Origin of the sequence: Micromonospora citrea (genome assembly GCF_049629545.1) — a bacterium.
GTDB classification, from domain to species: Bacteria; Actinomycetota; Actinomycetes; order Mycobacteriales; family Micromonosporaceae; genus Micromonospora; species Micromonospora citrea_A.
The window spans coordinates 1-56,892 of sequence record NZ_JBNADX010000016.1 but is presented as its reverse complement, the minus strand read 5'-3'; the positions used below and the strand labels follow the sequence as shown (position 1 = coordinate 56,892).

Sequence of the window (56,892 nt, the reverse complement as noted above, 5' to 3'; positions counted from 1 at the left end):
CTGCCCGGCGACCGGTACGAGCCGCAGTCCGGCGCGGTGGCGCGCCTGGTGGACACCCTGGGCGTGACCCGCCCGGAGGGCGATACGGTCGTGAGGATGTCCCGACGTGTCCCGGCCACCGCCCAGGCGCTGACCGCCGCGCGGCTGGCCGAGCTCCGCGCCGAGCTCGGGCACACCGCCCCGGCCAGCGCCCTGGACGAGTTCGCCACGCAGAACGAGCAGCTCATCGCCGCGCTGGACGAGGTGCGCAGCCAACGCGACGAGCTGGCCGTGCTCAACTCGGAGCTGGAGGAGACCAACCGGGGCGTGATGGCGCTCTACACCCAGCTCTCCGAGGAGCTGGAGGAGACCAACCGGGGCGTGGTGGCGCTCTACGCCGAGCTGGAGGAGAAGTCGGCCCAGCTGCGGGCGGCGAGCGAGTCGAAGAGCCGCTTCCTGGCCAACGTCAGCCACGAGCTGCGCGCCCCGGTGACCGCGATCATCGGGCTGGGCCGGCTGCTCACCGACTCCGCCTCCGACCCGCTCACCACCGAGCAGTCCGAGCAGGTGGAGCTGATCCGCTCCTCCGCCGCGGACCTGCTCTCGCTGGTCAACGACCTGCTCGACCTCGCCAAGGCGGAGTCCGGGCGGATCGAGCCGGAGTGGGCGGACGTCGACCTGCGGGCGGTCTTCGGGCAGTTGCGCGGCACGCTGCGGGCGCTGACCGCCCGGTCGACCGTGGAGCTGGTGGTGGAGGACCCGCCCGCGCCGGCCGTGCTCCGCTCCGACGAGGTGCTGTTGTCGCAGGTGCTGCGCAACCTGCTGCACAATGCGCTCAAGTTCACCGAGCGGGGCGAGGTGCGGATGCGCGCGGAGCGGGACGGGGACCGGTGGCGGCTCTCGGTCTCCGACACCGGTGTGGGCATCCCCGCCGAGCTGCACGATCGGATCTTCGAGGAGTTCTACCAGGCGCCGGGGACCACCCGGATCGGCGGCACCGGCCTCGGCCTGCCGTACGCCCGGCGGTTGGTGACGCTGCTCGGCGGCGCCCTGGAGCTGACCAGCGAGCCCGGCCGGGGCAGCACCTTCACGGTCGTCCTGCCGGCGGACGGGGAGTGACGGTGGTCGGCGACCAGGCGACCGTGCTGGTGGTCGACGACAGTCGCACCAAGCGCTACCTGCTGGTCAGCTGGTTGACCCGGGCCGGCTTCGACGTCCGCGAGGCGGAGACCGGCACGGAGGCGCTGGAGCGGGTCGGGGCGGACCCGGCGATCGACCTGGTGGTGCTCGACGTCCGGCTGCCCGACCTGAGCGGCTTCGAGGTCTGCGAGCGGATCAAGGCGGACCATCCGGCGTTGCCGGTGATCCACGTGTCCGCGCACGCCGTCGACACGGTGGACCGTACCCAGGGTCTGACCCGGGGCGCGGACGCGTACCTGGCGGAGCCGATCGAGCCGGAGGAGCTGGTCGCCACCACGCACGCGGTGCTCCGCTACTACCAGGCGCGGCAGCGGGCCGAGCTGCTCGCCGAGCGGTTGACCGGGCTGGCCGACACCACCGTCGCGGTGCACGCCGCCCCGAACTTCGCCCGCCTGCTGGAGGCGGCGGCGGCCGGCGCGGCGCAGATCTTCAAGAGCCCGGCGGCGGTCGTCGCCGAGACCTTCGACGGCGAGTGTCTGGCCGGTGTGGTCACCGCGCCGGGCGCCGTGCCGGCGATCGTGCCGTGGGTGGTCGACGACACGGGCGTGCCGAAGGGCGCCACGGTACGGGTGGACGATCCGGCGCAGTGGGCGTTGGTGTCGTGGCCGGCTCGGGACACGGTGACCGTGGCGGCGGCCAGGCTGCGCGACGACCGGGCCCCGCTCTACGTGGTGGTGCCGACGGCGACCCAGACCAAGCGGACGCCGGTGCTGGTGCAGCTCGCCCAGGCGGTGGCGTCGGCGGTGGAGGCGCAGCGCTCCTTCGACGAGGAGCACCGGATCGCGGTCACCCTCCAGCGCAGCCTGCTGCCCCGGCGGCTGCCCGAGGTCGCCGGCCTCGACCTTGCCGTCCGGTACGAGCCGGCCAGCGCCCAGACCGAGGTGGGCGGGGACTTCTACGAGCTGGTGATGCTCGACGGGCACCTGTTGGTGGCGATCGGGGACGTGGCCGGCCACTCGCTGCACGCGGCGACCGTGATGGCCGAGCTGCGGCACGCGGTGCGGGCGTACGCGGTGGAGGGCCACCAGCCCGGGGTGATCCTGCACCGGCTCAACGAGCTGATGCGCACGCTGCTGCGCAACGAGCTGGCCACCCTCTGCCTGCTGCTGCTGCACCCGCCCACCGGCCGGATCCGGCTGGCCAGCGCGGGGCACCTGCCGGCACTGGTCAGCGGCGACGGCCGGGTGGAGTTCGTCCAGCACTCCGCGCCGCTGCTCGGGGTCCGCGCCGAACGCCCCGAGGACCTGGAGTTCACCCTGCCGGCCGGGTCGACCCTGGTGCTCTACACGGACGGGCTGATCGAGCGGCGCGACGCCACCATCGACGAGGGGCTGGCCGCGCTCGCCGTCTGTGCCGCCCGGGTGGACGACGACCTGGACCGGTTCTGCCAGCGGCTGCTGCTCGAGCTGGCCCCGCCGGAGATCCACGACGACGTCGCCGTGGTCGCCGTCCGCCGCCGCTGACGCCGGGCTGCCTGTCGCCGGTCACCGGACGGACGTCTGGCCAGCTTACACAGCGTGAGGTTGGCGCGTTGCTGCGGTGGGGTCGGTCGTCTCCTTTGCTCTGCACCCACGGACGCGCCACCTCGATGAGCTGCCCGTACTCGCGGCGGCAGAATTCGGCGCAGCAATGGTCGCGTCACTCCTGGTCACCGGCGCGTCGGTGGCAGCAGAGCAGTGGGAGACGCCGTGGTCAGCGCAGCGAGCGGGCGTACGCGGCGGGTCTCGCCCGGCATGGGGCTGCCGCAGTCGACCGTCGGCCTGATGGGGGTGATCGACCTGACCGTGCACGGCTGGGACCTGGCCCGGGCCACCGGCCTGCCGTACGAGCCGGCGGCCGAGGCCGTGGCGGCGGGGCACCGGTTCATGGACGAGACGGGACCGATGGGCCGGCAGATGGGCGCGTTCGGCCCGGAGGTGGCCACCGGGGCCGGCTGCACCGAACTGGACCGGCTGCTCGGCCGGGCCGGGCGGGACCCGGGCTGGAGCGCTTGACGGCAGCTATTCACTGAATGAATAGTGAGCGGGTGTCCACGACGCACGTCCTGCTCGGGCTGCTCGCCGCCGGCAACCGGCACGGGTACGACCTGAAGCGTGCCCACGACACCCGGCTGCCCCGGGCCCGGCCACTGGCCTTCGGGCAGGTCTACGCGACCCTCGGCCGGCTCGCCCGGGACGGGCTCGTGGTGGCCACCGGCCTGGAGCGCGAGGCCGGCCCCGACCGGACCGCCTACGCGCTCACCGGCCGGGGCCGGGAGGAACTCGACGCCTGGCTCGCCGCCGTCGAGCCGCCCGCGCCGTACGTCACCAGCACGCTCTTCACCAAGGTCGTGGTGGCGCTGCTGGTCGCCGACGTGGACACCGCCCGGGCGTACCTGGTCGCCCAGGCACGGGCCCACACCGACCGGCTGCGCGAGCTGACCGCCACCAAGACGGCGCCGACGGCCACCCTCGACGACGTCGTCGCGGCCGACTACGCCATCGTCCACCTCGACGCCGACCTGAGGTGGCTGCGGACCACCCTGGACCGCGTCGCCGACTGGCACCGGGAGGTGCACCCGTGACGCAACTCGCGGCCCGCGGCGTGGTGAAGGCGTACGGCCCGACACCCGCCCTGCGCGGCGTCACCCTCGACGTCGCCGAGGGCGAGATCGTCGCCGTCACCGGCCCCAGCGGCTGCGGCAAGTCCACCCTGCTGCACTGCCTCGCCGGGATCCTGCGTCCCGACGCCGGGCAGGTCACCTGGCGGGGCGAACGGATCGACACCTGGTCCGAGGCGGCCCGCTCGAAGCTGCGGCGCACCGAGTTCGGGGTGCTGTTCCAGTTCGGTCAGCTCGTCGCCGAGCTGACCGCGGCGGAGAACGTCGCCCTCCCGCTGCTTCTCGCCGGCACGGGGCGGCGGGAGGCGCGGGCGGCGGCGCTCGCCTGGCTGGAACGGCTCGACGTGGCCGACGTCGCCGACGCCCGGCCCGGTGCGATGTCCGGCGGGCAGCAGCAGCGGTGCGCGCTGGCCCGGGCCCTGGTCGCCGAGCCCCGGGTGCTCTTCGCCGACGAGCCGACCGGCGCGCTGGACACGCTCACCGGCGAACAGGTCCTCACCCAGTTGGTCCGCCTCGCCCGGCAGCAGCGCACCAGCGTCGTGCTGGTCACCCACGAACCCCGGATCGCCGCGTACGCCGACCGGGAGGTGATGCTCCGCGACGGCGTCGTGGACACCACCGGGCTGGGGCTGGACCGGCCGTTCGCCGGAGAGCGCCGGTGAGACCGGGCACCCTGCTCCGGCTCGCCCTGGCCGGCAGCCGGACCGACGTCGTACGGGTGGTGCTGACCACGCTCAGCGCCGTCCTGGCCACCCTCGCCGGGCTGGCCGCGCTCACCGTGCTGGCCATCCCCACCCCGCCCGGGGGCGACCCGTACGCCCAGTCGGAGCAGTACGCCAGCGCCCTGCTCCGCGAGCCGGGGCTGCGCGGCGGCACCGCGTTCGCGCTGCTGCTGCTCACCATCCCGGTACTGGCGCTGGCCGGGCAGTGCGCCCGGCTCGGCGCCCCGGCGCGGGACCGGCGGCTCGCCGCGCTCCGGCTGGCCGGGGCGACCCCCGGGCAGGTGACCCGGATCGCGATCGCCGAGACCGGGCTGGCCGGCCTGCTCGGCACGCTGCTCGGGCTGGCGGCGTACCTGGGCGGGCGGGCGCTGCTCCACCGGCCGGACGCGCGGGGGCAGTTGCCGCTGCCCACCGACGTGCTGCCGTCGACCGGGGCGATCCTGGCGGTGGTGCTCGGGCTGCCGCTGCTCGCCGCGCTGGCCGGCGCACTGCTGCTGCGCCGGGTGAGCGCCACCCCGTTCGGCGTGGTGCGCCGCGCGGCCCGGGAACGCCCGCCCGGCCCCTGGGCCGGCGTGCTCATCCTGGGCGGGCTGGCCGCGATCGCCGCCATCGGCCCGGTGCAGGACTGGTACCGGGACCACCACCGGGAGCAGCCCGTGCTGCTGCTCCCGTCGCTGCTGCTCCTCGGCGGGCTGGCCGCCACGCTCGGGGTGGTCGTCGGGACCGGGTGGCTGTCGTACACGGCCGGGCGGCTGCTGCACCGGTCCGCCCGGCGGCCCGACACGCTGCTGGCGGCCGGTCGGCTGACCGCCGACCCGTGGGCCGGCAGCCGCACCTTCGCCGCCCTGCTGGCCGCCGTGATCGTCGGCGGTGGCGCGGCCGGGGTGCGGGCCGGCATCAGTGCCGACCTGGAGGTGGGCCGGCGCACCGGGGCGGGCATCGCCGGCGACGACGACTTCTACCTCGGCACCCTCGACCTGGTCGACCTGGCCGTCGGAGTCGCCCTGCTGATCGCCGGCGGGGGCCTGGTCGTCGCGCTGGTCGAGCAGATCGCCGCCCGGCGGCGCGCGAACGCGGCCCTGGTCGCCACCGGGGTGCCCCGGGCCACCATCGGCCGGTCCATCGCCTGGCAGGCGTTCGCCCCGGCGGTGCCGGCCGTGGCCGTCGCGCTCACCGTCGGTCTGCTGCTCGGCCGGGCGGTCACCGGGGGCGGCAGCAGGCAGGGCGGGTACGCCCAGGAGATCTGCGACGCCGGCACGCTCTGCGACGACCCGGCCACCCGGGCGGCGTACACCCGCACCGAGTGGGTGCCCGAGGTGAGCGTCGCGCCCGACGTACCGCTGGCGCAGTTGGCCGGGGTCGGTGCCGGCGCCCTGGTCGCGGTGCTGATCACGGTCGGTGTCGGCCTGCTCTTCCTGCGCGCCAGCACGGCGGTGGAGGAACTGCGGGCCGGCTGAGACGTAACGGTCCGTGGTGGGCCGTCGCTGATGACTGCGGAGGCCCGAGGGGCCCCGCCCCCGGCGTGGACGTTCCCGGGCGGCGGCAGCACGGCGATCGGGAGATCACCAGATGCACAACCAGCCGGGCGGTGCCCCGCCGGTGTTCGTCGACCGGACCGGCCGGCGGCGCCGGATCACCGTCGTCGCCGGCACCGCAATGGGCCTCGGGCTGCTCACCAGCCTCGGCCTGATCCTGGCCGGGCTGTTCGGGGACACCAGCGTCCCGCTGCCCGGCTGGACCGACCCCAAGGCGCGGCCGCCGGTCGAGGCGGGCATCGACGGCCTCGACGAGTTCGGTCAGCCCGCCCGCCCGACAGCGCGACCCCGGCCGGTGACCGACACCGCCGTGCCGTCGCCCACGGCCACCCGGACGACGGCGCCGGCCCCCGCCGCGCCGACCGCCGCCGCGCCGTCGGTCACCGACACCGTCCCCGGCCAGGGTGACGAACGCCGGACGGTCAAGCCCAGCCGCACCCCGGGCAAGCCCCACTGACCATGGCGCGACACGTCGCCCGCCGCGACCCGCGGGCCCACTGGGTGCTCCTGCTGCTCGGCCTGCTCCTGCTGCTCGCCGCGCTGACCGTCAACGGCATGGTCACCGGGATCGACGGCGGCAGCGGCCCGTCCGCCGCCCAGGCCGGGCCGGCGCCCGAGGAGGCCACCGGCGCCGGCCCGGTGCTGCGGCTGGACCAGGCCCGGCCGGTCAGCCGGCGGATGCCGGACCGGACCGTCGCGCTCACCTTCGACGACGGCCCGGATCCGCAGTGGACGCCGCAGGTGCTCGACGTGCTGCGCCGGCACCGCGCGCACGCCACCTTCTTCGTGGTCGGCTCCCGGGTCAACGACCACCCGGAACTGGTCCGGCGGATCCTCGACGAGGGACACGAGCTGGGCTCGCACACCTACACCCACGCCGACCTCGGCACGGTCCCGGTGTGGCGGGCCGAGCTGGAGCTGTCGCTGACCCGCAAGGCGGTCGCCGCGGCCACCGGGCGCGACGTGACCCTGCTGCGGGCCCCCTACTCGTCCACCACCGACACCCTCGACACCGCCCTGTACGACGCGCTGCGCCGCGCCGCCGGCACCGGCCACGTGGCCGTCCTCGCCGACCTCGACGCCAAGGACTGGAAGCGGCCCGGCGTACCGGCGATCGTCCGCGCGGCCACCCCGCCGCCCGGCCGGGGCGCGGTGGTGCTCATGCACGACGGCGGCGGCGACCGGAGCCAGACCGTCGCCGCCCTGGACCAGCTCCTCACCCGGCTGTCGGCGCAGGACTACCGGTTCACCGGGATCTCCGAGGGGATCGACGCCCCGCCGTCGACCGTCCCCGCGTCGGCCGGCACCCGGCTCGGCGGGTACGCCCTGCGCTGGACCCAGACCGGCGCGGAGTGGGCGGCCACCGGCATGAACGTGCTGCTCGCCGTCGCGCTGCTGCTCGGCATCGCCCGGCTGGCCGTGCAGGTCGCCTGCGCGCAGCTGCACGTGCGCCGGGTCCGTCGCCCGTACGGGCCGCGCCGGATGGTCGACGCGCCGGTCTCGGTGATCGTGCCCGCGTACAACGAGGCCGCGAACATCGCCGCGACCGTCCGGTCGCTGGTCTCCAGCGCCTACCCGGCGCTGGAGGTGATCGTGGTGGACGACGGCTCCAGCGACGGCACCGCCGACATCGTGCAGCGGATGCGGCTGCGCGGGGTGCGGGTCATCCGCCAGGCCAACGCCGGCAAGCCAGCCGCGCTCAACACCGGCATCCGGGCCGCCCGGGCGAACCTGCTGGTGCTGGTCGACGGGGACACCGTCTTCCAGCCGGACACCGTGCACCGGCTGGTGCAGGGCTTCGCCGACCCGACGGTCGGCGCGATCTCCGGCAACACGAAGGTCGCCAACCGGCGCCGGCTGCTCGGCCGCTGGCAGCACCTGGAGTACGTGATCGGCTTCAACCTCGACCGCCGGATGTACGACGTGCTGGAGTGCATGCCGACCATCCCCGGAGCGATCGGCGCGTTCCGCCGGGAGGTGCTGCTCGCCGTCGGCGGCGTCCCCTCCGACACCCTCGCCGAGGACACCGACCTGACCATGAAGGTGCTCCGGGCCGGCTGGCGCGTGGTGTACGAGGAGGGCGCGATCGCCTGGACCGAGGCGCCCTCGTCGCTGCGGCAGCTCTGGCGGCAGCGGTACCGCTGGTGCTACGGCACCATGCAGGCGATGTGGAAGCACCGGCACGCGCTGCGCGAGCCGGGGGCCGGCGGCAAGCTCGGCCGGCGCGGCCTGCCGTACCTGACCGTGTTCCAGATCGTGCTGCCGTTGGCCGCCCCCGCGGTCGACGTGTACGCCGTCTACGGGCTGCTCTTCCTGCCCTGGTCGACGCTCGTGCTGGCCTGGGTGGGGCTGCTCCTGCTCCAGGGGTTGACGGCCGCGTACGCCCTGCGACTGGACGGCGAACGTTACGGTCCGCTCTGGTCGCTGCCGTTGCAGCAGCTGGTCTACCGGCAGGTGATGTACCTGGTGGTGGTGCAGTCGGCGGTCACCGCCATGATCGGCAACCGGCTGCGCTGGCAGCGGATGGTCCGTACCGGTGAGGTGGCGGCCCTGGTCGACGCGCGCCCGCCGGGCCAACCGGTCTGACCATCGACGTCGGGGCCGGGCGGATGCTCGACCGCCCGGCCCTCGTCCGCGTCGGTCGTCCCGTCGCCGCCGGACGGTGCGGTGGCGGCGCGGTTCGCGGTCAGGCCCGGCCCAGCCGGTCCAGGATCCAGGCGTTGATGAACGCCTCCTCGCGCCAGGCGTCGTACCGGCCGCTCGGGCCGCCGTGCCCGGCCCCCATCTCGGTCTTGAGCAGGTAGTCGCCCTGCGGGGACACCGCACGCAGCCGGGCGATCCACTTCGCCGGCTCGTGGTAGAGCACCCGGGTGTCGTTGAGGCTGGTCACCGCGAGGATCGCCGGGTAGTCGACGGGGGCCACGTTCTCGTACGGGGTGTACGACTTCATGTACGCGTACACCTCCGGGTCCGCGAGCGGGTTGCCCCACTCCTCCCACTCGGTGACCGTCAACGGCAGCGACGGGTCGAGGATCGAGGTGAGCGCGTCCACGAAGGGCACCTGCGCGACGATCCCGCGGAAGGCGTCCGGGGCGAGGTTGGCGACCGCGCCCATCAGCAGCCCGCCGGCCGAGGCGCCCCGGGCGACCAGCCGGTCGCTCGCCGTCCAGCCGGCCTTGACCAGGTGCCGGGCGCAGGCCACGAAGTCGGTGAAGGTGTTCTTCTTGGCCAGCAGCTTGCCCTCGTCGTACCAGCGCCGGCCCAGCTCACCGCCGCCCCGGATGTGCGCCACGGCGAAGATGACCCCCCGGTCGAGCAGGGAGAGCCGGGCGATCGAGAACCACGGGTCCATGCTCGCCTCGTACGAGCCGTACCCGTAGATGACGCACGGCGCGGAGCCGTCGCGCGGGGTGTCCTTCCGGCAGACCAGCGAGATCGGCACCCGGGTGCCGTCGTCGGCGAGCGCCCAGTCGCGGTGCTGCTCGTAGTCGGCGGGGTCGTACGCCCGGCCGTCCGGCCCGGGGCGGACCGGCTTCTGCCGGCGCAGCACCATCTGCCGGGTGACCAGGTCGTAGTCGTACACCGAGTCGGGGGTGACCAGCGAGGTGTAGCGCAGCCGGATCTCCCGGGTGCGGTACTCCGGGTTGGCGTCCAGCCCGACGCTGTAGATCGGCTCGGGGAAGTCGATGTCCCACTCGTCGCCGCCACCGATCGGGAGGACCCGCAGCCCGGTCAGGCCGTTGGCGCGCAGCGAGACGACGAGGTGGTTCTCGAAGGCGTCGACCGCCTCCAGCCGGGTGCCGGGGGAGTGGTCGATCAGCGGCACCCAGTCGCCCGGGGCGTCCGCCGAGGTCCAGGCCAGCGCGAAGTCCTCCGCGCCGTCGTTGTGCAGGATCAGGAAGCGGTGGCCATGGTGCTCGAGCGAGTACTCGACGCCCTGCCGGCGCGGGGCGACGACGGCCGGCTCGCCGGTCGGGTTGCCGGCCGGGATCACCCGGACCTCGCTGGTGACCTTGCTGTGGATGTCGACGACCACGAAGCGCTCGGAGCGAGTCAGCTCGACGCCGACCCAGAACCGCTCGTCGTCCTCGGAGTGGACCACCACGTCCTCGCCCGACGGGGTGCCGACGACGTGCCGCCACACCCGGTTCGGTCGCCACGCCTCGTCCACGGTGACGTAGAAGAGCACCGAGGCGTCGGTGGACCAGGCGGTGCCGTAGAAGGTGTCGGGCACCTCGTCGGCGAGCAGCTCGCCGGTGCTCAGGTCCTTGATCCGCAGGGTGAACCGCTCGTCGCCGCTGAAGTCCGTCGAGTACGCCAGCCGGCGCCCGTCCGGGCTGACGTCGAACGCGCCGAGGGCGAAGAAGTCGTGCCCCTCGGCGAGCAGGTTGCCGTCGAGCAGCACCTCCTCGCCGTCCAGCGGTGCGCCGTCCGCGCTGACCGGTGGGGTGGTCTCGCCGTCGCGGACCGCCCGGCGGCAGTGCACGCCGTACTGCTGGCCCTCGACCGTGCGGGTGTAGTACCAGTACCCGCCCTTGCGGGTGGGCACCGTCAGGTCCGTCTCCTGGGTGCGCCGGCGGGTCTCCTCGAACAGCTCCGCGCGCAGCCCGTCCAGGTGCGCCGTGCGGGACTCGGTGTACGCGTTCTCGGCGGTCAGGTGGGCGATGGTCTCCGGGTCGTCCTTGGCGGCGAGCCAGGCGTACTCGTCGACGACGGTGTCGCCGTGGTGGGTGCGCTCGGCGGGCACCCGCTTGGCGACGGGCGCGGGCGACGGCTCCGGGTCGGGGCGCGGCGTCAGACGCGCCGAGCTGGAGTTGTCGGAAGTCTCGGTGGTCACGGCGTCACGTTACCGGCCGGCCGCCGTCCACGGCGCGGCCTCGTCGTCCGACTTGCCGCCGCATCGTTCGAACATGTGTACGATGACCGCCATGGCGGCAGCAGCGCGTTCCACCGGTGCAGCGGAGATCACCCGACGGCTGGCCTCGATCTGCGGCCCGTCCTTCGCCCGCTTCGCGGGGGCCGCCGACGAGGTGGCCGGGCGGGCGGCCCGCTGGGTGGCCGTCCCCGGCGGCCCGGAGGCGACGGCCGAGGTGCTGCGGCTGGCGGCCCGGCACGACCTGACCGTGGTCCCCCGGGGCGCCGGCACGAAGATCGACTGGGGGGCCGCCCCCGCGCGGGTCGACATCATGCTGGACACCGGCCGGCTCGCCGGGATCGGCCACCAGCCGGCCGGGTCACCGGTCGTCGAGATCGGGGCCGGCACGCCGCTGCGCGCGGTCCAGGCCGTGCTCGAACGCACCGGCCGCCGGCTGCCGCTGGATCCGCCCTCGCCCGGGGCCACCCTCGGCGGGGTGCTCGCCGCCGACGAGGCCGGCCCGCTGCGCCACCGCCACGGCACCGCGTGCGAGCAGCTCGTCGGCCTGCGCTGGCTGGACGCCGACGGCGAACTGGTCGGCGCCGGGGTGGGGCCGGCCGAGCTGTCCGCCGGGGCGGCGCCGGTCGGGCTGGACGTGGGCCGACTGCTCTGCGGCTCGCAGGGCGGGCTGGGGGTGCTCGTCTCGGCCACGGTGCGGGCGCACGCCGTGCCGGCCAGCCGGATCTGGGTGATCCGTCCGGTGTGGACGCCGCTGGAGGTGCACGACCTGATCCGCGCGGTGCTCGCCGCCCGGCTCGACCCGGCCGCGATCGAGCTGGACCTGCCGGCGACCGGCACCCGGCCGGCCCGGCCGATGGATCCGGCCCGCGCGGCGGCCCGCGCCGCCCACCCGTCGATGGCGGGGCGGCGGGAGGTGCCGGCCCGGGTCGGGTCGGGCACCCTGGCGGTCCTGCTGGAGGGTGGCCCGGCCGACGTGGCGGAGCGGGTCGACCGGCTGGTGGCGCTCTTCGGCGGCGAGGCGAGCGTGGACAACGCCGCCCCGCCCTGGTGGCGCAGCTACCCGTTCGGGCCGGGGGACACCGCGCTGCGCATCGAGGTGCCGATGACCGACCTGCACGCCGCCGTCTACGCGCTGCGCGACGCGGCCGGCGCCCCCGTCCCGGTACGCGGCTCCGCCGGCCTCGGCGTGCTGCACGCGGCCCTGCCCGGCACGCTGCCCGGGGAGCGGGTCGCCTCGATCCTCGCCGCCGTGCGCGGGGTGCTGCTCGCGCGGCGCGGGCGGTGCGTGGTGGTCGCCGCACCCCCGACCGTACGGCGGCAGATCGACGTGTGGGGCGAGGCGGCCGTGATCCCCCGGCTCCGGGCGGCGAAGGACCACCTCGACCCGCACCGCCGGCTGGCGCCGGGGCGGCTGCCCGGCGGCCTCTGAGCCACCGGGCCGGCGACGCGGGAGCCGGGCGCGGTCGTGCTCAGTCCAGCCACCAGCGGTGCACGGTGCCCAGCGCCGGGGTGAACCGCAGCACGGTCAGCACCACGGTGACGACCGTGGCGGTGAGCAGCAGCCGGCGGGCGCGCGGCGGGTACCGACGCCACCCGCGGGCCAGCACCGCGCCGGTGTAGAGGGCGAGCGCGGGCCCGAGCACGAAGCCGGTGAGGTAGAGCAGGCCGACGGCCAGGTAGAGCCAGGCGAACGGGTTCGCGCCGCCCATCCCGAACGGCACCATGTCCTTCGGGTCGTACTGCCCGGTGACCATCTCGGCGGGACCGACACCGGCGGCGAGCATCCGCCCGAGGAAGGCCGCCACCAGCGCGACGAACGCGCCGGCCAGCACGAGGTGCGCGGTCAGGACGACACCGACCCGGGGTTGAGGTGTCTCGCGGACATCCACGACGCTCGACATGGCGTCACCGTACCGGGCCGGCTCGGCGGGTGGTGTCCCCCGCCGTCCCGTCGCCGAGCCGGTGTCAGAGGGCGTCGTTGCGCAGGACCAGGATGGCGATGTCGTCGCGCGGGGTCTCCACCGAGAAGTTGATCGCGGTGGCGCGCAGCCGGGCGGCGACCACGTCGGCCGAGTACCCGGCCAGCGGGGCGGCGGCGTCCCGCAGCCGGTCGACGCCGAACAGCTCCCGGCCACGCCGGCGCTCGGTCACCCCGTCGGTGTAGAAGACCAGCGAGTCACCGGGGGCGAGCGGCACCTCCGCCGTCGGCGAGGTGATCGCGTCGAGCAGGCCCAGCGCGGTGCCGCCGAGCCCGACGAACGAGGCTCCGCCCCCACCGCGCAGCAGCACCGGACGGTCGTGACCGGCCAGGTGCAGCGAGACGTCGAGCTGCCCGCGCTCGCCCGGCCCGACGGCGGCGAGCGCGAGCGTGCAGTACCGGCCGCCGCCCCGCTCGACCAGCGTCTCGTTGAGCCGGGACAGCGCCTCCGGCAGCGGCTTGCCGTCGCCGACCAGCACCCGGATCACGTCCCGGACCAGCCCGGTCACCGCCGCCGCCTGCACTCCCTTGCCGGAGACGTCGCCGATGACCACCAGCCAGCGGCCGTCCGGCAGCGGCACCACGTCGTAGAAGTCTCCGCCGACCTCGGCGTCGTCGCCGGTCGGGACGTACTCGGCGGCGAAGCCGATGCCCTCGACGACCGGCAGCACCGGGGGCAGCAGCGACTGCTGGAGGGTCTGGGCCACCCGGCGGCGCTCGGCGTGGATCCGGGCGTTCTCGATGGCGAGGGCGGCCCGGCGGGCCACGTCCTCCAGCACGGCGACCTCGTCCGGGTCGTGCCGGTGCCGCAGGTGCCGGCCGACCGCCAGGGTGCCGAGCCGTTGACCGCGGGCGATCAGCGGGACGGCGAAACCCTCCAGCGGCGGGCCCAGCGGGACCTGCGTGGCGCTGCGGGACGCCTCCCTGAGCCGGGCCTGCACCGACTCCGGCCCGGTCTCCTCGAGCACCTTGTGCAGCTGGGGCAGGACCGACTCGTCGGCGTGGCTGGAGGCGGCCAACCGCAGCCGACCCCACTCGTCGGTGGTGTGCACCGCGCACCACTGGCCCAGCCGGGGCACCACCAGCTGCGGGATCAACGCCATGGTCAGCTCGACGTCCAGCGACTGGGCGAGCAGTTCGCTCGCCTCGGCGAGGAAGGTCAGCCAGGCCTGGCGACGCACGTCGGCCCGGCGCAGCCGGTCGTTCTCCAGGTGCAGCGAGAGCCGCTCCGCGGCGAGCACCGCGAGCGGCCGGGCGTACGCCGAGGGCGCGGCGTCCAGCTCCAGCTCCCCGGCGTACGGGCGGTGCACGGCCAGCGGCACCTGGAGCAGTTCGTTGCCGGGGCGGGGCTGGCGGCCGTAGCGGGCGAACACCTGGACGCCCTGCCCGTCGCCCCGGTCCAGCCGGACCACACCCCCGGCCGCGCCGACCATCTCGGCGACCCGGGTCAGCAGGTCGGCGGCGAAGTCGGGCAGCGGGTCCTCGGCGTACGGGTCGGGGTTGGTCTGGGTCAGCTCGCTCATCGCGGCGGCGCTCGGCGCGGAACTCGCCGCGACGGTGCCGTCCCCGCCGTTGACCGGCACCTGGTCCAGCGGGGCGGGCGCCTCCGGTACCGCCCCGGGCCGGTCCAGCCGGAACCAGACGCCCTTGCCGGTGGGCAGGTACGTGGTGCCCCAGCGGCTGGCGAAGTGGTCGACCAGCAGCAGGCCCCGGCCCCGCTCGGAGACCTCGGTGATCTCGTCGGCGTCGTTGCGGACGCCCACCACCAGCTCGTCCACCGGCCCGGCGGCGAAGTCGGTGACGGTGACGGTGAGCCCGACCGGGTCCGCCACGACCTCGATGTCCAGTTCGGTGCGGGCGTGCTCCACCGCGTTGGTGGAGAGTTCGGTGGTCAGCAGCAGCGCCTCGTTGAGCAGGTCGTCGAGGTCGGCCTCGGTGAGCACGGAGCGGACCAGCGCGCGGGCGGCGGCGGGCGTACGCCGGTCGGCGGGCAGGCGGATGCGACGGACATGCTCGTCCCGGCCCCCGTCCGTCGCGGGCCCCGCCTCCGCTGACACCCTCGTATCCTCCACCGCCACGGGCCGGGTGCCAAGCCGGACCGCCTCGTCGGGCACCGTGGGTGACCGGCCCGGCCGCCTCGCGTCGCTGCCCCTGGCGACCCGGGCGGACCGGACGCCGGGCACCGGTCTCCGTCGGTACGGACGGCCGAGAGGCGGTGTTCCGTCCCGCGAACGCCACCGAACCTACCGTTCGTCCGGTTCGCGGTCGTGTGGTCCGACGCCCGATCGTGCGCGCCGCGCCCGAGGTGGGGCGGCGGACGCGCCGTCCGTGGCGTCGACACGGCGGTGGGCACAATGATGGGATGGGTGGCGTGTCGACGCGCCGGGAGGCCCCGAGCTGAGCGAGGAATGATGAGCGCGAAACAGTCGGTGACGGCGGACGCGTCCGCGACCGAGCACGATGCGCTGTTCGTCGAGTTGGCGGAGGCGTTGCGCCGGGTACGCGGCGGTGACTTCAAGGTGCGGCTGCCCCGCCGGGCGGGCGCGGTCGGTGAGGTCGCCGACGCCTTCAACGACGTGGTGGCGTTGCAGGAGCGGCAGCACCTCGACCTGCGCCGGATCAGCCGGGTCGTGGGTCGGGACGGCCGGCTCACCGAGCGGCTCGACGAGGAGGGCTTCGACGGCTCGTGGGCGGAGGGCCAGCGGGCCATCAACTCCCTCGTCGACGACCTGGGCCGCCCCACCACGGAGATCGCCCGGGTCATCGTGGCGGTGGCCGACGGCGACCTCTCCCAGCACATGGCGCTGGAGATCGACGGTCGCCCGCTGCGCGGTGAGTACCTGCGCATCGGCCGCACGGTCAACACGATGGTCGACCAGCTCTCGTCCTTCTCCAACGAGGTGACCCGGGTGGCCCGCGAGGTGGGCACGGAGGGCAAGCTCGGCGGTCAGGCCGACGTCCGTGGCGTCGCCGGCACCTGGAAGGACCTCACCGACTCGGTCAACACCATGGCGTCGAACCTGACCGGCCAGGTGCGGTCGATCTCCCAGGTGGCCACGGCGGTGGCTAAGGGCGACCTGTCGCAGAAGATCACGGTGGGCGCCCGGGGCGAGGTCGCCGAGTTGGCCGACACGATGAACTCGCTCACCGACACGCTGCGGCTCTTCGCCGAGCAGGTGACCCGGGTGGCCCGCGAGGTGGGCACCGAGGGCAAGCTCGGTGGTCAGGCGGAGGTGCCGAACGTCGCCGGCACCTGGAAGGACCTGACCGACAGCGTCAACTCGATGGCGTCGAACCTGACCGCCCAGGTGCGCAACATCGCCCAGGTCTCCACGGCGGTCGCCCGGGGCGACCTGAGCCAGAAGATCACCGTGGCGGCGCAGGGCGAGATCCTGGAGTTGAAGGACACCGTCAACACGATGGTGGACCAGCTCTCGTCGTTCGCCGACGAGGTGACCCGGGTGGCCCGTGAGGTGGGCATCGAGGGCAAGCTGGGCGGCCAGGCCCAGGTGCGCGGGGTCTCCGGCACCTGGCGGGACCTGACGGAGAACGTCAACCAGCTCGCCGGCAACCTGACCAGCCAGGTCCGAAACATCTCCCAGGTGTCGACGGCGGTCGCCAAGGGCGACCTGTCGCAGAAGATCACCGTCGACGCGCAGGGCGAGATCCTGGAGCTGAAGAACACCGTCAACACGATGGTGGACCAGTTGTCGTCGTTCGCCGACGAGGTGACCCGGGTGGCCCGTGAGGTGGGCACGGAGGGCAAGCTGGGTGGTCAGGCCCAGGTGAAGGGCGTCTCGGGTACGTGGCGGGACCTGACCGACAACGTGAACTCGATGGCGTCGAACCTGACGTCGCAGGTGCGCAACATCGCCTCGGTGACCACGGCGGTGGCGAAGGGTGACCTGTCGCAGAAGATCACGGTGGATGCCCGGGGCGAGATCCTGGAGCTGAAGTCGACGGTGAACACGATGGTGGACCAGTTGTCGTCGTTCGCCGACGAGGTGACCCGGGTGGCCCGCGAGGTGGGCACGGAGGGCAAGCTCGGCGGCCAGGCCCAGGTGCGCGGGGTCGCCGGCACCTGGCGGGACCTGACCGACAACGTGAACTCGATGGCGTCGAACCTGACCGCCCAGGTGCGCAACATCGCCCAGGTCTCCACGGCGGTGGCGAAGGGTGACCTGTCGCAGAAGATCACGGTGGATGCCCGGGGCGAGATCCTGGAGCTGAAGTCGACGGTGAACACGATGGTGGACCAGTTGTCGTCGTTCGCCGACGAGGTGACCCGGGTGGCCCGTGAGGTGGGTACCGAGGGCAAGCTGGGTGGTCAGGCCCAGGTGAAGGGCGTCTCGGGTACGTGGCGGGACCTGACCGACAACGTGAACTCGATGGCGTCGAACCTGACGTCGCAGGTGCGCAACATCGCCTCGGTGACCACGGCGGTGGCGAAGGGCGACCTGGGCCAGAAGATCACCGTCGACGCGCAGGGCGAGATCCTGGAGTTGAAGAACACCGTCAACACGATGGTGGACCAGTTGTCGTCGTTCGCCGACGAGGTGACCCGGGTGGCCCGTGAGGTCGGCATCGAGGGCAAGCTGGGCGGTCAGGCCCAGGTGAAGGGCGTCTCCGGCACCTGGCGCGACCTCACCGAGAACGTCAACCAGCTCGCCTCGACGCTCACCACCCAGCTCCGGGCGATCGCCCAGGTGTCCACCGCGGTGACCCGTGGCGACCTGACCCAGCGGATCGCGGTCAAGGCGCAGGGCGAGGTCGCCGAGCTGAAGGACAACATCAACCAGATGATCGTCACCCTCCGGGAGACGACGAAGAAGAACGCCGAGCAGGGCTGGCTCGACTCCAACCTGGCCCGCATCGGCGGCCTGCTCCAGGGCCAGCGGGACCTCGGCGAGGTCTGCCGCATGATCATGATGGAGGTGACCCCGCTGGTCGACGCGCAGCTCGGCGCGTTCTTCCTGGCGGACACCTCCGAGGGCGTGATGCGGCTGCGGCTCACCGCCTCCTACGGGTACGTGGCCCGGGGGCACAACGTCACCTTCGGCCCCGGGGAGGGGCTGGTCGGTCAGGCCGCGCTCTCCCGCCGGACGATCCGGGTCAACGCGATGCCCGACGGTCGGCTCACGCTGCGCTCCGGGCTGGCCGATACGCCCCCGGCCGACCTCGTGGTGCTCCCGGTCCTCTTCGAGGGCGAGCTGCTCGGCGTGATCGAGTTCGCCGGCGTGGCCCGCTTCTCCGATCTGCACCTGGCCTTCCTGGAGCGGCTGGTGCTCACCATCGGCGTCGCGGTCAACACCATCCAGGCCAACCGGCGTACGGAGGAACTGCTGGCCCAGTCGCAGCGGCTGGCGCTGGAGTTGCAGGACCAGTCGGCGGAGTTGCAGCGCACCAACGCCGAGCTGGAGGACAAGGCGAAGCTGCTGTCGGAGCAGAAGGGCAACATCGAGACCAAGAACCGGGAGATCGAGCTGGCCCGGCTGGGCCTGGAGGAGAAGGCGCAGCAGCTCACCCGGGCCTCGGCGTACAAGTCGGAGTTCCTGGCGAACATGAGCCACGAGCTGCGTACGCCGCTGAACTCGCTGCTGCTGCTGGCCCGCCTGCTCGCCGAGAACTCGGAGCAGAACCTGAGCCGTAAGCAGATCGAGTTCGCCCGCACGATCCACAGCGCCGGTTCGGACCTGCTCTCGCTGATCGACGACATCCTGGACCTGTCGAAGATCGAGGCGGGTCGGATGGACGTCGAGCCGACCGAGGTCCGCTTCGACGAGATCCGTGGCTACGTCGAGCAGGCGTTCGCCCCGCAGGCCGAGGAGAAGGGCCTGGACTTCCAGGTACGGGTCGCGAAGGACCTGCCCCCGGCGCTGGTCACCGACGCCCAGCGGTTGCAGCAGGTCCTGCGTAACCTGCTCTCCAACGCGATCAAGTTCACCGACAACGGCGCGGTGACGCTGCGGATCGGCCTGGCGCCGGAGAACGCGGTGTTCGACGTGCCGGCGCTGACCAACGCCCGGCAGGTGATCGCGTTCACCGTGATCGACACCGGCATCGGGATCTCCGACGACAAGCTGTCGCTGATCTTCGAGGCGTTCCAGCAGGCCGACGGCACCACCAGCCGCCGGTACGGCGGGACGGGGCTGGGCCTGTCGATCAGCCGTGACCTGGCCCGGCTGCTGGGCGGCGCGATCACCGTGACGTCCGCGCCGGGGCAGGGCTCGACGTTCAGTCTCTTCGTACCGGATGTGCTGGCACCGGACGCGGTGGTGGCGCCGCAGGGCCCGTCGCCGCAGCGCGCGGGCCTGCCGTCGTCGCTGCTGATGCCGCCGATGGAGCTGCTGCCCCGGCCGGAGGCCCCGGCGACCCGGCAGCTCGACGGCGCCACCGTGCTGATCGTCGACGACGACGTCCGGAACGTCTTCGCGCTGACCTCCGCATTGGAACTGCACGGCATGACCGTGCTGTACTCGGACAACGGGGCGGACGGTGTTCGCCTGCTGGCCGAGCATCCGGAGGTGGACATCGTGTTGATGGACGCGATGATGCCGGACCAGGACGGGTACGAGACCACCCGGCAGATCCGCCGCAACCACCGGTTCGCGGACCTGCCGATCGTCTTCCTGACCGCGAAGGCGATGCCGGGCGACCGCGAGTCGGCGCTCGCGGCCGGTGGCAGTGACTACATCACCAAGCCGGTCGACCTGGACGAACTGATCGAGCGGATGGCGTCCTGGATCAGCGGCAGCCGAGGCGAGGAGAATTCGTGACGCAGACGGCCAAGGCGCTGCTGGTCGACGACCGACGGGAGAACCTGATGGCCCTGGAGGCGATCCTCCAGGGGCTCCCGGTGCAGTCGGTCGCCGTGGAGAGTGGCGAGGCGGCGTTGAAGCAGCTGCTGGTGGACGACTTCGCGGTGATCCTGCTGGACGCCCAGATGCCGGACATGGACGGCTTCGAGACGGCCAGCCACATCAAGCGGCGGGAGCGGACCCGGCACGTGCCGATCATCTTCCTCACCGCCGCCGACAAGGACGCCCAGCTCGCGCTGCGCGGCTACGCGGTGGGTGCGGTCGACTACCTCACCAAGCCCTTCGACCCGTGGGTGCTGCGGGCGAAGGTGTCGGTCTTCGTGGAGCTGTGGGTGAAGACCCGCCAGCTGGCCGCGCAGTCCGACGTGGTGCGGGAGCGGGACGCGCAGTGGCGGGTGCTCAGCGACGCCGTGGACGAGGCCACCATGATGCTGCGCGCCGACGACAGCCTGGAGGCCCGCGACCGGGCCGTGGAGCTGCTGGAGCAGGCCCGCTGGGGCAACACTCCCTGATCCACCCCTCAGGATCCGCACACTTTCGGAGAAGGAGTGGCCATTCCCGCGGGGATGGCCACTCCTTCTCTGCGCGGAGAGATCAGGTGGTGGCGGCGCGGCGGGCTCGCCAGCGTTCGCCGAGCGAGTCCATCTCCTCCTGGACGAAGACGAAGAAGTCGCGCATCTCGGTGACCCGCTCGCCCCCCGGGGTGGCCCGTCCGTTCAGCGCGTCCACCCCGCCGTCGGCGATGTCGATGAAGTTCTTGTAGAGGCCGCTCTTGATGATGGTCGCCTCGTACCAGGCGTTCTCCGGCATCCGGTAGCGGTCCCGGCGGGAGCCCTTCACCGGCTCGCGGACGAGCATGCCGAACTGGATCAGATAGCGGACCGCCCCGGACACGGCAGCGGCGCTCACCCCCAGCTTGTCGCCGATCTCGGCCGCGGTCAGCGGCTCGTCGGCGCTCATCACGGCGAAGAGCACGCGAGCGGCCATCCGGGGGAAGCCGAAGTCCGCGAAGGCCATCGCCATCCGCTCGACGAAGAGGTGGACCCCTTCCTCGTTGCGGCCGGGGCGGTGGTCGTCGGGCATCGGTGGGCGCTCCTCAACTGCGGTCGGCACAGCGATCGTGCCTCAGGCGACACTGTCTTCACAACTTTGTGAAACGAGTGTAGCTTCTGATGCATGGAAACTCCCATTGAGGTGACCGGCCTGGTCAAGACCTTCGGCCGGACCCGCGCGCTGGACGGACTCGACCTCAGCGTCCGCGCGGGCGAGGTCCACGGCTTCCTCGGCCCGAACGGCTCCGGGAAATCCACCACCATCCGGGTGCTGCTCGGGCTGCTGCGGGCGGACGCGGGGGCCGTCCGACTGCTCGGCGGCGACCCGTGGCGCGACGCCGTCGCGCTGCACCGCCGGCTGGCGTACGTGCCCGGGGACGTCACCCTCTGGCCCAACCTCTCCGGCGGCGAGGTGATCGACCTGCTCGGCCGGCTGCGCGGCGGGCTCGACCCGAAGCGCCGGGCCGAGCTGCTGGAGTCGTTCGAGCTGGACCCGCGCAAGAAGGGCCGCGCCTACTCCAAGGGCAACCGGCAGAAGGTCGGCCTGGTCGCCGCCCTCGCCTCCGACGTCGAACTGCTCATCCTGGACGAGCCGACCTCCGGCCTGGACCCGCTGATGGAGGAGGTCTTCCAGCAGTGGGTGCGCCGGGCCAAGCGGGACGGCCGCACGGTGCTGCTCTCCAGCCACATCCTGGCCGAGGTCGAGGCGCTCTGCGACCGGGTGACCATCATCCGCGGCGGGCAAAACGTGGAGACCGGCACGCTGGCCGAGCTGCGGCACCTGCACCGCACCTCGGTCGACGCCGAGGTCGTCGGCTCCCCGGACGGCCTGGCCGACCTCCCCGGCGTGCACGACGTGCGGGTGGAGGGCGCTCGGGTCCGCTTCGACGTGGACAACCCGGCGCTGGACGCCGCGCTGCGCCGGCTCACCGAGATCGGCGTACGCAGCCTGGTCAGCCAGCCGCCGACGCTGGAGGAGCTGTTCCTGCGGCACTACGGGACGACCGCCGACGAGCCGGCCGGGGTGACCCGATGAGCACGCTCACCGGCACCCGTCACGTGGTCCGGCTGATCCTGCGCCGGGACCGCGTCCTGCTGCCGCTCTGGGTGCTGCTGCTGGCGCTGCTGCCGATGACGTACGCGACGAGCTTCTTCGAGCTCTACCCCGGCGCGGCGGAGCGGGCCGCGTACGCCACCGGCACCGCGACCAACCCGTCGATCGTCGCCCTGCTCGGCCCGGTGTACGGCGACAGCATCGGCGCGCTGACCGCCCAGCGCGGCGGCTTCCTCACCCTGGTCATCGGGCTGGTCAGCCTGCTCACCGTCATCCGGCACACCCGTACCGAGGAGGAGGCCGGCCGGCGCGAGCTGCTCGGCGCCACCGTGCTCGGCCGGCACGCCGGGCTGACCGCCGCGCTGCTCGTGACGTACGCGGCGAACCTGCTGCTCGGGCTGCTCACCGCCGCCGGGCTGGTCGCCACCGGACTACCGGCGGCCGGATCGCTGGCGTACGGGCTGTCGGCCGCGCTGGCCGGCATGGTCTTCGCCACCGTGGGCGGGCTGGCCGCCCAGCTCACCGAGACCGCAGGCGGGGCGCGCGGCATCGCGGTCGGGGCGCTCGGGGTGGCCTTCGCGCTCCGCCTCGTCGGGGACACCGCCGAGCGGGACTGGGCGAGCTGGCTCTCCCCGCTGGGCTGGGCCCCGCGGATCCGCGCGTACGAGGGGGAGCGCTGGTGGGTGCTGGTGCTGCCGGTGGTGCTGAGCGTGCTGCTCGCCGCCCTGGCGTACCCGCTGTCGGTGCGCCGGGACCTCGGCGCCGGCCTGCTGCCGCCCCGGCTCGGGCCGGCCGACGGCGGCCTCGCCGGGCCGTTCGGGCTGGCCTGGCGGCTGCACCGGGGGCAGCTCCTCGGCTGGTCGGTCGGCTTCGGCCTGCTCGGGCTGGTGCTCGGCGGCGCGGCGGAGGCGGCCGGCAAGGCGGTGGAGGGCAACGCGGCGGTGGAGGAGATCCTGGCCCGGCTCGGCGGCACGTCCGCGCTGGCCGAGGCGTACCTCGGTGGCACCCTGGGCTTCGTCGGCCTGGCCGCCGCCGGGTACGGCATCCAGGCGGCGCTGCGGATGCGGGCGGAGGAGGTCGCCGGTCGGGCCGAGCCGCTGCTCGCCACGGCGGTGCACCGGTTCCGCTGGCTCGCCTCGCACCTGCTCTTCGCCCTGGCCGGGCCGGTGATCGTGCTGGCCGTGGCCGGGTTCGCGGTCGGGGTGACCTACGGGCTCAGCGTGGGCGACGTGCCCGGCCAACTGCCCCGGATGGTCGGCGTCGGCCTGGCGCAGGTCCCGGCGGCCTGGGTGCTGGCCGGCCTGGCGGTGCTGCTGTACGGCCTGCTGCCCAGGTTCGCCCCGGTGGCCTGGGGAGCGCTTGCGGCCTGTGTGCTGCTCGGCCAGCTCGGCGCGGTGCTGGAGCTGAGCCAGTGGCTGCTGGATCTCTCCCCGTTCACCCACACCCCCCAGGTCCTGGGTGGCGACTGGACCGCCACCCCGCTGGTCATCCTCACCGCGATCGCCCTGGCCCTGGCGGCAGCCGGCACGGCCGCCTTCCGCCGCCGCGACGTCCCCACCGCCTGACCCACCCGCTTCCACCTCGGCCCGAGGGTCCGCAGGCCCTCGGGCCGAGGGAAGCGCACGGGGAGGGCCGGCACGGGATCAGGAGAGCGGGCGCAGGCCGGCCTCGAACGCGCCGCGCATGCCGAGGTACCCGTTGATCCGCTCTTCGATCTCCGCGTAGTGGGCCCGCCTGGCGGCGGGCAGCCCGGTGTCCCTGGCGGCGCTGACGAGGTCGACCACCCGGGCGGCCGGCCGGTACTCCATCCAGGTCGGCAGCACCGTCACGCCGGTCACCTCCCACGCTCCGGATGCGGAACGGGTGAAGGTGAACTCGGGCACCACCGCGTCCTGCGTGTTCTCGGGTGAACCGTCGGCGAACCGGGTGGTGAGGTTGCCCATCCCGTAGGCGACCCACTTCCTGCCGACCTTCTCGAACGGCTGCACCACGTGCACGTGGTGGCCGACGATCAGGTCGATGTCCGGCGAGGCGAGCAGCTGGCGGGCCAGGTCCTGCTGGTCGTCGTTCGGGGCGTGCTGGTACTCCGTCCCCCAGTGCATGGAGAGGATGACGATCTCGGCGCCCGCCGTGCGGGCCCGGTGGGCCGCCGCGAGGATCGCGTCCCGGTCGATCAGGTTCGCCGCCCACGGTCGGCCGGCCGGCAGCGGGATGTCGTTGAAGCTCAGGGTGTACGACAGCTGTGCGACCTTGACGCCGGCCACGTCGATGATGTTCGGCCGGGCGGCCTCCGCCGCGCTGCGGGCCGTGCCGGTGTGGCGCAGCCCGACCCGGTCCAGGTTGTCCAGCGTACGGGTGATGCCGTCCATGCCGGTGTCCAGCGAGTGGTTGGAGGCCGTGGAGCAGGTGTCGAAGCCGGCCCAGGCCGCCGCGTCGGCCAGTTCCGGAGGCACGCTGAAGGCGGGCCATCCGGTGAACGGGCCGGCCGGGGGAGCCAGTGGCGTCTCCAGGTGACAGATGGCGAGGTCGGCGGCGCTGACTCGCGGACGGACGGCGGCGAGCACCCGGGTGAAGTCGTGGCCGCTGCGCCCCGCCTGCCGGGCGTCGGCGGCGGCCTGATCGGTGAGTGCGGGGTGTACCAGCAGGTCGCCGGCGGCCACCACGGTGAGCTGGTTCGTCGTCGGCGCCGGGGCGCTGGCCCCGGCACGGGGGGTGGCGGTGGGCAGGACGACGCCCCCGCCCTGCTCGGTGCAGGCCGCCGCGAACAGAACCACAATTGCCGCAATACTGACTCTTGCCCTCATTTCAGGCATTCTCAGTAGCGGTGGTCCGTCCTGCGGGGGAACGGCGAAAGGCCCCCCTCCCGGGGGGCCTTCGTGCTCGGGGGAGGGGTCAGGGGGCGGTTTCGTTGCGGATCATCAGGGCGGAGCGGAGGCCGGTGATGTCGAGGACGCGGAGCAGGAAGTCCCCGACGTTGCTGAGCACCAGCAGGCTCTGCGCATGGCTGGCCTTGCGGCTGAGCACGACGAGGGTGCCCAGGCCCTGCGAGTCGCAGAAGGTCACCCCGGCCAGGTCGAGCACGATGCGCGGCGGAGGATCGGCGAGCACCTCGTTCACGACGGTCGCCAGCTGACCGGCGGTGAGCATGTCGATCTCACCGGCGAGGCGAAGCACGGCTTCATCGCCCGTCCGGTGTACCGTGATGGACAGTTCGGCACGATCCACCGGGTCAGCCTATCGCGATCTCGACGCCCCGGCCCGGTGAGAGTCGGCCCGCTGACCCGTCGCGCGTACGGGGTGAGTCTGGTAACCCCGTCCCAGGGGTGGCTGCCGATTGCCGGCCCGGCGCTGTAACAATGGCCGCATCGTGACCGATACCTTTTCCGCCGGATCCGGCCGCTACCCGGCCGACGCACCGGCCTCCGAGGCCCTGTTCGACCGCGCCACGGCCATCGTGCCCGGCGGGGTCAACTCTCCCGTGCGCGCCTTCCGTGCCGTCGGCGGCACCCCGCGCTTCATGGTCCGGGGGGAGGGTCCCTGGCTCTACGACGCCGACGACCGGCGCTACGTCGACCTGGTCTGCTCCTGGGGCCCGCTGATCCTCGGCCACGCCCACCCCGAGGTGGTCGAGGCCGTGCAGGCCGCCGCCGCGAAGGGCACCAGCTTCGGCACCCCGACGCCGGGCGAGGTCGAGCTGGCCGCCGAGATCGTCGCGCGGACCCCGGTCGAGCAGGTCCGCCTGGTCAACTCCGGCACCGAGGCCACCATGTCGGCGATCCGGCTGGCCCGCGGCTTCACCGGCCGATCCAAGATCGTCAAGTTCTCCGGCTGCTACCACGGGCACTCCGACGCGCTGCTCGCCGCCGCCGGCTCGGGCGTGGCCACCTTCGGCCTGCCCGACTCGCCCGGCGTCACCGGCGCGGCGGCCGGCGACACCATCGTGCTGCCGTACAACGACATCGACGCGGTCGAGCAGGTCTTCGCCGCCGAGGGGCCGCACATCGCGGCGATCATCACCGAGGCCGCCGCCGGCAACATGGGCGTGGTCGCCCCGCGCGACGGCTTCAACCAGCGGCTCGCCGGCATCGCGCACGCGCACGGCGCGCTGCTCATCGTCGACGAGGTGATGACCGGGTTCCGGGTCACCCGCGCCGGCTGGCACGGCCTCGACCCGTCGGAGGCCGACCTGTGGACGTACGGGAAGGTCATGGGCGGTGGGCTGCCCGCCGCGGCGTTCGGCGGACGCGCGGAGGTCATGTCGCGGCTGGCCCCGGCCGGCCCCGTCTACCAGGCCGGCACCCTCTCCGGTAACCCGCTCGCCTGCGCCGCCGGCCTGGCCACCCTGCGCCTCGCCGACGACGCGCTCTACCGCAGGCTCGACGACACGGCCGCCGTCGTGGGCAAGCTCGCCGCCGACGCGCTGGCCGCCGCCGGGGTCCCGCACCGGCTGTCGTACGCGGGCAACATGTTCTCGATCTTCTTCACCGACGCCGACGTGGTCGACTACGACACCGCCCGCACCCAGCAGGTGCCCGCGTTCAAGGCGTTCTTCCACGGGATGCTCGCCGCCGGCGTCTACCTGCCGCCGAGCGCGTTCGAGTCCTGGTTCGTCTCGGCGGCGATCGACGACGCCGCTCTGGAGCAGATCGCCGCCGCGCTGCCGGCGGCGGCGAACGCGGCGGCCGCGGCGGGTCACGGGGGGTAAGCGGTGAGCAGGACGGTGGTGCACGTGCTCCGGCACGGCGAGGTGTACAACCCGGAGGGCATCCTCTACGGTCGCCTGCCCGGCTTCCGCCTCTCCGAGCTGGGCGTCCAGATGGCCAAGGCAGCCGCGCAGGCGCTCGCCGAGCGGGAGGTCGTGCACGTGGTGGCGAGCCCGCTGGAGCGCGCCCAGCAGACCGCCGAGCCGATCGCCGCCCAGTTCGGGCTCCCGGTCGGGATGGACGAGCGGCTGATCGAGAGCGCCAACTGGTTCGAGGGCAAGAAGGTCTCGCCGGGCGACGGCTCGTTCCGCGACCCGCGCAACTGGTGGGTGCTGCGCGACCCGGTGACCCCGAGCTGGGGTGAGGCGTACCGGGCCATCGCGGAGCGGATGTTCGCCGCCGTGCACGCCGCCCGGATCGCCGCCGAGGGGCGCGAGGCGGTCCTCGTCTCGCACCAGCTGCCCATCTGGACCCTGCGCCGGTACGTCGAGCGCAAGCGGCTCTGGCACGACCCGCGCCGACGTCAGTGCGGGCTGGCCAGCCTCACCTCGTTCCACTTCGACGGCGCGAAGGTCGCCGGGATCGGCTACACCGAGCCCGCCGCCCACCTGATCGCCATCTCACCGACAGCCAGGACGGCCAAGGGGGCCTGATGTCGATCCGGAGGACGCTCGCCGCCTCGCTCGCCGCCGTCACCGCCACGGCGGCGCTGGTCGGCTGCTCCTCCGAGACCGGGGAGAGCCGCTGCGCCAACGACGGCGGCATCATCGAGTGCGCCCCGGACCAGCGCTCCGCCGCCCCGAAGATCGCCGGTGACCTGCTCACCGGCGGCCGGTACGACGTCTCCCAGGCCCGCGGCCAGGTGGTCGTGCTCAACTTCTGGGGCTCCTGGTGCGCGCCCTGCCGGGCCGAGGCCGACGACCTGGAGGCCACCTACCAGGCCACCAGGGCGTCCGGGGTGACCTTCCTCGGCATCAACGTCCAGGACAGCAAGGACAAGGCCGTCGCCTTCGAGGAGGGGCGGGTCACGTACCCGAGCCTCTTCGACCCGTCGAGCCGGCTGGCGCTGGCCCTGGACATCCCCCCGAACACCATCCCCGCCACGGTCGTGCTCGACCGGGAGGGCCGGATCGCCACCGTGATCCGCGCCGCCGTCAAGCAGGACGGCCTCCAGCCCATCGTCGAGCGGATCGCGGCGGAGCAGCCCGCGTCCGGTTCCCGCTGATGGGCGAGACGTTCCGCCAACTCGCCGAGTCCGGCCCGCTGCTGCTGGCCATCGGCGCGGCCGCGCTCGCCGGCCTGGTCAGCTTCCTCTCCCCGTGCGTGCTGCCGCTGATGCCGGGCTACCTGTCGTACGTGACCGGGCTGGCCGGCGCGGACCTGGAGGGCCGGGCCCGCACCGTCGACGGGCCGCAGGCAGAGCCGGGCGCCGGTGGGGTGGCCGTGGCGACCCGTACGGCGGCCCGGCCGGTGGCGGCGGTCAAGGGGCGGGTGCTCGCCGGGACGCTGCTCTTCATCGCCGGCTTCACCGTGGTCTTCACCGCCACCGCGATCCTCTTCGCCAGCTTCGGGCGGGTCTTCTTCGACCACGAGCGGACGCTGGAGATCGTCATCGGTGCGCTGGTCGTGCTGTTGGGGCTCAGCTACCTGGGTGTGGTGCCGGGCATGCAGCGCGAGTTCCGCATCCAGCGGCTGCCCGCCGCCGGGCTGCTCGGGGCGCCGGTGCTCGGCGCGGTCTTCGCGCTGAGCTGGCTGCCCTGCACCGGCCCGACCCTCGGCGCGGTGCTCGGCATGGCCACGGCGGCCGGCAAGACCGACCGGGCGGTGGTGCTGGCGGTGGCGTACTGCCTCGGGCTGGGGGTGCCGTTCATCCTCTTCGGGCTGGGCTTCCACCGCCTGCTCGGGGTGTTCCGCGCCGTCCGGCGCAACAGCCGCTGGGTCACCCGGATCGGCGGCGCGCTGCTGATCCTGATCGGCCTGGCCCTGATCACCGGCGGGTGGCAGAACTTCGTGATCTGGCTGCAGACGACCGTGGGTGTGGGCGAGGTGAGCATCTGATGACGACCGTGGACGAGCGGCCGGCCGCGCCGGCCGGAGCGCCCCGGCGGCCGAACCCCGTGCTGGCCCTGCTGCGCAACTCCTGGCGGCAGCTCACCAGCATGCGTACGGCGTTGGTGCTGCTGTTCCTGCTCGCCGTCGCCGCGATCCCCGGCTCGGTGCTGCCGCAGCGGGGGGTGAACCCGGAGCAGGTCGACCAGTACTTCCGCGACCACCCGGAACTGGCCCCGCAGCTCGACCGGATCGGCGCCTTCGAGGTCTTCGCCTCGGTCTGGTTCTCCGCGATCTACCTGCTGCTCTTCACCTCGCTGGTCGGCTGCATCCTGCCCCGGATGCGCGACCACCTGCGCGCCCTGCGCTCGCGCCCCCCGGCGGCCCCGAAGCGGCTGGAGCGGCTGCCCCAGCACACCGTGCTGGAGGCCCCGGCCGCCGCCGACCCGGAGGCGATCGCCGCGGTGCTGCGCCGCCGACGCTGGCGGGTGGTGGTACGCGGCAACGAGGTCTCCGCCGAGAAGGGGTACCTCAAGGAGACCGGCAACCTGCTCTTCCACACCTCACTGGTCGCCGTCCTGCTCGGCGTGGCGCTCGGCTCGTGGTTCGGCTGGCACGGCAACCGGCTGCTCGTGGCGGGCGAGGAGAACGCCTTCTGCAACACCCGGCAGCAGTACAGCGAGGCGTCGCTCGGCCCGCGCGTGGACAGCACCGACCTGCCCCGCTTCTGCCTCACCCTGGACGACTTCGAGGCTCGCTTCCTCCCCTCCGGCCAGCCGGAGTTCTACCGGGCCTCGGTGACCGTGGACGAGCTGGACGGCACCCCGCGCCAGGCCGCCTTCTCGGTCAACTCGCCGCTGCGCCTCGGCTCCGCCAACGTCTACCTGCTCGGCCACGGCTACGCCCCGATCCTGAAGTACACCGACCGGTACGGCCGCAGCCAGACCAGCACGGTGCCGTTCCTGACCACCGGCGACGCCAACCTCACCAGCGAGGGCGTGGCCGCCTTCCCGGACGCCAACCTCGACCCTCGGACCGGCGAGCGGGACCCCGCCCAGCAGGTCGCCTTCGAGGGGCTCTACCTGCCGACCGCACCGGAGACCGGGCCCTTCGTGTCGTCGCAGTTCCCGACCGAGCAGAACCCGGCGGTGGTGCTGAGGGCGTTCCGGGGGAACCTGGGGTTGGACGCCGGCATCCCCGGCTCGGTCTACCAGCTCGACCAGCGTCAGGTGGCCAACGGCAAGCTCAAGCAGGTCGGCGAGGACAAGCTGGGCGTCGGCGAGAAGTGGACCCTGGACGACGGCAGCACGCTGGAGTTCCTCGGCACGAAGCCGTACGTCACGCTCTCGGTCCGGCACGCCCCGGGCCAGACGCTGATGCTGGTGGCCTGCGTGGTGCTGCTCGGCGGGCTGATGGGCTCGCTGTTCGCCCGCCGCCGACGGGTCTGGTTCCGGGTGTTCTCCGCCGACCCGACGAGTGGATCTCCGACAAGCGGTAGTAGTTTGGTCGAGGCCGGTGGGCTGCCGCGCACCGAGCATCCGGGGTTCGCCGACGAGTTCGCGCAGCTCGTCGCCGCCGTACGCGACGACGGGCGGGCCGACGGGCGGACGCGAGAGGGAGTCGAGTGATGGCGGAGCTGTCCGACCAACTGGTGACGTTCGCGATCCTGGCGTACCTGGTCGCCATGATCAGCCACGCCGTCGAGTACGCGCTCGGCAACGCCCGCGCCGTGTCCGCCAAGGCTCCCGCCCGGGAACTGGTCGGCGCCGGGGTGGGTGCCCCGGGCGGCACCGTGACGGCTCCCGCGGCTCCCACCGACGACGAGGTGCGCACGGCGCGGACGGCCCGGCGGGCCGAGCTGGCCGGCCGGATCGCCGCCTGGGTCACCGTCGTGGCCGCCGCGATCCACCTGGGCGCCGTGGTCACCCGGGGCATCGCCGCCGACCGGATGCCCTGGGGCAACATGTACGAGTTCGTGCTGACGGTCACCTGGATCGGGACGGCGGCCTGGTTGGCGGTGCTCGCCAAGCGCCCCTCGCTGCGTCGGCTCGGGCTCTTCCTGACCCTGGTCATGGTGCTGCTGCTGGCCTTCGCCGAGCTGAAGCTCTACGTCGAGGTGGTGCCGCTGATGCCGGCACTCCAGTCGTACTGGTTCATCATCCACGTCTCGACGATCATCTTCGCCTCCGGCATCTTCCTGCTCGGCATCGTCCCGGCGGTCACCTTCCTCATGCGCAACGGGTACGAGCAGGGCAAGCGCAGCTTCCCGTACACCCTGGCCCGTCGGCTGCCGGCGGCGGCCGGCCTGGAGCGGCTGACCTTCACGCTGCACGCCTTCTCGTTCCCGATCTTCACCTTCGCGGTGATCGCCGGCGCGATCTGGGCCGAGGCGGCATGGGGTCGGGCCTGGGGCTGGGACCCGAAGGAGACCTGGGCGTTCATCTCCTGGGTGGTCTACGCCGGCTACCTGCACGCCCGGGCCACGCCGAGCGTGAAGCGCAACGTGGCGACCTGGATCGCGGTGCTCGGCTTCCTGACCGTCCTGATGAACCTCTTCGGGGTCAACTTCTTCTTCACCGGCCTGCACTCGTACGCCGGGGTGGAGTGAACCGACCGGTGAGCACCCGGTCGACGCCCCGGGTCACCGCGTCAGCCGCCGAACCAGCCCGGCACGTCCAGCCGGAAGAAGTTCGGCGGGGTGACCGTGCGTAGGTCGTCCTCCATCGCCGCGACCCGTTCCTCGCCGAGGGTCGCCGCCCAGCGCTGCCGCAGCGCGTCGAAGAGCACCGCCGAGCGGCGCAGCCCGTCGACGCCCTTCGCCGTCATCCGGACCAGCTTGCGGCGGGCGTCGGCCGGGTCGTCGGCGCGTTCCAGGTAGCCGAGGGCGACCAGCCGGTCGACGGTCTTGCCGGCGGCCTGCTTGGAAACGCCGAGTCGCTGACCCAGTTCGGACGCGGTCGTGCCGTGGGCGCCGACGGCCTGGAGCACGAAGCCGTGCACCGGCCGCAGGTCGGGGTGCCCCTGCCCGGCCAGTTCGGCGTGCAGGTCGTCGATGAGGGTGCGGAAGCCGGCCAGCAGCAGCAGGGGCAGCAGGAAGCCGGGGCGCCCGGGGTCAGGTGTTGCCATGTTCGACAACCGGGTTTACTGTTTCGACAACCACGTTGACGATCCTACCCGAGAGGCTCCGCCGTGTTCACCGTGCACACCCTCGACACCGCACCCGCCGCCGCCCGCCCGACCATGGAAGGGGTACGCCGCAAGCTCGGCCACCTCCCGGGTGCGGTCGCCCTGATGGCCGAGTCGCCCGAACTGCTCAAGGGTTTCCTCACCGCCAACGCCACCTTCGAGGCGACCGACCTCGACCCGGTCGAACGGGAGGTGGTCGTGCTGACCGTCGCCACCCGCCACGCCTGCCACCTCTGCGTGGCCATGCACACCGCCACGCTCACCCGGCTCGGCGCCGACCCGGAGCTGGTCACCGCCCTGCGCGACGGCACCACGCCGACCGACCCCCGGCCGGCGGCGCTGCGCCGGTTCACCCTCGCCGTCCTCGACCACGCCGGCGCCGTACCCGAGGACGAACTGCGCGCGTTCCTCGACGCCGGCTACCGCCCGCGACACGCCCTCGACGTGGTGCTCGGCGTCGGGACGTACACCATCTCCACCTTCGCCAACCGGCTCACCGGGGCCCCCGTCGACCCGCACCTGGCCCCGTACGCCTGGGAACCGGCAGCGGCGTGACGGTTTGCGGCGTGTCGGGGTGTCGCGGCGCCCGAACCCGCCGACACGCCGCAAACCGTGCCGGCCACCGCCTAACCACGACGCCGGTCGGACGGATGCGTGGGGAGGGCCACAGCGGGCGCGGCGACCCGGCGTGGGCACGGCGGTGGGAGGTGCGGGAGACTGGCCGCATGGCGGCTCGTGGCTTCCCGTACACCGATCTCAAGGACTTCCTCGCGGCGCTGGAGCGCGCGGGCGAGCTGCGGCGGGTGAACGTCCCGGTCGACCCCACGCTGGAGATCAGCGAGGTGGTCACCCGGACGGTCCGCGCGGGCGGCCCGGCGCTGCTCTTCGAACGCCCGACCCGCGGCGAGATGCCGGTCGCGATCAACCTGTTCGGCACCGAGAAGCGGATGGCGATGGCGCTCGGCGTCGAGTCGCTGGACGAGATCGGCGCCCGGATCGGCGCGCTGATCAAGCCCGAGCTGCCCGTCGGATGGTCCGGCATCCGCGAGGGCCTGGGCAAGGTCATGCAGCTCAAGTCCGTGCCGCCGCGCAAGGTCAAGACCGCCCCCTGCCAGGAGGTGGTCTACTCCGGCGACGACGTCGACCTCAACAAGCTCCCCGGCCTCCAGGTCTGGCCCGGCGACGGCGGCGTCTTCCACAACTACGGGCTGACCCACACCAAGCACCCCGAGACCGGCAAGCGCAACCTCGGGCTGTACCGCCTCCAGCAGCACAGCCGCAACACCCTCGGCATGCACTGGCAGATCCACAAGGACTCGACCGCCCACCACGCGGTCGCCGAGCGGCTCGGCCAGCGGCTCCCGGTCGCCATCGCGATCGGCTGCGACCCGGTCGTCAGCTACGCCGCCTCCGCGCCACTGCCCGGCGACATCGACGAGTACCTGTTCGCCGGCTTCCTGCGTGGCGAGCGGGTCGAGATGGTCGACTGCCTCACCGTGCCGTTGCAGGTCCCCGCGCACGCGCAGATCGTCCTGGAGGGGTACCTCGAGCCCAGCGAGCGGCTGCCCGAGGGGCCGTTCGGCGACCACACCGGCTTCTACACCCCGGTCGAGCCGTTCCCCGTGCTGCACGTCGAGACCATGACCACGCAGCGCAACCCGGTCTACCACTCGATCGTCACCTCCAAGCCGCCGCAGGAGGACCACGGCCTGGGCAAGGCCACCGAGCGGATCTTCCAGCCGCTGCTCAAGCTGATGATCCCGGACATCGTCGACTACGACCTGCCGGCCGCCGGCGTCTTCCACAACTGCGCGATCGTGTCGATCCGCAAGCGCTACCCGAAGCACGCCCAGAAGGTCATGAACGCGATCTGGGGCGCGCACCTGATGTCGCTGACCAAGCTGATCGTGATCGTCGACTCCGACTGCGACGTGCACGACTACAACGAGGTCGCCTTCCGCGCCTTCGGAAACGTCGACTACGCCCGCGACCTGCTGCTCACCGAGGGGCCGGTGGACCACCTCGACCACTCGTCGTACCAGCAGTTCTGGGGTGGCAAGGCGGGCGTCGACGCCACCCGCAAGCTCCCCACCGAGGGCTACACCCGAGGCTGGCCCGAGGAGATGCACATGTCCCCCGAGGTCGTCTCCCTGGTCGACAAGCGCTGGAAGGAGTACGGCATCTGATGCCTACCCCCCGGGATCCTCGCGATCTTGCAGTTTCGGCCACCGACCTGCCTGCTTCCTCCACTTATGTCGGCACCGAAAGTGCAAGATCGCCGGGGAAGGTCAAGAGGGTCAAGGCGTTCCTCAGGTTGGTGGCGATCGAGCACTCCGTGTTCGCGTTGCCGTTCGCGTACCTGTCGGCGTTGGTCGCGATGCGGGTGGACGGGGGGCGGGTGCGGTGGGGGGACCTGCTGCTGATCACCGTGGCGATGGTGGGGGCGCGGACGTTCGCGATGGCCGCCAACCGGATCCTCGACCGGCGGATCGACGCGCGGAACCCGCGTACCGCCAACCGGGAACTGGTCACCGGGGCGGTGAGCGTGCGGACGGCCTGGACCGGCGCGGCCGTCGCCCTGGTGGTCTTCCTGGCCGCCGCCGCCCTGCTCAACCCGCTCTGCCTGGCGCTGGCGCCGCTCGCCGTGGTGCCGCTGGTCGTCTACCCGTACGGCAAGCGGTTCACCAACTGGCCGCACGCCATCCTCGCCGTCGCCCAGGCGGTCGGGCCGGTCGGCGCCTGGCTCGCGGTCACCGGCACCCTCGACGGCTCCTGGCCGGCCTGGCTGCTCGGCGCGGCCGTCGGCCTCTGGATCGGCGGCTTCGACCTGATCTACGCCTGTCAGGACGCCGAGGTCGACCGGGAGATCGGCGTGCACAGCGTCCCGGCCCGGTACGGCAAGCGTTTCGCGCTGCACGCCTCGACCGTCGCGCACGTGGTGACCTTCGCGCTCTTCATCTGGTTCGGCGCGCTGATCGGCTTCGGTTGGCTCTGGTGGATCGGCCTGGCGCTGACCGCCGTCGCCTTCGGCTACCAGCACGTGGTGGTCAGCCCCACCGACCTGAGCAAGGTCAACCGGGCGTTCTTCACCGCCAACGGCTTCGTCGGCATCGCCCTGTTCGTGTTCGCCCTGCTCGACCTGATCGTCCGCCTGGGGCTCCGCCCCTGAGCTCTGCCGTCGGTCCCGGCCCCGGGCCAGCCGGCGGGCTGGCTTGATCGACTCCATGTCGCCGATGTGGCGGTTTCCGGAAAGTCGGATGCCGCAACATCGGCGCAACGGAGTTGATCAAGCCAGGTCGGCGGTGGTGCGGCCGGGAACCGCACGGCCGCCGGCCGGGTCTGGGGGTCAGGTGGTGTCGGGGACGGGGTAGCGGGCGCTCTCCAGGGTCCAGTCGACGGTGCCGCGCACCGCGTTGGCGACCCCGTCGAGGTGGGCGGTGACCGCCACGTCCCAGGTCGGCCCGAACGACGGGACCGCGGCGCGCAGCGCCACGAACCGCCCCATCGTCTCCCGCCACCGGTCGGCCACCAGGCCCACGGCGGTCTCCAGCGGCACACCCCGCTCGGCGGCCTCCGCCAGCACCAGGTTGTGCCCGCCGGAGGTGGCGAGGTCCCGGTCCAGCGAGGCGATGTCGTTGTACCAGGAGAGCAGGTCGTTGCCGAGCTCACCGATCCGGCGCAGCAGCGGGTGGTGGTAGACCGCGTCCGGCAGCGGCCGGCCGGTCGCGAACTCCACCAGCGGGTACGAGACGTACGCCGCCGAGGTCGCCCGGCGCAGCTCCACGTACTCGGTCACCGACGGCGGCCGTCCCGCCTCCTTGGCGACCGCCTCCCGCCACGTCCCGTCCAGGTGGTGGGCGACCGCGTCGGCGAAGCGCGACCGCCAGCGGGCCGTCATCCGGCGGCGCGGCTCCCGCCACGCCTCGACAAGCAGCCGGCGCAGCGGCCCGCCGAACCCGGGGTGCCGCCACCGCGGCCCCTCCCGCAGCAGGGTCAGCGCCCCGGCCCGCAGCGCCCGGATCTGCTCCGGGGCGAGCCGGCCCGGCCCGTCGCAGGCGTCGTCGACCAGGAAGAACCAGGTGAAGAGGGTCGCCAGGGTACGCAGGTCCGCCTCGTCGGCGTCCGGGTAGAGCCGGCCCGCGTAACGGGCGAAGCCGGCCCGCTCCAACCGGCGGCGGGTGGCGGAGTCCAGCGGCAGTCCCAGCCGGGGCAGCCGGTCCAGCACCCACTGCTGCACCGGATCCGCGTACGGGGAGAGCCGGGGCGGAATCGGGCAGGCCGATCGGAGCGACCAGAGGACCTCTTCGACCATGCCCCGATCCCTCCCGTACGGCGCGGATCGCCGACGGCAGCATGCCAGTTCGGCGAGAATCCCGCCGCCCACGCCGACCGGGGGTGCGCTCGGCGACACGGGGGGTGCCCGTCGGCCCACCACGGTGACCAGGCAGGCTGGACGGTATGCGTGAACCATGGGTGGTCGGGGTCTCCGGCGCGTCCGGCACCCCGTACGCCGCGGCCGTCGTCAACGGGCTGCTCGACGCCGGTGAGCCGGTGGACCTGATCGTCTCCCGGGCCGCCCGGCTGACCGTGCTCGACGAGACCGGCCGCCCGTTCCGGGACGGGCACTGGGCCGAGGACCTGGCCGCCTGGCTGGGCCGGGACCTGACCGGCGCCGACGTGCGGCACTGGCCGGCCGGTGACATCGCGGCCGGGCCGAGCAGCGGCTCGTACCGGGTACGCGGAATGGCGGTCGTCCCGGCGAGCACGGCGGCCTGCGCCGGCATCGCGATCGGGCTCTCCAAGGACCTGTTGCAGCGCGCCGCCGAGGTCAACCTGAAGGAGCGCCGGCCGGTGGTGCTGGTGCCCCGGGAGACCCCGGTCACCCGCAGCCACCTGGAGCACCTGATCGCCCTGCACGACGCCGGTGCGGTGGTCCTCCCGGCCAGTCCCGGCTTCTACGGCGCCGGGGCCTCCGCCACCGCGCAACAGTTGGTCGACTTCGTGGCCGGCAAGGTGCTCGACGCCCTCGGGGTGCCCCACACGCTCTTCCGGCGCTGGGCGGGGCAGCTCAACGCGGACCGCTCCTGAGCCTCACCCGTCGCGCGTCCCCGCGACGAGGGCCGGCGGGCCCCCACGGACGCGGACCGGACCTCCCCGGCCGGCCCGCGTACCCGTATCGCACCCCTTCAGTACATCCCGGCGTTGGCCGGGCCCGGCCCGGTCGAGGCGGCGGGGCCGACGTTGCGCGGCTTGCCCATCTCCTCCGCCTCGTCCAACATGCCCTCCCCTTCCAGCAGGGCCCGCACCTCGGATTCCCGAAACCGGCGATGCCCGCCTGGAGTCCGGATGCTGCCTATCCGGCCGGCCGCCGCCCAACGCGTCACAGTCTTCGGGTCCACCCGAAACAGCGCGGCGACCTCACCCGGTGTCAGCAGGCGATCTCCAGTGTCCACAGCCCCCTCCTCGCGTCGACGAAGCCCCCGGCTGAACACACTGCCCCCGGCCGGTGCGAGCCCAGAGCCGTCATGAGGGACGTATGGCAATTACAGCACCAGCGACCTGGCGTGTCCGCCAAACGCGAAAAACGCACTGAGTGGGAAGTTAGTAAATGGTACCGGCGCTGGACTCCCTTGACCGATGGTCTGCGAACTGTGACGGGCTGTCATGTCCAACGGAGTCCGGGCGCCGGGCGTTACGCCCGGCCAGCTAGGGTCACACTCCGTGGACGCCATCGACCGGAGCCTCGTCGAACTGCTGCGCGGCAACGCCCGCCTGTCGTACGCCGAACTGGCACGACAGGTCGGACTCTCCGCCCCGGCCGTGCACGAACGGGTCGGCAAGCTGGAATCCGGCGGGGTCATCCGCGCGTACCGGGCGGAGGTCGAGCCGGAGGCCATCGGGCTCGGGGTGACCGCGCTGATCGGCATCGTCGAGGACTCCAACGCCGACACCGACGACGTGCTGGAGGCGTTCCGGCAGATGCCGGAGATCGAGTCCTGCTACTTCATGGCCGGTGTCGAGTCGTTCCTGCTCAAGGCGCGGGTCGGCACCATCGCCGAGCTGGAGCAGCTGATCGTGCGGCTCAACCGCACCCCGGGCGTGGCCTCCACCCGCACCGGCATCGCGCTGTCGACCAAGTGGGAGAACCGCCCCCAGCCGATCGAGCCCGCCGCCTCCTGACCAGGTCCATCGCTCCGTTTGCGGCGTGTCGCGGCATCCGCGACCGCTGACACCGCAACACGCCGCAAACGGAGCAGCGCCGGCGGAGGGGCTGGTGCCCCGAGCGCGGCGGGCGGTACGGTGCGCCGATGAGGACGCCGGCGGCCGGTACCGCCGTGGTGACCGGGGCGGCGGGCGGGCTCGGCCGGGCCGTCGCCGCCGCCCTGCACGCCGACGGGTGGACGGTCCTCCTCAACGACCTGGACGCCGACGCGGTCGCCACCGCCGCCGGGCCGCTCGGCGGCTGGTCCCGCGCCCTCGACGTACGCGACGAGGCGGCCTGTGCCGAGGTCGCCGCCGAGGCGGCCGGCCGGGGCGGGCTCGACCTCTGGGTCAACAACGCCGGCGTCCTGGAGACCGGCGCGTCCTGGACGCACGACGCGGCCACCCGACACCGGCTGGTCGAGGTCAACGCCCTCGGGGCGATGAACGGCACCCTCGCCGCCCTCGACGTGATGCGGGCCCAGGGGCGCGGGCACGTGCTCAACGTCGTCTCGCTCGCCGGACTGATCGCCGCGCCCGGCGAGACCGTCTACGCGGCCAGCAAGCACGCGCTGCTGGCGTTCAGCCTCGGCACCCTCGCCGACCTGCGGATGGCCGGGCTCCGGGGCGTACACGTGTCGTGCCTGTGCCCGGACGGGATCTGGACGCCGATGCTGCACGACCGGCTGGACGACCCCGGAGCCCTGGCCTCCTTCACCGGGACGCTGCTCACGCCGGAGCGGGTGGCCGCGCGGGCCGTCCGGCTGGCCCGCCGCCCCCGCCCTGTGGTCAGCGTGCCGCGCTGGCGCGGCGCCCAGGTACGGCTGCTGGACACCTTCCCCCGGCTGGCGCTCGCGCTGACCCCGGTGGTCCGGGCCGCCGGTCGGGCCGGGCAGCGCCGGCAGCGGCGCCGGGTCGGGCCGGACCCGAGCGGACGTCACTTGTAACGTTGCCGGCGTGACTCATCTCGACCGGTGTGACGAGGCCAGCCGGACGTGGGTGACCGAGGCGATCGCCACGGTCGAGGCGGACGCGAACCGCTCCGCCGACACCCACCTGCTGCCGTTCCCGCTGCCCCGGGAGTGGGGGATCGACCTGTACCTCAAGGACGAGTCGGTGCACCCCACCGGCTCGCTGAAGCACCGGCTGGCCCGCTCGCTCTTTCTCTACGGGCTCTGCAACGGTTGGATCGGCCCGGAGACCACGATCATCGAGGCGTCCTCGGGCTCGACGGCCGTATCCGAGGCGTACTTCGCCCGGATGCTCGGGCTGCCGTTCGTCGCCGTGATGCCCGCGACGACCTCACCGGAGAAGATCGCCCAGATCGAGTTCCAGGGCGGGCGCTGCCACCTCGTCCAGGACCCGGCCAAGGTGGTCGTCGAGGCGCGCTGGCTCGCCGAGGACAGCGGCGGGCACTTCATGGACCAGTTCACCTACGCCGAGCGGGCCACCGACTGGCGGGGCAACAACAACATCGCCGAGTCGATCTACGCGCAGCTCTCCCTCGAACGGCATCCGATCCCGGCCTGGATCGTGGTGGGCGCCGGCACCGGCGGCACCAGCGCCACCATCGGCCGGTACGCCCGCTACCGCCGGCTGCCCACCAAGCTCTGCGTGGTCGACCCGGAGAACTCGGCGTTCTACCCCGCCTGGCAGGCCGCCGACTGGTCCGTGCGCACCGGTCGCGGTTCCCGGATCGAGGGGATCGGCCGGCCCAGCGTCGAGCCGTCCTTCCTGCCCTCCGTGGTGGACCGGATGACCGCCGTGCCCGACGCCGCCTCGCTGGCCGCCATGCGCGCCGGCTCGGCCGTCCTCGGCCGGCGCGTCGGCGGCTCCACCGGAACGAACCTGTGGGGCGCGTTCGGCCTGATCGCCGAGATGCTGGCCGCCGGGCGGACCGGCTCGGTGGTCACCCTGATCTGCGACGCCGGTGACCGCTACGTCCCCACGTACTACGACGACGGGTGGGTGACCGGGCAGGGGCTCGACCTCGCCCCGCACCTGGCCACCGTCGAGCGTTTCCTCAGCACCGGGGCCTGGCCGGCCTGAGCGGCGCCGTCACTCCAGCGAACGCACGATCAGCTGCGCGGCCGTGCCGGCGGCCGTCGCCCGCACGACCGGGCCGAGGCCCCTGCGCACCGCCTGCCTCAGGTTGGTGAGCCGGCCTTTCTCCCGGTTCACCTGGGCGGCGGCGGCATCGGGGTCGACGACGTTTCCCCGGGCGTCGACGAAACCGTTCGCCTGAAGTGCGGAAATCAGCCGGGTCAGTTCCTCGGCGGCGTCCCGACCGACTATCTTCGCGATCTGCACCTGCCCGCCGTACATGTTTATCTGGTCGCCGTCGAAGTGGTCACCCACCGCGCACCACCTTTCCTATCTGAATACCGTCGCCCTTCATGTTGATCTCGTCGCCGAAGACCAGTTTGCGGTTGTCGATGTTCTGCACGATCTCCCGGGCCGGCGGATTCTCGATGGCGTTGGCGATGAGGCCCACCAGGTGGTCGATCATCGCGCCGTCGGTGCTCACCAGCGCGGCGCTGGGCGCCCCGGTGGTCTCCAGCACGAGGGCGTACTGGGTTGCCCGGGTGGCGATGCGGAACGCCGTCCAGCCACTGTGGACCGCCAGCCCCAACGGAATCAGCGAGGCGAACACGATGACTCCCGTCGGCGCGTCGGCCTGCCCGGCGCAGCAGAGCAGCACCAGCCAGCCGACGAGCCAGGCGACGGTCCGGCCGATGGCACGGGTGACCCCGGCCCGGTCGGGCTCGGAGACCAGGGACCGCACACGAGCGATGGTGCGGAGCTGGTAGACGTCGCTCCCGATCCACAGGGTCGCGCGGTTGACCCGGATCTGGGTCACACCGGAATGGTCTGCCAAGTCGGTACCCTCCTCTACGCGGCCCGGTCGGAGTTTTCGGCCGGGCGTCTTTCGGCGGGTCCACGACGCTCACGTGAATGAGCGGCACGGAAATTGTTGACGCGAACCATACTCCGGAATCGGATCCGAGTCCCACGGGCGGGACCTGTCGGTATTGCGACAGGAATCGTTGGTGGATGGAACTTCCACGCGCATTCCACCGGTCAATGAAACGATCGGCGACAATTGGCGGATCATCCGTGCATGCGGGCGTCGTCCGGCCGAGGGCGGGCGGGGACGGACGGGGCGGGCGCTCGGCCGACCGGTGGCGGTCACCGACCGGCGGGCCGTCTGTTCCGGGGCAGGCCCGCATCGCCGCCCTCCGCCGAACGGACGGGCGTCGAGCGACTCAGCCGGCGTCGATTCGCTCGGCCAGGCCCGGATACCGCGTCACGAAGCCGTCGCCGTCCACCGTCAGCTCCGCCCGGAAGGTGTCGCTGGCGAAGCCCACCCGGCCCGGCCCGAGCGCGGTGTAGACCTGCTCGGCGGCGATCACCTCCAGGCTCGGCACCAACACCCAGGCCACGGTGATCCGGTGCTCGGTGCTGGCCGCCGCGCCCGCCAGCCCCAGCCGGCGCACCGGCAGCGCGTTGAACAGCGGTGAACCACTCAGGTCGACGTCGACCGCGTCGTACAGCCGGTCCGGGTCGTCCGTGCCGGCAAGGCCGGCCGGCGGGTGCCCGGCGGCCCGCAGCACCGCGTCCAGGTCACCCTGCTCGCCGGTGGTCACCCGCCACCCGTCCGCGCTCCGCTCCAGCCGGACCCGCCGCGACCAGCCGGCGCCCTCGGCCTCCACCTCCAGGGTGGAGGTGGACCCGTCCGCGTCGACGGCCAGCCGATAGCGGCAGGTGCAGGCGACGGGGTCTACGGCGAGCAGCGTGCCGTGCGCGGTGAGCCCCGGACCGTCGGCGAGCACGACGTGCTCCGCGCCCGCGCCGTCCGTCCGGCTCCAGAAGAGTGATCTCGGCATGGTCCGGACGTTACGCCACCCCGCCCGCGCCGGCAGCGCATGCGGAAACGCCGCCGGGGAGCGTGGGCTCCGCGACGGCGTTCCGGGTGGTCGGATGGATCAGTGGGTACGCGCCGCCGGCCGGCCGCCGAAGCCACGCCGGTCGTCACGCGGGCGGTCGTCGCGGCCCCGCCCCTCCGGGCGGAACCCGCCCCGGCGGTCGGCGCCGCGCTGCTCGCCGCCGAAGCGACGCTCACCCTGGGGCCGCTCGCCGAAACGCTGCTCGCCCCGGGCGTGATCGCCGTAGCGCCGCTCCCCGGCCGGACGGTCACCGAAGCCGCGCTGGCCCCGGTCACCGAAGGAACGGTCACCGGCCGGCCGGTCGCCCCGGCTGTCGTGACGCCGGTCGCCGTAGCCACGCTCGCCGAAGCTCCGCTCCCCGGCCGGCCGGTCGCCGTAGCGGCGCTCGCCGGTCGGACGGTCGCCGAAGCTCCGCTCGCCGGTCGGCCGGTCGCCGTAGCGGCGCTCGCCCTGCGGCGCGTCGCCCCGCTCGGCGTAGGAACGCCCGCCGGTCGGCCGGTCGCCGTAGGAGCGCCCGCCCGACGGCCGGTCGCCCCGGTCACCGAAGCGCTCGCCCCGGTCGCCGGTCGGGCGGTCACCGAAGCGCCGCTCGCCGCCGTAGCCGCGCTCGCGGTCGCCGCGCTCGGCGAAGGTCCGCTCGCCGGTCGGCCGATCGCCGTAGCGGCGCTCGGACCGGTCACCGTACGACCGGTCGCCGGTCGGGCGGTCGGCGTAGCGCCGCTCGCCGTAGCCGGCCCGGCCGTCGCGGTCGCCGTAGCGGCGCTCGCCGGTCGGCCGGTCACCGAAGCGGCGGCCACCGGAGCGGCGCGGCTCCGGCTCGTCGCGGACCGGCACGCCGCTCGGCTCGCGGGCGCCGGTCAGCTCGGCCAGCGCCGGGTCACCGACCCGGACCCGGGTCTGCTCCGGCTCGACGCCGGCCTTCTCCATCATCGCCAGCGTGGTCCGGCGCTGCTTCGGCAGCACCAGGGTCGCCACCGCGCCCGACTCGCCGGCCCGGGCGGTACGACCCGCGCGGTGCAGGTAGTCCTTCGGGTCCTTCGGCGGGTCGACGTGCAGCACCAGGGAGACCCCGTCGACGTGGATGCCGCGGGCCGCCACGTCGGTGGCGACCAGCACGTTCATCCGGCCCTCGCGGAACTCGGCGAGGGTCTTGGTACGCATCCGCTGGGTCTTGCCGCCGTGCAGCCCACCGGCCCGGACGCCCACCGCGGCGAGTTGCTCCACCAACCGGTCGACGCCGAGCTGGGTACGCGCGAAGAGCATCGTCCGGCCGGAGCGGGCCGCGATCGAGGCCGCCACCGCGAACTTGTCGTGCGGCGGGATCAGCAGCAGGTGGTGGTCCATGGTGGACACCGAGGCGGTCGACGGCGCGGTGGAATGGGTCACCGGGTCGGTCATGAACCGCTTGACAAGCGAGTCCACGTCGCCGTCCAGGGTGGCCGAGAAGAGCAGCCGCTGGGCGTCCGCCGGCGTCTTCGCCAGCAGCTCGGTCACCTCGGGCAGGAAGCCCATGTCGGCCATCTGGTCGGCCTCGTCGAGCACGGTGACCTCGACGTCGTCCAGGACGCAGACGCCCCGGTCGATCAGGTCGCCGAGCCGGCCCGGGGTGGCCACGACGATCTCCACGCCGCGCCGCAGCGCGTCGATCTGCCGGTCGTACGGCACTCCGCCGACGGCGGTCTTGAGGAAGATCCCGACGGCCTTGCCGAGCGGCATGAGGGCGTCGTTGACCTGCATGGCGAGTTCCCGGGTGGGAACCAGCACCAGGGCTCGCGGGTGCAGCGGCCGGGCCCGGTTGCGCTCGGCGAGCCGGGCGATGATCGGCAGGCCGAAGGCGAGGGTCTTGCCGGAGCCGGTCTGGCCCCGGCCGAGCACGTCCCGGCCGGCCAGGGCGTCGGGCAGCGTGGCCCGCTGGATCTCGAACGGGGTGGTGATGCCCTGCCGGGCGAGCGCGTCGACCAGCGGACGGGGCAGCCCCAGGTCGGCGAAGTCGACGTCGACGGCCGGAGCGGCCTCGTCGGCAGGGGTGGTCTCGACGGCCGTGGCGGCCTCGTCGGCCGGAGCGGCCGGGGTGTCCACGGCGTGCTCGAGCGGGAGGTCGAGGACGGACGGAATGGTGCCGGGGTCAGCGGAGGTGGTCAAGAAATACCCTTCGAGCGGGGCGCATCTTCGCGATGGCCCGCTGCGGCTCAACGCCGCCGAATCGCCCGCAAGATCGCCCATGGGCGCGCACCACGCGCGCCAGGTCAGTGATCCTCACCAGTGTACGGCGACCGGGGGAGACCGCCAGTCGGCCACGATCGGGTAGTGGGCGGGCTCACCCCGCCCGGCGGGACGTCCCGCCTCCGCTCACTTCGTGAGCACGTTGCCGACCAGCCCGTCCATGGCGTCACCGGCCAGCAGGACGACCAGCACGCTGATCGCCACCAGCAGACCGAGGGACGCGGCGAGGACGACCACCACCCGGGCGGTGCGGGACTTCTCCGTCGCCGGCGTCTCCGACCAGCCCTGGGCCAGGATGTGCCCGGTCAGCGACCCGGAGTTCTCCAGCGGGTTGTTGGCCGGGAAGGAGACGGTGGCGAAGCCCGGCCCGTCGGTGCCGCCGTAGGCGGTGCTGGCCAGGTCCGGTCCGCCCCGGTACGGCGTGCCGGGGCGGCCGGGGACGCCGGCCGGCGGCGCGGCCGGGGACGGGCTGCCCACTCCCGTTGCCCACTGCGGGGCCGGCGCGGCGGCGCGGGCCGAGCCGGGCGGGGCGACCGGGAAGGCCGTGGTCGGCGGCGTGACGGGCGGTGCCGACACGGACGGGGGGAAGGCCGTGGTCGGCGGCGTGACCGGCGGGGCGGAGACGGGCCGGGCGACCGGGAAGGCCGTGGTCGGCGGGGCCGACACGGGCGGGGTGACCGGCGGGGCCGACACCGGCGGGGTGACCGGTGGAGCCGGGACGGACGCGGCTGCCCGGACCGGCTGGTTCGGGAGCGGCGGAAGACCGGCTGGCGGAGAGGAGATCGGCGCGGCGCTCCCGGGCGCGGACGAGATGGGCGGGGAGGAAACCGGCGCGGCGATCCCCGGCGGCGAGGAGATGGGCGTGGCGCTGCCGGGTGGCGCGGAGATGGGCGCGGCGCTGCCGGGTGGCGCGGAGACCGGGGCGGTGGCCCGGGCCAGCGGGCCACCCGCCGGCGCCGTGCCGGCGAGCCCACCCGTGCCGGCGACCCCGACCGCGCCGGCGGATCCGAACGGCCGGTCCGGGCCGGTGGCGCCGGGCATTGCCGGTGGCGGCGGGAACGGTGGCGCCGGCATCGGCCCCGGCGGCGGCGGAGGCGGCGGCACCGCAGGCCCGGGCGGGGGCACCGGCGGCCCGGGGACGGGGGGCACCGGCCCCGGCGGGGGCGACGGGCGCGGTCCCGGCGGCGGGCCGGGCAGCGGTGGCACCGGCGAGGGGAAGGGCCCGGGCGTCGGCGGTGGGCTCGGCACGGGCGTGGGAGCCGGCTCGGGCGTGGGGACCGGCTCCGGTGCCGGGGCCGGTTCCGGCTCGGGCGTCGGCGGGGTGGGCGGCTGGGCCGGCTCCGGGGGCTGGGCGGGCTCGGGCGGCTCCGGGTTCACCGGCGCGGAGCGGTAGACCGTGGCCGCGCCCCCGGCCCGGGCGATCGCGTCGGCCCCCGCGTCCCCGGCCGAGATCCGGCTCGGCCCCGGCACGCTGGCGCTGGCCCGCGCGGTCGCGGTGCGCTGCCCGGGCACCACCGCGTCGCCCGTGGCAGCCGGGGCGCTGCCGGACGCCGCGCCCGGACCGGCGTCGGCCGGGGCGGGACGTGCCGGGGAGTGGCCGTCGGCGGTGCCGGGCGAGCCGGCCCGGTAGGTGGTGCCGGAGGCGGTGGCCGTCGGCAGTGCTCCCTCCGGCGGGGCGGTGGCGGTGGCGACGCTGGCCCGGGCGCGGGCCGGCGCGCCGGCGGGAAGCCCCGGGGTGGCCCCGGTCGGGCCGGTCAGGGCCGCCGAGGCCGCGTCGTCGCGTACCGGTGCGTCGACAGCGGACGGTGCCGGCAGGGTGGCCCGGCCGGCGGCGGATTCGGGCACGGATCCGCGGTCGACCGTCTCCGCCGGAACCTCTTGCTCGCCCATGCTCGCCCTCCGCGCCGCGCTCGCACCCGGATCCGTGGCTCGGACCGGATGTGCCTGGATGTCACGGTGCCACATTCCACCCCGCCGGCACAGCCGGAGTGCGTACCGGGCGGGAGTCGGCGTGGCCGCCGCAGGTCAGGAGCCGGTGCTCGCGGAGGCCGACGCCGAGGTGCTGGTCTCCGGGGCCAGGCTGCTCGGCGCGGTGCTCGGCTGCGCGCTGCTGGCGGCGGTGCTCGGCGAGACGGAACTCGTCGGGCTCGCGGAGACGGATTCGGACGGGGTCGGGGCCGTCGACTCCGACGGGGTCGGCTCCGGCGACGGGCTCTCCGACGGCGGCGTGGTCGGCCGGGTCGGCTGCGGCGACGGCGCCTTGGTCGAGGTCGGCGAGGGCTTCGGCGCCGGGGTGGTCGGCTTGGGCGACGCCGAGCCGGTCGGCTTCGGGGCCGGCGTGGTCGGCTTCGGTGCCGGGGTGGCCGGCGCGGGCACCGCACCGACGACCCGGGTGGCCGCGTAGAGGCCGGACCAGCGCACCGTGGAGATCTTGACGACGTCGCCGGTACGCGGGGCCTGCACCATCTTGCCGCCGCCGATGTACATCCCCATGTGGTGGATCGTCGTCCAGCTGCTGCCGGAGGCGAAGAAGAGCAGGTCGCCGGGGAGGAGTGCGCTGCGGTCCACCGTCCGGGAGCGGGTGGCGTAGTACTGGTCGCGGGAGACCCGGGGCAGGTCGTAGTAGCCGGCCGACCGGTACGCGGCCCAGATCAGGCCGGAGCAGTCGAACCGGTTCGGCCCCTCGGCGGCCCAGAGGTACGGGTCGCCGAGCTGCGCCAGCGCGTACCGGACGGCGGCCAGGGCCTGCGGGCTGGCGATCAGGCCGGTGGCGCTCTGCCCCTCGACGTACGCGGCGCCCAGCTTCTGCTCGGCGGCCTCCTGCTGCCGCTCCAGCTCGATGACCTGGGCCTGGTTGTCCGCCCGGAGCTTGACCAGCTTGCGCTCGTTGTCCCGCCGAGCCTTCTCCACCGCGGTGTACTGCTCGCCGGCCCGGCGGACCCGGTCCTGGGCGGCGGTGACGGCCTGGGTGGCGACCTGCTCCGCCGTCCGGGCGCGGGTCAGCTCGCCGGCGGCGGCGGTGGTCGCCCCGTCGGCCTGCTCGCCCCGCGAGAGTCGCTGGAGCACGCTGAGCCCGTGCAGGTCCTCGGCGAACTCGCCGGGGGGCAGCGCGGCGGCGGCCTTGACGGCGTCCGCCGCCACGGCGTCGGCGCGCTGCTGGGCCCGGGTCAGGGCCTCCCGGGTCAGGCTCAGCTCCCGCTCGGCGGCGGTGAGCTGCGTCTGCGCGTCGGTGCGCTGCTGCCGGAGCCCGAGCAGCTGGTCGCCGAGCTGGCCGAGCTGCACCTCCAGGGCGCTGATCTGGGCCAGCAGCGGGCTCGCCGCGACGCCGCCGACCGGCAGCGTGGTGGGCGTGCCGCCGGGCAGGCCGGCGGCGGGTTGGCCGGGCATCCCGCCGGGCAGCTGGAGGCCGCCGGAGACGACCGGGCGCGAGCCGGTGTCCGGCACGGTGTTCGGCAGCGGCGGTTCGGCGTACACGGGGGTGGCGAGAGCCATCGCGGCGACGGCGCCGAGCAGGGCGGACCAGAGCCGGGGACGCAGCACCGGCGAGATCACCGGGCTCCTGCGTCGTCGCTGCTGTCGCCCGTACCCGCTGTCGACCATTCCGCTCCCCGTCCGGCCTGCCGTGCCGCGCACGGTGGGCGCGGCGGAACGGGACGGTACCAGTGTGTGTTCCGCCCCACCCTGTCTTACCGCACGCCGGCAACGATGTCGATGTGTAGGCGGGTCACGGAAGGCTGGGAGTCCGGTGAACTACGTCGCTGCCGGTGCCCGTCCTGCCGGGTCGTCGCCGGGCCGACGTAGGCTCGACCGGGACCGCAGGTGGAAGGGACGTGGCTTTCGATGGACGCCGGACTCAAGCGTGAGCTCGAAGCGAAGGTGTACGCCGGGGAGCGGCTGACCCGTTCCGACGGGATCGCCCTCTACGACAGCGACGACCTGGCCTGGCTGGGGCGGCTGGCGCACCACCGCCGTACCGAGCTGAACGGCGACCGGGTGATGTTCAACGTCAACCGGCACCTGAACCTGACCAACGTCTGTTCCGCCTCGTGCGCGTACTGCTCGTTCCAGCGCAAGCCGGGCGAGAAGGACGCGTACACGATGCGCATCGACGAGGCGGTCCGCAAGGCCAAGGAGATGGAGGACGAGCAGCTCACCGAGCTGCACATCGTCAACGGCCTGCACCCGACGCTGCCCTGGCGCTACTACCCCAAGGTGCTCAGCGAGCTGAAGGCGGCGCTGCCGAAGGTCAAGCTCAAGGCGTTCACCGCGACCGAGGTGCAGTGGTTCGAGAAGATCAGCGGGCTGAGCGCGGACGAGATCCTCGACGAGCTGATGGACGCCGGCCTGGAGTCGCTGACCGGCGGTGGCGCGGAGATCTTCGACTGGGAGGTCCGGCAGCACATCGTCGACCACGCCTGCCACTGGGAGGACTGGTCGCGGATCCACCGGCTGGCCCACGCCAAGGGCATGAAGACGCCGTCGACCATGCTGTACGGCCACATCGAGGAGCCCCGGCACCGGGTCGACCACGTGCTGCGGCTGCGTGAACTCCAGGACGAGACCGGCGGTTTCGCGGTCTTCATCCCGCTGCGCTACCAGCACGACTTCGTCGACTCGGCGGACGGCAAGATCCGTAACCGGATCCAGGCGCGGACGACGATGGCCTCGCCGGCGGAGTCGCTGAAGACCTTCGCGGTCTCCCGGCTGCTCTTCGACAACGTGCCGCACGTGAAGTGCTTCTGGGTGATGCACGGGCTCTCGGTGGCCCAGCTCTCGCTGAACTTCGGCGTGGACGACCTGGACGGCTCGGTCGTGGAATACAAGATCACCCACGACGCCGACTCGTACGGCACCCCGAACACGATGCACCGGGACGACCTGCTGCACCTGATCTGGGACGCCGGTTTCCGTCCGGTCGAGCGCAACACCCGCTACGAGGTCGTCAAGGAGTACGACGCGGCTCCGTCGCTGGCGGAGCGCCGCGCCGAGCCGCAGCAGGTCTGGGCCTGAGCCCGGCCGTATCCTCACAGGACCATGACCGGACGGGCGCGATGACCGAGCAGCGGGCCGGGTTCCCCCGGCGGGACGCCGATGGCCGCATCCTCACCCTGGGTGACCTGCTCGGGGTGAGCCTCGCCGGCTGGGTGATCGGGATGCTGGCGCTGGTGCTCTTCGACTGGGGCTTCGCCACGGTCGGCGCCGGCGAGTTCGGTCGTACCAACGGCTGGCTCGCGGTCATCCTGCCCGCCTGGCTGTTCTGGGACGACTTCCGCGCCTGGGAGTTCGGTGCGGCCCGGGTGGTGGCGGCGCTGGTCGCCGGTGTGGTCGCGGTGGTCGGTGGCCTGCTGGTGGCCGGCCTGGTCGGCGGCCTGCCGCCGCTGGCCACCGGCGGCCTGGCGGCGGTCGCCTTCACCCTGCTGTACGCGCTGCTCTGGTTCCAGGGCGTGCACTGGCTGGCCCGGCGGACGGGCTGAACCAACCGCCCGGGGCACCTCGGGGCGTGGAGATCGGAGTGGGAACGTGAGCGCGGCGGCAAAGTACACGCTGGGCCGGATCGGGCTGTTCGTCGTCGTCCTGCTGGCTCTCCTGCCGGTCGAGATGAACATCTTCCTGAAGCTGATGGTGGCGCTGGCGTTCTCCGCGGCGGCGTCGTTCTTCCTGCTGCGCGGCTGGCGGGACGCGATGGCCGAGGAGATGGCCGCGGCGGCGGAGCGCCGCCGGGCGGAGAAGGAGCGGCTCCGCTCCGCCCTGGCCGGCGACGACCAGCCCTCGACCGACCAGCCGTCGACGGACCGGCCCTCGACCGATCCGACCGACCGGCCGTGACCACGCCGGTCGTCGCCGCGCGACGACCGGCGTGACCGTTGCCGGAGAGCCGGCTACCAGTTGGTGGAGCCCGGGACCACCGGCCACGGCCGGTCGGCCGGCTTGATCAGGTACGCGATGCCGCCGGAGCCGCCGGCCACCGTGCCGTTGGCCCGGTACCGCTTGGTGCGCAGCCAGACCTGCTCGAACTGCTCGCGCTGGTAGACGTTGCGCACCTCGGCGTTCGACGACGACGCCGGGTCGTTGACGATCACGTCCCCGTCGGCGGTGAAGCCGACCACCACGAACAGGTGCCCGGCGGTGCCGTAGTTCGAGCCGTCCAGTTCGTCGGCGAGGAAGGACTGCGAGGTGACGACCGGGATCCCGGCCTTGATGAAGCGTTCCACCTCGTCGAGGGAGTGCAGCCGGGTGACCCGCGCGTCGATGCCGGGGAAGCTGGCGGCGTACGCGGTGTTGAACGGCCAGTTGCCGGCGCCTTCGTACTCGTGGTCCCAGGTCATCCGGGCGGCGTGGGCGACCTGCGGGTCGGTGTAGCCGGGGGTGACCCAGGACAGGTCCTCGGCCGACGGGCCCCGGCCGTGGTACTCCAGCACCATCGTCGTGGAGGTCGGGCTGCACCAGACCTGGCCGCCGCCGCCCCACTCGGGGTAGTTGCCCCGGTGGATCATCTGGGAGCGGGCCGGCACGGCCAGCTCGGTGCCCCAGGCGATCCCGCCCCGGCTGGGGGTGACGGTGAACCGGTCGGGCACGTTCGAACTCATCGCGCCGAGCATCCGGACCCGGGGCGAGGCCGTCTGCCCGGGCGCGCGGTAGAGGGTCAGCCGGAGCTGGTACGACCGCAGCAGCACCCCGGCGGCCGCGTCGTCGATGGCGAAGGTGTCGGTCCAGACGCTGGACCAGGGGTCGCCCTGGCCGTCGAGGGTGGCCCGCTTGACGTCCTGGTCGCCGGAGGCCCAGCGGCCCAGCACGTACCAGGGGGTGTGTGCGCCCGTGTTGTAGGCGCCCTGGAGTTCGACCTGGAGCCAGGTGCCGGCCGGGGTGTCGGCGTTCCAGGAGGCGACCAGTTCGGTGGCGTCGAAGCCGATCCGGGTGACCGGGGAGGTCCAGGTGGCGTACTCCCAGGTCCGGGTGACGCCGGTGTGCTCGTCGGTGAACTCGGTGGTCCCGGCGGGACGGCCGATGGTGATGCCGGCGCGGTGGCCGGGGACGGCGTGGGTGCCCTGGTGGCTGCCGCCACGCCACTCGGGGTGGCGGGACCACTCCTGGAAGGTGATCTGCTCGTCGTGCGCCACCACCGGCAGGCCGTTGTCGGCCTGGGCGGGTACGGCGGTGCCGAGCAGGGTGAGCGCGGCGACGCCCAGCAGGGCGACGGTACGCAGGGACGTGCTGGCCATGGCAACTCCGCGAGGTGAGGAATCGTTGCCGTTCACTGTCCCGCTTGGAGGGAAGTTCCGCCAGATGTCGAGCGATGGAAAATAATTGCCGAAAGGAGGATCAGGCTGAGATGGATCAACGCAATGATGGATGTTGATATGACCATGTGAGTCCTGGTGAAGTGTGCGGACAACGGGATCTCCCCGTACCCCGAGGAGGTTGTCCATGGCCCTCCGCACGTCCCCACTCCGCCGCCGGCTGGCGCTGGCCGTCGCCGTCGGGCTCGGCCTCGTCACCGTCACCACCGGACCGGTCGCCGCGCGACCGGCCGCCGACCCGGAACCCGCCGCCGTCGGCTACCGGGTGATCGGGCCGCGTACCCTCGCCGATCGCGACGCCGTCGCCCGCACCGGCGCGGCCATCGACTACATCGAGCACGGCAAGCTGTACATCTCGGCCACCCGGGCCGAGGCGGCGGCGATCACCCGGCTCGGCTTCCGGCTCGAGAAGGAGGCGACGCCGACCGCGGATCCGCACGACCACGGCGACGTCGGCACGCTCGACTTCCCGTCCGCCGACTCCAACTACCACAACTACGCCGAGTTGACCGCGGCGGTGAACAAGGTGGTCGCCGACCACCCGTCGATCGCCCGGAAGATCAGCATCGGCAGCTCGTACGAGGGCCGCGACCTGATGGCGGTGAAGATCTCCGACAACGTCGGCACCGACGAGAACGAACCGGAGATCCTCTTCAACTCCCAGCAGCACGCCCGCGAGCACCTGACCGTCGAGATGGCGGTCTACCTGCTCAACCTCTTCACCGACGGCTACGGCACCGACTCCCGGGTCACCAACGCCGTCAACTCCCGGGAGATCTGGATCGTGCCGACGGTCAACCCGGACGGCAGCGAGTACGACATCGCCACCGGCTCGTACCGCTCCTGGCGGAAGAACCGGCAGCCCAACAGCGGCTCGTCGTACGTCGGCACCGACCTGAACCGGAACTGGTCGTACCAGTGGGGCTGCTGCGGCGGCTCGTCCGGCTCCACCTCGTCGGACACCTACCGCGGCCCGTCCGCGTTCTCCGCACCGGAGACCCAGGCGCTGCGCAACTTCGTCAACAGCCGGGTCGTCGGCGGGACGCAGCAGATCAAGGCCAACATCGACTTCCACACCTACTCGCAGCTGGTGCTCTGGCCGTTCGGCTACACCTACAGCAACACCACCACCGGGATGAGCGCCGACCAGTACAACACCTTCGCCACGCTGGGCCAGCAGATGGCGAACACCAACGGCTACACCCCGCAGCAGTCCAGCGACCTCTACATCACCGACGGTGACAGCATCGACTGGATGTGGGGAGCGCACGGCATCTGGGCGTACACCTTCGAGATGTACCCCGGCTCGGCCTCCGGCGGCGGCTTCTACCCGCCCGACGAGGTCATCTCCCGGGAGACCTCCCGCAACAAGGACGCGGTCCTGCTGCTGTCCGAGTACGCCGACTGCCCGTACCGGGTGATCGGCAAGCAGTCCCAGTACTGCGGCGGCGGTGGCGGCGGCACCACGGTCTGGTCGGACACCTTCGAGACGGCCACCGGCTGGACCACCAACCCGGCCGGGACGGACACCGCCACCACCGGGGCGTGGGAGCGGGGCGCCGCCCAGGCGACCAACTCCTCCGGCGCCAAGCAGCTCACCCCGTACGCGGGCAGCAACGACCTGGTCACCGGTCGGCTCGCCGGCACCGGGGCGGGCGACCACGACATCGACGGCGGGGCGACCAGTGCCCGGTCCCCGGCAGTGACCCTGCCCTCGACCGGGACGCTCACCCTCTCCCTGGCCTGGTACCTGGCGCACGGGTCCAACGCGTCGTCGGCCGACTACCTGCGGGTCAGCGTGGTCCACAACGGCGGCACCACCACACTGCTCAACCAGGCCGGGGCCGCCACCGACCGGGACGCCGCCTGGGCGGTGTCGAACCTCGACCTGAGCCCGTACGCCGGGCAGTCGGTGCGGATCCTCATCGAGGCGGCGGACGCCTCCGGGGCCAGCCTGGTCGAGGCGGCTGTGGACAACGTCACCATCACCAGTTCGTGAACCGAGGTGGGGCCCCGTACCGAGCCCCCGACGGGGCCCCACCACCCTCCCGTCCGGACGATCTCCGCTGGTCGTGCGCTACCGTGACACCGATCAGCCCGCAGCGAAGCCGGTGCGAAACCGGCGCTGTCCCGCAACTGTGATGCCCCGCCCCGGCGGGGACGAGCCAGGTCGCCTGCGGACCGGTCGCGACACGCGCTCTCGAGGAAGGGCGCCTCGCGGACGGGCCTGCACGCGGTCCCTGTCGGCGAAGCACCACACTCCTCGACCGACAGGAGGACCATGACCCGCCGTACCCCCCGGCTGCTCGCCGCCACCCTCGCGGTGGCCGCGCTGACCCTCGGCGCCTGCGCCGAGAAGACCTCGAACGACACCCCCGCCGCCGGCAGCAGCTCGGCGGCCGCCACCTTCCCGGTCACCGTCGGCAAGCTGACGTTGGAGAAGCGACCGGAGAAGATCGTCTCGCTCTCGCCGACCGCGACCGAGATGCTCTTCGCCATCGGTGCCGGTAAGCAGGTCACCGCCGTCGACGACAACTCCAACCACCCGCCCGAGGCGCCGAAGAGCGACCTCTCCGGCTTCCAGCCGAACGCCGAGGCGATCGCCGCGAAGACGCCCGACCTGGTGGTGCTCTCCAACGACACCAACAAGATCGTCGACCAGCTCACCACGCTGAAGATCCCGGTGCTGCTCACCCCGGCTGCGGCCACGCTGGAGGACTCCTACCGGCAGATCACCGACCTGGGCGCGCTGACCGGCCACCCGGCCGAGGCGGCCGACGTCAACCGGCGGATGAAGGACGACATCGCCAAGCTGGTCAAGGACCTGCCGCAGCGGTCGAAGAAGCTGACCTACTACCACGAGCTGGGCCCGGAGCTGTACACCGCCACCAGCAAGACCTTCATCGGCTCGATCTACGCCCTCGCGGGCCTGGAGAACATCGCCGACGCCTCCGACACCGACGGCAAGGCGGGCGGCTACCCGCAGCTCAGCCAGGAGGTCATCGTCAAGGCGAACCCCGACTTCGTCTTCCTCGCCGACACCAAGTGCTGCCAGCAGAGCCCGGAGACGGTCAAGGCACGCGCCGGCTGGGCCGACGTCACCGCGGTGAAGAACAACCAGGTGGTGACCCTCGACGACGACATCGCGTCCCGCTGGGGCCCGCGCGTGGTCGACCAGCTCCGCACCATCGTCGACGCGGTCGCCAAGGTGCCCGCGTGACCCTCCGCCGTCCGTGAGGGTGCGACCCACGGAACCCCGGCCGGCCGGGACGCCCGACGCGTCCCGGCCTGCCGGTGTGCCCGGACCCGGCCCGGCTGCCGACACGCCTGACGCGCCCGGCCCGGCTTCCGCGGTGCCCGCCGTGCCCGAGGCACCCGTCGCGCCCGTCGCGCCCGTCGCGCCCGACCGGTCCGACCGGTCCGACCGGTCCGACCGGTCCGAGCGGTCCGAGCGGTCCGAGCGGTCCGAGCGGTCCGAGCGGTCCGAGGGCGCGAAGGTCGACGCCGGGTCCGCCGCCACGGCGGGCCGCCGGTCGCCGGCCCGCTCCGGATTCCGACCGGTCGCCGGTGGTACGGGCCGACCGGCCGGGCTGCGCAAGCGGTGGCTCGCCGCCGGCGTGCTGGCGGTGCTGGTCGCCCTGCTCGCCGGGGTGTCCCTCGGCCCGGTAAGCCTGCCGCCCGGCAGCGTCGCCGTCGAACTGCTGAACCTGCTGCCCGGCGTGCACCTCGACAGTGGGCTGACCGCCGGCGAGACCGCCATCGTCACCCAGCTCCGGTTGCCCCGGGTCGTGCTCGGCCTGCTGGTCGGCGGGCTGCTCGCCCTGGCCGGCGGGGCGTACCAGGGGGTGTTCCGCAACCCGCTGGCCGACCCGTACCTGCTGGGTGTGGCGGCCGGGGCGGGGCTGGCGGTCACCGCGGTGATCGCGCTCGGTGGGGCGATGGACCCGCTGGTCGGGCTGCCGCTGACCGTGCCGCTGGCCGCCTTCGTCGGCTCGCTCGGCGCGGTCGCCATGACGTACCTGCTCGGGGCGGCCGGTGGGCGCAGCCGGTCCCCGGCGACGCTGATCCTGGCCGGGGTGGCCGTCTCGGCGTTCCTCTCCGCCGGGCAGACCTACCTGCTGCAACGGCACTCCGACAGCATCCAGCAGGTGTACGCCTGGCTGCTCGGCCGGCTCGCCACGGCCGGCTGGCACGACGTGCTGCTGGTGCTGCCGTACTTCGTGCTCACCGCGGTCGTGGTGCTGCTGCACCGTCGGGAACTGGACGTGCTCTCCCTCGGCGACGACGAGGCTGCCAGCCTCGGTCTGCACCCGCAGCGCTCCCGCTACCTGCTGATCGCCGCCGCCTCGCTCGGCACCGCCGCGGCGGTCTCCGCCTCCGGGCTGATCGGCTTCGTCGGGATCATCGTGCCGCACACCGTACGGCTGCTCGCCGGGTCGAGCTACCGGGTCATCCTGCCGCTGTCGATGCTCTTCGGCGGCGCGTTCCTGGCGCTGACCGACGTGGTCGCCCGGACCGCCGCCGCCCCGGCCGAGATCCCGATCGGCGTGGTCACCGCGCTGCTCGGCGGTCCGTTCTTCGTCCTGGTGCTGCGTACGGCCCGTCGGGTGCTGTCGTGAGCGCGCGCAGTGGGCCCACACCCGTGCGTCCGACGGTCGCGACCGGGGAGAGCCGCGTGGACGCGGCCGCGATCGAGGTCCGCGACCTGCACGTCACGCTGGGCGGGGCGGCTATCCTGGCCGGCGTCGACCTGACCGTGGCGACCGGCGAGTGGGTCACCGTGATCGGCCCGAACGGCGCCGGCAAGTCGACCCTGCTGCGCGCCGTCGGCGGCCTGCTGGCCACCGGGCCCGCCGTCTCCCTCTCCGGTACGCCCCTGCGGTCGATGCGCCCCCGCGAGCGCGCCCGGGTGGTGGCCACCGTGGCGCAGTCCCCGGCGGTGCCGGCCGGCATGTCTGTCCTCGACTACGTGCTGCTCGGCCGTACCCCGTACATCCCGCCGCTGGGCCGGGAGTCGGCCGCCGACCTGGCCGTCGTGCACGAGGTGCTGGACCGGCTGGACCTGGCCGCCTTCCACGGCCGGGAGCTGGCCACCCTCTCCGGCGGGGAGCGGCAGCGCGTCTTCCTGGCCCGGGCGCTCGCCCAGGGCGCCACCCTGCTGCTGCTGGACGAGCCGACCAGCGCCCTGGACATCGGCCACCAGCAGGAGGTGCTGGAGCTGGTCGACCAGCTCCGCCGCGAGCACGGCCTGACCGTGCTCGCCACCATGCACGACCTCTCCATCGCCGGCGAGTACGCCGACCGCCTGGTGCTGGTGCTGCTCGCCGACGGCCGGGTCGTCGCCGACGGCCCGCCGACCGAGGTGCTCACCGAGGACCTGCTCGCCACCCACTACCGCGCCCGGGTCCGGGTCATCCCCGGCGACCACGGCCCCCTCGTCGTCCCCGTCCGCCCCCACTGACCCCCACCCCA

Annotated in this window: 49 protein-coding genes and 1 riboswitch (1 of these 50 only partly in view); of the genes, 33 read left to right on the top strand and 16 right to left on the bottom strand. The window is 73.5% G+C overall.

The window, feature by feature from the left end; all coding sequences use genetic code 11:
• The 8 genes from ACPFP2_RS18235 to ACPFP2_RS18200 form a co-directional block, all read left to right on the top strand.
• On the top strand, nt 1-1,098 hold the 3' portion of the coding sequence (locus ACPFP2_RS18235) for a sensor histidine kinase (RefSeq protein ID WP_424090374.1). The gene continues 255 nt to the left of window position 1, outside the view; 1,098 of the gene's 1,353 nt are visible here — the last part of the coding sequence; the start codon falls outside the window, past its left edge; it ends in the stop codon at nt 1,096-1,098.
• Complete coding sequence (locus ACPFP2_RS18230; RefSeq protein WP_424090373.1) at nt 1,095-2,642, top strand: SpoIIE family protein phosphatase; 1,548 nt, start codon at nt 1,095-1,097, stop codon at nt 2,640-2,642. Before ACPFP2_RS18235 ends, ACPFP2_RS18230 begins: the two co-directional genes overlap by 4 nt.
• 225 nt (nt 2,643-2,867) lie before the next feature.
• Entirely contained in the window at nt 2,868-3,173 is a 306-nt protein-coding gene (locus tag ACPFP2_RS18225; RefSeq protein WP_424090372.1) for a hypothetical protein, read from the top strand.
• Between the two features lie 32 nt (nt 3,174-3,205).
• Nucleotides 3,206-3,742, top strand: coding sequence for a PadR family transcriptional regulator (locus ACPFP2_RS18220; protein WP_424090371.1), 537 nt, complete (start codon nt 3,206-3,208; stop codon nt 3,740-3,742).
• The gene (locus tag ACPFP2_RS18215) at nt 3,739-4,440 is read left to right on the top strand and encodes an ABC transporter ATP-binding protein (RefSeq protein ID WP_424090370.1); all 702 of its coding nucleotides are present in this window, start codon (nt 3,739-3,741) and stop codon (nt 4,438-4,440) included. The genes ACPFP2_RS18220 and ACPFP2_RS18215 overlap by 4 nt, the downstream gene beginning before the upstream one ends.
• Complete coding sequence (locus tag ACPFP2_RS18210; RefSeq protein WP_424090369.1) at nt 4,437-5,957, top strand: FtsX-like permease family protein; 1,521 nt, start codon at nt 4,437-4,439, stop codon at nt 5,955-5,957. The genes ACPFP2_RS18215 and ACPFP2_RS18210 overlap by 4 nt, the downstream gene beginning before the upstream one ends.
• Before the next feature lie 112 nt (nt 5,958-6,069).
• Nucleotides 6,070-6,492: a hypothetical protein gene (locus ACPFP2_RS18205; RefSeq protein ID WP_424090368.1), complete on the top strand. Its 423-nt coding sequence runs from the start codon at nt 6,070-6,072 to the stop codon at nt 6,490-6,492.
• Nucleotides 6,493-6,494: 2 nt separating this feature from the next.
• Nucleotides 6,495-8,621, top strand: a complete 2,127-nt coding sequence (locus tag ACPFP2_RS18200) for a bifunctional polysaccharide deacetylase/glycosyltransferase family 2 protein (protein WP_424090367.1) — start codon at nt 6,495-6,497, stop codon at nt 8,619-8,621.
• Between the two features lie 100 nt (nt 8,622-8,721).
• Here the strand turns inward: ACPFP2_RS18200 and ACPFP2_RS18195 are convergent, their stop codons facing one another.
• Nucleotides 8,722-10,833: a S9 family peptidase gene (locus ACPFP2_RS18195; protein ID WP_424090469.1), complete on the bottom strand. Its 2,112-nt coding sequence runs from the start codon at nt 10,831-10,833 to the stop codon at nt 8,722-8,724.
• Nucleotides 10,834-10,963: 130 nt separating this feature from the next.
• Here ACPFP2_RS18195 and ACPFP2_RS18190 point away from each other — a divergent pair, with 130 nt between their 5' ends.
• On the top strand, nt 10,964-12,340 hold the full coding sequence (locus ACPFP2_RS18190; RefSeq protein WP_424090366.1) for an FAD-binding oxidoreductase: 1,377 nt from the start codon (nt 10,964-10,966) through the stop codon (nt 12,338-12,340).
• Between the two features lie 40 nt (nt 12,341-12,380).
• Here ACPFP2_RS18190 and ACPFP2_RS18185 read toward each other — a convergent pair whose 3' ends face one another.
• Nucleotides 12,381-12,812: a hypothetical protein gene (locus ACPFP2_RS18185; RefSeq protein WP_424090365.1), complete on the bottom strand. Its 432-nt coding sequence runs from the start codon at nt 12,810-12,812 to the stop codon at nt 12,381-12,383.
• 64 nt (nt 12,813-12,876) lie between these two features.
• Nucleotides 12,877-14,946 (bottom strand): SpoIIE family protein phosphatase, encoded by a 2,070-nt coding sequence (locus tag ACPFP2_RS18180; protein ID WP_424090364.1) that lies wholly within the window; start codon nt 14,944-14,946, stop codon nt 12,877-12,879.
• A gap of 351 nt (nt 14,947-15,297) precedes the next feature.
• Here ACPFP2_RS18180 and ACPFP2_RS18175 point away from each other — a divergent pair, with 351 nt between their 5' ends.
• Together ACPFP2_RS18175 and ACPFP2_RS18170 are read left to right on the top strand one after the other, a co-directional pair.
• The gene (locus ACPFP2_RS18175) at nt 15,298-19,665 is read left to right on the top strand and encodes a HAMP domain-containing protein (protein WP_424090363.1); all 4,368 of its coding nucleotides are present in this window, start codon (nt 15,298-15,300) and stop codon (nt 19,663-19,665) included.
• Entirely contained in the window at nt 19,662-20,219 is a 558-nt protein-coding gene (locus tag ACPFP2_RS18170; protein ID WP_363870304.1) for a response regulator, read from the top strand. The genes ACPFP2_RS18175 and ACPFP2_RS18170 overlap by 4 nt, the downstream gene beginning before the upstream one ends.
• Before the next feature lie 82 nt (nt 20,220-20,301).
• Here the strand turns inward: ACPFP2_RS18170 and ACPFP2_RS18165 are convergent, their stop codons facing one another.
• Entirely contained in the window at nt 20,302-20,790 is a 489-nt protein-coding gene (locus ACPFP2_RS18165) for a GbsR/MarR family transcriptional regulator (protein WP_424090362.1), read from the bottom strand.
• A gap of 93 nt (nt 20,791-20,883) precedes the next feature.
• On the opposite strand from ACPFP2_RS18165, the gene ACPFP2_RS18160 reads away from it, so the two are divergent.
• Nucleotides 20,884-21,795, top strand: coding sequence for an ATP-binding cassette domain-containing protein (locus ACPFP2_RS18160; RefSeq protein ID WP_424090361.1), 912 nt, complete (start codon nt 20,884-20,886; stop codon nt 21,793-21,795).
• Complete coding sequence (locus ACPFP2_RS18155) at nt 21,792-23,378, top strand: ABC transporter permease (protein ID WP_424090360.1); 1,587 nt, start codon at nt 21,792-21,794, stop codon at nt 23,376-23,378. Before ACPFP2_RS18160 ends, ACPFP2_RS18155 begins: the two co-directional genes overlap by 4 nt.
• 78 nt (nt 23,379-23,456) lie before the next feature.
• Here ACPFP2_RS18155 and ACPFP2_RS18150 read toward each other — a convergent pair whose 3' ends face one another.
• On the bottom strand, nt 23,457-24,587 hold the full coding sequence (locus ACPFP2_RS18150; protein WP_424090359.1) for a CapA family protein: 1,131 nt from the start codon (nt 24,585-24,587) through the stop codon (nt 23,457-23,459).
• A 118-nt stretch (nt 24,588-24,705) separates the two neighbouring features.
• Complete coding sequence (locus ACPFP2_RS18145; RefSeq protein ID WP_424090358.1) at nt 24,706-25,038, bottom strand: STAS domain-containing protein; 333 nt, start codon at nt 25,036-25,038, stop codon at nt 24,706-24,708.
• Between the two features lie 142 nt (nt 25,039-25,180).
• Here ACPFP2_RS18145 and hemL point away from each other — a divergent pair, with 142 nt between their 5' ends.
• From hemL to ccsB, 6 genes are read left to right on the top strand one after another with little or no spacing between them, the layout of a single operon-like run.
• The gene (gene hemL, locus ACPFP2_RS18140; RefSeq protein WP_424090357.1) at nt 25,181-26,518 is read left to right on the top strand and encodes a glutamate-1-semialdehyde 2,1-aminomutase; all 1,338 of its coding nucleotides are present in this window, start codon (nt 25,181-25,183) and stop codon (nt 26,516-26,518) included.
• A gap of 3 nt (nt 26,519-26,521) precedes the next feature.
• Nucleotides 26,522-27,169 (top strand): histidine phosphatase family protein, encoded by a 648-nt coding sequence (locus ACPFP2_RS18135; protein ID WP_424090356.1) that lies wholly within the window; start codon nt 26,522-26,524, stop codon nt 27,167-27,169.
• On the top strand, nt 27,169-27,741 hold the full coding sequence (locus ACPFP2_RS18130) for a TlpA family protein disulfide reductase (protein ID WP_424090355.1): 573 nt from the start codon (nt 27,169-27,171) through the stop codon (nt 27,739-27,741). Before ACPFP2_RS18135 ends, ACPFP2_RS18130 begins: the two co-directional genes overlap by 1 nt.
• A complete protein-coding gene (locus tag ACPFP2_RS18125; RefSeq protein WP_424090354.1) occupies nt 27,741-28,574 on the top strand; it encodes a cytochrome c biogenesis CcdA family protein in 834 nt (277 codons plus the stop codon). The genes ACPFP2_RS18130 and ACPFP2_RS18125 overlap by 1 nt, the downstream gene beginning before the upstream one ends.
• Nucleotides 28,574-30,193 (top strand): cytochrome c biogenesis protein ResB, encoded by a 1,620-nt coding sequence (locus tag ACPFP2_RS18120; RefSeq protein ID WP_424090353.1) that lies wholly within the window; start codon nt 28,574-28,576, stop codon nt 30,191-30,193. Before ACPFP2_RS18125 ends, ACPFP2_RS18120 begins: the two co-directional genes overlap by 1 nt.
• A complete protein-coding gene (gene ccsB, locus ACPFP2_RS18115; protein ID WP_424090352.1) occupies nt 30,193-31,173 on the top strand; it encodes a c-type cytochrome biogenesis protein CcsB in 981 nt (326 codons plus the stop codon). The genes ACPFP2_RS18120 and ccsB overlap by 1 nt, the downstream gene beginning before the upstream one ends.
• Before the next feature lie 41 nt (nt 31,174-31,214).
• Here ccsB and ACPFP2_RS18110 read toward each other — a convergent pair whose 3' ends face one another.
• Nucleotides 31,215-31,691, bottom strand: a complete 477-nt coding sequence (locus ACPFP2_RS18110) for a MarR family winged helix-turn-helix transcriptional regulator (RefSeq protein ID WP_424090351.1) — start codon at nt 31,689-31,691, stop codon at nt 31,215-31,217.
• Between the two features lie 63 nt (nt 31,692-31,754).
• Here ACPFP2_RS18110 and ACPFP2_RS18105 point away from each other — a divergent pair, with 63 nt between their 5' ends.
• The 3 genes from ACPFP2_RS18105 to mqnP all read left to right on the top strand — a co-directional run bounded on the left by ACPFP2_RS18105 (nt 31,755) and on the right by mqnP (nt 34,920).
• Complete coding sequence (locus ACPFP2_RS18105; RefSeq protein WP_424090350.1) at nt 31,755-32,306, top strand: carboxymuconolactone decarboxylase family protein; 552 nt, start codon at nt 31,755-31,757, stop codon at nt 32,304-32,306.
• 170 nt (nt 32,307-32,476) lie between these two features.
• On the top strand, nt 32,477-33,937 hold the full coding sequence (locus tag ACPFP2_RS18100; RefSeq protein WP_424090349.1) for a menaquinone biosynthesis decarboxylase: 1,461 nt from the start codon (nt 32,477-32,479) through the stop codon (nt 33,935-33,937).
• Nucleotides 33,937-34,920: a menaquinone biosynthesis prenyltransferase MqnP gene (gene mqnP / locus ACPFP2_RS18095; protein WP_424090348.1), complete on the top strand. Its 984-nt coding sequence runs from the start codon at nt 33,937-33,939 to the stop codon at nt 34,918-34,920. The genes ACPFP2_RS18100 and mqnP overlap by 1 nt, the downstream gene beginning before the upstream one ends.
• A 177-nt stretch (nt 34,921-35,097) precedes the next feature.
• On the opposite strand, the gene ACPFP2_RS18090 is transcribed toward mqnP, so the two are convergent.
• The gene (locus ACPFP2_RS18090) at nt 35,098-36,063 is read right to left on the bottom strand and encodes a terpene synthase family protein (RefSeq protein WP_424090347.1); all 966 of its coding nucleotides are present in this window, start codon (nt 36,061-36,063) and stop codon (nt 35,098-35,100) included.
• 146 nt (nt 36,064-36,209) lie between these two features.
• Here ACPFP2_RS18090 and ACPFP2_RS18085 point away from each other — a divergent pair, with 146 nt between their 5' ends.
• Nucleotides 36,210-36,839 (top strand): UbiX family flavin prenyltransferase, encoded by a 630-nt coding sequence (locus ACPFP2_RS18085; RefSeq protein ID WP_424090346.1) that lies wholly within the window; start codon nt 36,210-36,212, stop codon nt 36,837-36,839.
• 98 nt (nt 36,840-36,937) lie between these two features.
• Here ACPFP2_RS18085 and ACPFP2_RS18080 read toward each other — a convergent pair whose 3' ends face one another.
• Nucleotides 36,938-37,204, bottom strand: a complete 267-nt coding sequence (locus ACPFP2_RS18080; RefSeq protein WP_088976967.1) for a BldC family transcriptional regulator — start codon at nt 37,202-37,204, stop codon at nt 36,938-36,940.
• Between the two features lie 268 nt (nt 37,205-37,472).
• Between ACPFP2_RS18080 and ACPFP2_RS18075 the strand changes: the two genes are divergently transcribed.
• The 3 genes from ACPFP2_RS18075 (at nt 37,473) to ACPFP2_RS18065 (ending at nt 40,001) form a co-directional block, all read left to right on the top strand.
• Nucleotides 37,473-37,931, top strand: a complete 459-nt coding sequence (locus ACPFP2_RS18075; protein ID WP_424090345.1) for an Lrp/AsnC family transcriptional regulator — start codon at nt 37,473-37,475, stop codon at nt 37,929-37,931.
• Nucleotides 37,932-38,059: 128 nt separating this feature from the next.
• Nucleotides 38,060-38,899, top strand: coding sequence for an SDR family NAD(P)-dependent oxidoreductase (locus ACPFP2_RS18070; RefSeq protein ID WP_424090344.1), 840 nt, complete (start codon nt 38,060-38,062; stop codon nt 38,897-38,899).
• A gap of 10 nt (nt 38,900-38,909) precedes the next feature.
• Nucleotides 38,910-40,001 (top strand): PLP-dependent cysteine synthase family protein, encoded by a 1,092-nt coding sequence (locus tag ACPFP2_RS18065; protein WP_424090343.1) that lies wholly within the window; start codon nt 38,910-38,912, stop codon nt 39,999-40,001.
• A gap of 9 nt (nt 40,002-40,010) precedes the next feature.
• Here ACPFP2_RS18065 and ACPFP2_RS18060 read toward each other — a convergent pair whose 3' ends face one another.
• From ACPFP2_RS18060 to ACPFP2_RS18035, 6 genes are all read right to left on the bottom strand, one after another.
• On the bottom strand, nt 40,011-40,310 hold the full coding sequence (locus tag ACPFP2_RS18060) for a hypothetical protein (RefSeq protein ID WP_424090342.1): 300 nt from the start codon (nt 40,308-40,310) through the stop codon (nt 40,011-40,013).
• Nucleotides 40,303-40,812 (bottom strand): DUF6232 family protein, encoded by a 510-nt coding sequence (locus ACPFP2_RS18055; protein ID WP_424090341.1) that lies wholly within the window; start codon nt 40,810-40,812, stop codon nt 40,303-40,305. The genes ACPFP2_RS18060 and ACPFP2_RS18055 overlap by 8 nt, the downstream gene beginning before the upstream one ends.
• A gap of 406 nt (nt 40,813-41,218) precedes the next feature.
• Nucleotides 41,219-41,839: a putative glycolipid-binding domain-containing protein gene (locus tag ACPFP2_RS18050; protein ID WP_424090340.1), complete on the bottom strand. Its 621-nt coding sequence runs from the start codon at nt 41,837-41,839 to the stop codon at nt 41,219-41,221.
• 99 nt (nt 41,840-41,938) lie between these two features.
• On the bottom strand, nt 41,939-44,041 hold the full coding sequence (locus ACPFP2_RS18045; RefSeq protein WP_424090339.1) for a DEAD/DEAH box helicase: 2,103 nt from the start codon (nt 44,039-44,041) through the stop codon (nt 41,939-41,941).
• Between the two features lie 207 nt (nt 44,042-44,248).
• Nucleotides 44,249-46,012: a hypothetical protein gene (locus tag ACPFP2_RS18040; RefSeq protein ID WP_424090338.1), complete on the bottom strand. Its 1,764-nt coding sequence runs from the start codon at nt 46,010-46,012 to the stop codon at nt 44,249-44,251.
• A 135-nt stretch (nt 46,013-46,147) separates the two neighbouring features.
• Nucleotides 46,148-47,722, bottom strand: coding sequence for an NlpC/P60 family protein (locus ACPFP2_RS18035; protein WP_424090337.1), 1,575 nt, complete (start codon nt 47,720-47,722; stop codon nt 46,148-46,150).
• A 240-nt stretch (nt 47,723-47,962) separates the two neighbouring features.
• On the opposite strand from ACPFP2_RS18035, the gene mqnE reads away from it, so the two are divergent.
• From mqnE to ACPFP2_RS18020, 3 genes are read left to right on the top strand one after another with little or no spacing between them, the layout of a single operon-like run.
• Nucleotides 47,963-49,132, top strand: a complete 1,170-nt coding sequence (mqnE, locus tag ACPFP2_RS18030) for an aminofutalosine synthase MqnE (protein ID WP_424090336.1) — start codon at nt 47,963-47,965, stop codon at nt 49,130-49,132.
• A gap of 41 nt (nt 49,133-49,173) precedes the next feature.
• Entirely contained in the window at nt 49,174-49,596 is a 423-nt protein-coding gene (locus ACPFP2_RS18025; RefSeq protein ID WP_424090335.1) for a hypothetical protein, read from the top strand.
• A gap of 46 nt (nt 49,597-49,642) precedes the next feature.
• A complete protein-coding gene (locus ACPFP2_RS18020; protein WP_424090334.1) occupies nt 49,643-49,948 on the top strand; it encodes a DUF4229 domain-containing protein in 306 nt (101 codons plus the stop codon).
• A 53-nt stretch (nt 49,949-50,001) separates the two neighbouring features.
• On the opposite strand, the gene ACPFP2_RS18015 is transcribed toward ACPFP2_RS18020, so the two are convergent.
• Nucleotides 50,002-51,342: a C39 family peptidase gene (locus ACPFP2_RS18015; RefSeq protein WP_424090333.1), complete on the bottom strand. Its 1,341-nt coding sequence runs from the start codon at nt 51,340-51,342 to the stop codon at nt 50,002-50,004.
• 205 nt (nt 51,343-51,547) lie between these two features.
• Here ACPFP2_RS18015 and ACPFP2_RS18010 point away from each other — a divergent pair, with 205 nt between their 5' ends.
• The 4 genes from ACPFP2_RS18010 (at nt 51,548) to ACPFP2_RS17995 (ending at nt 56,881) form a co-directional block, all read left to right on the top strand.
• On the top strand, nt 51,548-53,419 hold the full coding sequence (locus ACPFP2_RS18010; RefSeq protein WP_424090332.1) for a M14 family zinc carboxypeptidase: 1,872 nt from the start codon (nt 51,548-51,550) through the stop codon (nt 53,417-53,419).
• A gap of 108 nt (nt 53,420-53,527) precedes the next feature.
• Nucleotides 53,528-53,590: riboswitch (cobalamin riboswitch) on the top strand.
• Nucleotides 53,591-53,701: 111 nt separating this feature from the next.
• Nucleotides 53,702-54,640 carry an ABC transporter substrate-binding protein gene (locus ACPFP2_RS18005; protein ID WP_424090331.1) on the top strand — a complete coding sequence of 313 codons (939 nt, stop codon included), beginning with the start codon at nt 53,702-53,704 and terminating at the stop codon, nt 54,638-54,640.
• A 370-nt stretch (nt 54,641-55,010) separates the two neighbouring features.
• On the top strand, nt 55,011-56,039 hold the full coding sequence (locus ACPFP2_RS18000; RefSeq protein WP_424090468.1) for a FecCD family ABC transporter permease: 1,029 nt from the start codon (nt 55,011-55,013) through the stop codon (nt 56,037-56,039).
• 71 nt (nt 56,040-56,110) lie between these two features.
• Nucleotides 56,111-56,881, top strand: a complete 771-nt coding sequence (locus tag ACPFP2_RS17995; protein WP_424090467.1) for an ABC transporter ATP-binding protein — start codon at nt 56,111-56,113, stop codon at nt 56,879-56,881.
• Nucleotides 56,882-56,892: the final 11 nt, after the last annotated feature.

What these genes read in the sequence shown, in the direction of transcription:
- ACPFP2_RS18155 (WP_424090360.1), top strand. Translation starts at nt 21,792, where the DNA reads ATGAGCACGCTCACCGGCACCCGTCACGTGGTCCGGCTGATCCTGCGC.
- ACPFP2_RS18130 (WP_424090355.1), top strand. Translation starts at nt 27,169, where the DNA reads ATGTCGATCCGGAGGACGCTCGCCGCCTCGCTCGCCGCCGTCACCGCC.
- ACPFP2_RS18125 (WP_424090354.1), top strand. Translation starts at nt 27,741, where the DNA reads ATGGGCGAGACGTTCCGCCAACTCGCCGAGTCCGGCCCGCTGCTGCTG.
- ACPFP2_RS18025 (WP_424090335.1), top strand. Translation starts at nt 49,174, where the DNA reads ATGACCGAGCAGCGGGCCGGGTTCCCCCGGCGGGACGCCGATGGCCGC.
- ccsB (WP_424090352.1), top strand. Translation starts at nt 30,193, where the DNA reads ATGGCGGAGCTGTCCGACCAACTGGTGACGTTCGCGATCCTGGCGTAC.
- ACPFP2_RS18070 (WP_424090344.1), top strand. Translation starts at nt 38,060, where the DNA reads ATGAGGACGCCGGCGGCCGGTACCGCCGTGGTGACCGGGGCGGCGGGC.
- ACPFP2_RS18160 (WP_424090361.1), top strand. Translation starts at nt 20,884, where the DNA reads ATGGAAACTCCCATTGAGGTGACCGGCCTGGTCAAGACCTTCGGCCGG.
- ACPFP2_RS18035 (WP_424090337.1), bottom strand. Translation starts at nt 47,722, where the DNA reads ATGGTCGACAGCGGGTACGGGCGACAGCAGCGACGACGCAGGAGCCCG.
- ACPFP2_RS18050 (WP_424090340.1), bottom strand. Translation starts at nt 41,839, where the DNA reads ATGCCGAGATCACTCTTCTGGAGCCGGACGGACGGCGCGGGCGCGGAG.
- ACPFP2_RS18005 (WP_424090331.1), top strand. Translation starts at nt 53,702, where the DNA reads ATGACCCGCCGTACCCCCCGGCTGCTCGCCGCCACCCTCGCGGTGGCC.
- ACPFP2_RS18110 (WP_424090351.1), bottom strand. Translation starts at nt 31,691, where the DNA reads ATGGCAACACCTGACCCCGGGCGCCCCGGCTTCCTGCTGCCCCTGCTG.
- ACPFP2_RS18090 (WP_424090347.1), bottom strand. Translation starts at nt 36,063, where the DNA reads ATGGTCGAAGAGGTCCTCTGGTCGCTCCGATCGGCCTGCCCGATTCCG.
- ACPFP2_RS18175 (WP_424090363.1), top strand. Translation starts at nt 15,298, where the DNA reads ATGATGAGCGCGAAACAGTCGGTGACGGCGGACGCGTCCGCGACCGAG.
- mqnP (WP_424090348.1), top strand. Translation starts at nt 33,937, where the DNA reads ATGCCTACCCCCCGGGATCCTCGCGATCTTGCAGTTTCGGCCACCGAC.
- ACPFP2_RS18205 (WP_424090368.1), top strand. Translation starts at nt 6,070, where the DNA reads ATGCACAACCAGCCGGGCGGTGCCCCGCCGGTGTTCGTCGACCGGACC.
- mqnE (WP_424090336.1), top strand. Translation starts at nt 47,963, where the DNA reads ATGGACGCCGGACTCAAGCGTGAGCTCGAAGCGAAGGTGTACGCCGGG.
- ACPFP2_RS18015 (WP_424090333.1), bottom strand. Translation starts at nt 51,342, where the DNA reads ATGGCCAGCACGTCCCTGCGTACCGTCGCCCTGCTGGGCGTCGCCGCG.
- ACPFP2_RS18010 (WP_424090332.1), top strand. Translation starts at nt 51,548, where the DNA reads ATGGCCCTCCGCACGTCCCCACTCCGCCGCCGGCTGGCGCTGGCCGTC.
- ACPFP2_RS18120 (WP_424090353.1), top strand. Translation starts at nt 28,574, where the DNA reads ATGACGACCGTGGACGAGCGGCCGGCCGCGCCGGCCGGAGCGCCCCGG.
- ACPFP2_RS18085 (WP_424090346.1), top strand. Translation starts at nt 36,210, where the DNA reads ATGCGTGAACCATGGGTGGTCGGGGTCTCCGGCGCGTCCGGCACCCCG.
- ACPFP2_RS18200 (WP_424090367.1), top strand. Translation starts at nt 6,495, where the DNA reads ATGGCGCGACACGTCGCCCGCCGCGACCCGCGGGCCCACTGGGTGCTC.
- ACPFP2_RS18165 (WP_424090362.1), bottom strand. Translation starts at nt 20,790, where the DNA reads ATGCCCGACGACCACCGCCCCGGCCGCAACGAGGAAGGGGTCCACCTC.
- ACPFP2_RS18190 (WP_424090366.1), top strand. Translation starts at nt 10,964, where the DNA reads ATGGCGGCAGCAGCGCGTTCCACCGGTGCAGCGGAGATCACCCGACGG.
- ACPFP2_RS18185 (WP_424090365.1), bottom strand. Translation starts at nt 12,812, where the DNA reads ATGTCGAGCGTCGTGGATGTCCGCGAGACACCTCAACCCCGGGTCGGT.
- ACPFP2_RS18100 (WP_424090349.1), top strand. Translation starts at nt 32,477, where the DNA reads ATGGCGGCTCGTGGCTTCCCGTACACCGATCTCAAGGACTTCCTCGCG.
- ACPFP2_RS18040 (WP_424090338.1), bottom strand. Translation starts at nt 46,012, where the DNA reads ATGGGCGAGCAAGAGGTTCCGGCGGAGACGGTCGACCGCGGATCCGTG.